This is a genomic window from Propionispora vibrioides, from assembly GCF_900110485.1.
Taxonomy (GTDB): domain Bacteria; phylum Bacillota; class Negativicutes; order Propionisporales; family Propionisporaceae; genus Propionispora; species Propionispora vibrioides.
Window position 1 is genome coordinate 1 of the sequence record NZ_FODY01000009.1, and the last position, 45,510, is coordinate 45,510.

General features: G+C 44.0%; 53 protein-coding genes. 44 read left to right on the forward strand and 9 right to left on the reverse strand.

The annotated features are described in order from the left end of the window. Positions 1–353: 353 nt before the first annotated feature. Both BMW43_RS08980 and BMW43_RS08985 read left to right on the forward strand, forming a co-directional pair. Positions 354–1,817, forward strand: coding sequence for an aldehyde ferredoxin oxidoreductase family protein (locus BMW43_RS08980; RefSeq protein ID WP_091746020.1), 1,464 nt, complete (start codon positions 354–356; stop codon positions 1,815–1,817). A gap of 184 nt (positions 1,818–2,001) precedes the next feature. Then, positions 2,002–2,247: a hypothetical protein gene (locus BMW43_RS08985; protein WP_091746023.1), complete on the forward strand. Its 246-nt coding sequence runs from the start codon at positions 2,002–2,004 to the stop codon at positions 2,245–2,247. 362 nt (positions 2,248–2,609) lie between these two features. Here the strand turns inward: BMW43_RS08985 and BMW43_RS08990 are convergent, their stop codons facing one another. Then, positions 2,610–2,840 (reverse strand): helix-turn-helix domain-containing protein, encoded by a 231-nt coding sequence (locus BMW43_RS08990; RefSeq protein ID WP_091746025.1) that lies wholly within the window; start codon positions 2,838–2,840, stop codon positions 2,610–2,612. Positions 2,841–3,177: 337 nt separating this feature from the next. Here BMW43_RS08990 and srlA point away from each other — a divergent pair, with 337 nt between their 5' ends. The 7 genes from srlA (at position 3,178) to BMW43_RS09025 (ending at position 7,374) form a co-directional block, all read left to right on the forward strand. Beyond that, positions 3,178–3,762, forward strand: coding sequence for a PTS glucitol/sorbitol transporter subunit IIC (gene srlA, locus BMW43_RS09000; protein ID WP_091746029.1), 585 nt, complete (start codon positions 3,178–3,180; stop codon positions 3,760–3,762). A 33-nt stretch (positions 3,763–3,795) separates the two neighbouring features. Then, positions 3,796–4,179 (forward strand): hypothetical protein, encoded by a 384-nt coding sequence (locus tag BMW43_RS21800; RefSeq protein ID WP_342725320.1) that lies wholly within the window; start codon positions 3,796–3,798, stop codon positions 4,177–4,179. Next, complete coding sequence (locus tag BMW43_RS21805; RefSeq protein WP_316843073.1) at positions 4,176–4,709, forward strand: PTS glucitol/sorbitol transporter subunit IIB; 534 nt, start codon at positions 4,176–4,178, stop codon at positions 4,707–4,709. The genes BMW43_RS21800 and BMW43_RS21805 overlap by 4 nt, the downstream gene beginning before the upstream one ends. An 11-nt stretch (positions 4,710–4,720) precedes the next feature. Further along, positions 4,721–5,086, forward strand: a complete 366-nt coding sequence (locus BMW43_RS09010; RefSeq protein ID WP_091746032.1) for a PTS glucitol/sorbitol transporter subunit IIA — start codon at positions 4,721–4,723, stop codon at positions 5,084–5,086. A gap of 14 nt (positions 5,087–5,100) precedes the next feature. After that, positions 5,101–5,508, forward strand: coding sequence for a transcriptional regulator GutM (locus tag BMW43_RS09015; protein WP_091746035.1), 408 nt, complete (start codon positions 5,101–5,103; stop codon positions 5,506–5,508). Between the two features lie 31 nt (positions 5,509–5,539). Continuing rightward, positions 5,540–6,559, forward strand: a complete 1,020-nt coding sequence (locus BMW43_RS09020) for an iron-containing alcohol dehydrogenase (protein WP_091746038.1) — start codon at positions 5,540–5,542, stop codon at positions 6,557–6,559. Between the two features lie 80 nt (positions 6,560–6,639). Continuing rightward, positions 6,640–7,374 carry a glucosamine-6-phosphate deaminase gene (locus BMW43_RS09025; RefSeq protein ID WP_091746041.1) on the forward strand — a complete coding sequence of 245 codons (735 nt, stop codon included), beginning with the start codon at positions 6,640–6,642 and terminating at the stop codon, positions 7,372–7,374. 232 nt (positions 7,375–7,606) lie between these two features. Here BMW43_RS09025 and BMW43_RS21720 read toward each other — a convergent pair whose 3' ends face one another. Beyond that, positions 7,607–8,296, reverse strand: coding sequence for a methyl-accepting chemotaxis protein (locus BMW43_RS21720; protein WP_143050597.1), 690 nt, complete (start codon positions 8,294–8,296; stop codon positions 7,607–7,609). Positions 8,297–8,680: 384 nt separating this feature from the next. On the opposite strand from BMW43_RS21720, the gene BMW43_RS09035 reads away from it, so the two are divergent. After that, positions 8,681–9,103, forward strand: a complete 423-nt coding sequence (locus BMW43_RS09035; RefSeq protein ID WP_091746047.1) for a DUF2000 domain-containing protein — start codon at positions 8,681–8,683, stop codon at positions 9,101–9,103. Between the two features lie 224 nt (positions 9,104–9,327). On the opposite strand, the gene BMW43_RS09045 is transcribed toward BMW43_RS09035, so the two are convergent. After that, a complete protein-coding gene (locus tag BMW43_RS09045) occupies positions 9,328–10,221 on the reverse strand; it encodes a helix-turn-helix transcriptional regulator (RefSeq protein WP_091746050.1) in 894 nt (297 codons plus the stop codon). 116 nt (positions 10,222–10,337) lie between these two features. Between BMW43_RS09045 and BMW43_RS09050 the strand changes: the two genes are divergently transcribed. After that, positions 10,338–10,703 (forward strand): LPS biosynthesis protein, encoded by a 366-nt coding sequence (locus BMW43_RS09050; RefSeq protein ID WP_091746053.1) that lies wholly within the window; start codon positions 10,338–10,340, stop codon positions 10,701–10,703. A 76-nt stretch (positions 10,704–10,779) separates the two neighbouring features. Here the strand turns inward: BMW43_RS09050 and BMW43_RS09055 are convergent, their stop codons facing one another. Then, positions 10,780–11,490, reverse strand: coding sequence for a YetF domain-containing protein (locus BMW43_RS09055; RefSeq protein WP_091746055.1), 711 nt, complete (start codon positions 11,488–11,490; stop codon positions 10,780–10,782). A gap of 279 nt (positions 11,491–11,769) precedes the next feature. On the opposite strand from BMW43_RS09055, the gene BMW43_RS09060 reads away from it, so the two are divergent. From BMW43_RS09060 to lpdD, 15 genes are all read left to right on the forward strand, one after another. After that, the gene (locus BMW43_RS09060; protein ID WP_091746058.1) at positions 11,770–12,087 is read left to right on the forward strand and encodes an ArsR/SmtB family transcription factor; all 318 of its coding nucleotides are present in this window, start codon (positions 11,770–11,772) and stop codon (positions 12,085–12,087) included. A gap of 21 nt (positions 12,088–12,108) precedes the next feature. Beyond that, a complete protein-coding gene (locus BMW43_RS09065) occupies positions 12,109–12,507 on the forward strand; it encodes an arsenate reductase ArsC (RefSeq protein WP_091746060.1) in 399 nt (132 codons plus the stop codon). Positions 12,508–12,530: 23 nt separating this feature from the next. After that, the gene (gene arsD / locus BMW43_RS09070; protein ID WP_091746063.1) at positions 12,531–12,887 is read left to right on the forward strand and encodes an arsenite efflux transporter metallochaperone ArsD; all 357 of its coding nucleotides are present in this window, start codon (positions 12,531–12,533) and stop codon (positions 12,885–12,887) included. Positions 12,888–12,909: 22 nt separating this feature from the next. Beyond that, positions 12,910–14,661 (forward strand): arsenical pump-driving ATPase, encoded by a 1,752-nt coding sequence (gene arsA / locus BMW43_RS09075; RefSeq protein ID WP_091746364.1) that lies wholly within the window; start codon positions 12,910–12,912, stop codon positions 14,659–14,661. A gap of 318 nt (positions 14,662–14,979) precedes the next feature. After that, on the forward strand, positions 14,980–15,471 hold the full coding sequence (locus tag BMW43_RS09080) for a PTS sugar transporter subunit IIA (protein WP_091746066.1): 492 nt from the start codon (positions 14,980–14,982) through the stop codon (positions 15,469–15,471). A gap of 119 nt (positions 15,472–15,590) precedes the next feature. Then, the gene (locus tag BMW43_RS09085) at positions 15,591–15,890 is read left to right on the forward strand and encodes a PTS sugar transporter subunit IIB (protein ID WP_091746067.1); all 300 of its coding nucleotides are present in this window, start codon (positions 15,591–15,593) and stop codon (positions 15,888–15,890) included. Positions 15,891–15,933: 43 nt separating this feature from the next. Further along, a complete protein-coding gene (locus BMW43_RS09090) occupies positions 15,934–17,352 on the forward strand; it encodes a PTS galactitol transporter subunit IIC (protein ID WP_091746070.1) in 1,419 nt (472 codons plus the stop codon). A gap of 56 nt (positions 17,353–17,408) precedes the next feature. After that, complete coding sequence (locus BMW43_RS09095) at positions 17,409–18,449, forward strand: 2-hydroxyacid dehydrogenase (protein WP_091746073.1); 1,041 nt, start codon at positions 17,409–17,411, stop codon at positions 18,447–18,449. A 30-nt stretch (positions 18,450–18,479) separates the two neighbouring features. Next, positions 18,480–19,121 carry an L-fuculose-phosphate aldolase gene (locus BMW43_RS09100; protein ID WP_091746076.1) on the forward strand — a complete coding sequence of 214 codons (642 nt, stop codon included), beginning with the start codon at positions 18,480–18,482 and terminating at the stop codon, positions 19,119–19,121. A gap of 210 nt (positions 19,122–19,331) precedes the next feature. Next, on the forward strand, positions 19,332–21,398 hold the full coding sequence (locus tag BMW43_RS09105) for a BglG family transcription antiterminator (protein ID WP_091746079.1): 2,067 nt from the start codon (positions 19,332–19,334) through the stop codon (positions 21,396–21,398). Positions 21,399–21,652: 254 nt separating this feature from the next. Beyond that, positions 21,653–22,477 (forward strand): MerR family transcriptional regulator, encoded by an 825-nt coding sequence (locus BMW43_RS09110; RefSeq protein ID WP_091746082.1) that lies wholly within the window; start codon positions 21,653–21,655, stop codon positions 22,475–22,477. A 127-nt stretch (positions 22,478–22,604) separates the two neighbouring features. Then, positions 22,605–24,083 (forward strand): UbiD family decarboxylase, encoded by a 1,479-nt coding sequence (locus tag BMW43_RS09115; protein WP_091746086.1) that lies wholly within the window; start codon positions 22,605–22,607, stop codon positions 24,081–24,083. Between the two features lie 86 nt (positions 24,084–24,169). Beyond that, entirely contained in the window at positions 24,170–25,555 is a 1,386-nt protein-coding gene (locus BMW43_RS09120) for an SLC13 family permease (RefSeq protein WP_091746089.1), read from the forward strand. 39 nt (positions 25,556–25,594) lie between these two features. Beyond that, entirely contained in the window at positions 25,595–26,158 is a 564-nt protein-coding gene (locus tag BMW43_RS09125; RefSeq protein ID WP_091746092.1) for a UbiX family flavin prenyltransferase, read from the forward strand. Position 26,159: 1 nt separating this feature from the next. Next, entirely contained in the window at positions 26,160–26,546 is a 387-nt protein-coding gene (gene lpdD, locus BMW43_RS09130) for a prenylated flavin chaperone LpdD (RefSeq protein WP_091746094.1), read from the forward strand. 267 nt (positions 26,547–26,813) lie between these two features. On the opposite strand, the gene BMW43_RS09135 is transcribed toward lpdD, so the two are convergent. Next, positions 26,814–27,233: an ImmA/IrrE family metallo-endopeptidase gene (locus BMW43_RS09135; protein ID WP_091746098.1), complete on the reverse strand. Its 420-nt coding sequence runs from the start codon at positions 27,231–27,233 to the stop codon at positions 26,814–26,816. Between the two features lie 21 nt (positions 27,234–27,254). After that, positions 27,255–27,707: a helix-turn-helix domain-containing protein gene (locus tag BMW43_RS20880; protein WP_143050598.1), complete on the reverse strand. Its 453-nt coding sequence runs from the start codon at positions 27,705–27,707 to the stop codon at positions 27,255–27,257. Positions 27,708–28,085: 378 nt separating this feature from the next. Between BMW43_RS20880 and BMW43_RS09145 the strand changes: the two genes are divergently transcribed. From BMW43_RS09145 to BMW43_RS09165, 7 genes are all read left to right on the forward strand, one after another. Next, the gene (locus BMW43_RS09145; protein WP_091746101.1) at positions 28,086–28,280 is read left to right on the forward strand and encodes a hypothetical protein; all 195 of its coding nucleotides are present in this window, start codon (positions 28,086–28,088) and stop codon (positions 28,278–28,280) included. 75 nt (positions 28,281–28,355) lie between these two features. Continuing rightward, complete coding sequence (locus tag BMW43_RS09150; protein ID WP_091746104.1) at positions 28,356–28,841, forward strand: hypothetical protein; 486 nt, start codon at positions 28,356–28,358, stop codon at positions 28,839–28,841. Positions 28,842–29,692: 851 nt separating this feature from the next. Beyond that, positions 29,693–29,950 (forward strand): hypothetical protein, encoded by a 258-nt coding sequence (locus tag BMW43_RS09155; protein WP_245732297.1) that lies wholly within the window; start codon positions 29,693–29,695, stop codon positions 29,948–29,950. After that, positions 29,943–30,338 (forward strand): hypothetical protein, encoded by a 396-nt coding sequence (locus BMW43_RS21515; RefSeq protein ID WP_245732299.1) that lies wholly within the window; start codon positions 29,943–29,945, stop codon positions 30,336–30,338. The genes BMW43_RS09155 and BMW43_RS21515 overlap by 8 nt, the downstream gene beginning before the upstream one ends. Beyond that, on the forward strand, positions 30,283–30,825 hold the full coding sequence (locus tag BMW43_RS21520; protein WP_245732301.1) for a peptidoglycan recognition protein family protein: 543 nt from the start codon (positions 30,283–30,285) through the stop codon (positions 30,823–30,825). The genes BMW43_RS21515 and BMW43_RS21520 overlap by 56 nt, the downstream gene beginning before the upstream one ends. Positions 30,826–30,865: 40 nt before the next feature. Beyond that, positions 30,866–31,039 (forward strand): hypothetical protein, encoded by a 174-nt coding sequence (locus BMW43_RS21090; RefSeq protein ID WP_177173523.1) that lies wholly within the window; start codon positions 30,866–30,868, stop codon positions 31,037–31,039. A gap of 5 nt (positions 31,040–31,044) precedes the next feature. Further along, on the forward strand, positions 31,045–31,428 hold the full coding sequence (locus BMW43_RS09165; protein WP_143050599.1) for a hypothetical protein: 384 nt from the start codon (positions 31,045–31,047) through the stop codon (positions 31,426–31,428). Positions 31,429–31,919: 491 nt separating this feature from the next. Here BMW43_RS09165 and BMW43_RS09170 read toward each other — a convergent pair whose 3' ends face one another. Further along, complete coding sequence (locus BMW43_RS09170) at positions 31,920–33,767, reverse strand: purple acid phosphatase family protein (protein ID WP_091746109.1); 1,848 nt, start codon at positions 33,765–33,767, stop codon at positions 31,920–31,922. A 257-nt stretch (positions 33,768–34,024) separates the two neighbouring features. Between BMW43_RS09170 and BMW43_RS09175 the strand changes: the two genes are divergently transcribed. Beyond that, a complete protein-coding gene (locus BMW43_RS09175; protein ID WP_091746112.1) occupies positions 34,025–34,579 on the forward strand; it encodes a PsbP-related protein in 555 nt (184 codons plus the stop codon). Positions 34,580–34,767: 188 nt separating this feature from the next. Here BMW43_RS09175 and BMW43_RS09180 read toward each other — a convergent pair whose 3' ends face one another. After that, entirely contained in the window at positions 34,768–35,106 is a 339-nt protein-coding gene (locus BMW43_RS09180; protein ID WP_245732303.1) for a BREX-1 system adenine-specific DNA-methyltransferase PglX, read from the reverse strand. 197 nt (positions 35,107–35,303) lie between these two features. Next, on the reverse strand, positions 35,304–35,744 hold the full coding sequence (locus tag BMW43_RS09185; protein WP_091746115.1) for a hypothetical protein: 441 nt from the start codon (positions 35,742–35,744) through the stop codon (positions 35,304–35,306). A gap of 303 nt (positions 35,745–36,047) precedes the next feature. Between BMW43_RS09185 and BMW43_RS09190 the strand changes: the two genes are divergently transcribed. The 10 genes from BMW43_RS09190 to BMW43_RS09235 all read left to right on the forward strand — a co-directional run bounded on the left by BMW43_RS09190 (position 36,048) and on the right by BMW43_RS09235 (position 45,060). Next, positions 36,048–36,989 carry an MBL fold metallo-hydrolase gene (locus tag BMW43_RS09190; RefSeq protein WP_245732305.1) on the forward strand — a complete coding sequence of 314 codons (942 nt, stop codon included), beginning with the start codon at positions 36,048–36,050 and terminating at the stop codon, positions 36,987–36,989. A gap of 727 nt (positions 36,990–37,716) precedes the next feature. Continuing rightward, the gene (locus BMW43_RS09195) at positions 37,717–37,890 is read left to right on the forward strand and encodes a DUF2281 domain-containing protein (RefSeq protein WP_091746118.1); all 174 of its coding nucleotides are present in this window, start codon (positions 37,717–37,719) and stop codon (positions 37,888–37,890) included. Next, on the forward strand, positions 37,890–38,270 hold the full coding sequence (locus BMW43_RS09200; RefSeq protein WP_091746121.1) for a type II toxin-antitoxin system death-on-curing family toxin: 381 nt from the start codon (positions 37,890–37,892) through the stop codon (positions 38,268–38,270). Before BMW43_RS09195 ends, BMW43_RS09200 begins: the two co-directional genes overlap by 1 nt. Before the next feature lie 67 nt (positions 38,271–38,337). Further along, positions 38,338–39,081: a CRISPR-associated endoribonuclease Cas6 gene (cas6, locus tag BMW43_RS09205; RefSeq protein WP_091746124.1), complete on the forward strand. Its 744-nt coding sequence runs from the start codon at positions 38,338–38,340 to the stop codon at positions 39,079–39,081. A gap of 375 nt (positions 39,082–39,456) precedes the next feature. Beyond that, the gene (locus BMW43_RS09210; RefSeq protein WP_177173524.1) at positions 39,457–40,272 is read left to right on the forward strand and encodes a methyl-accepting chemotaxis protein; all 816 of its coding nucleotides are present in this window, start codon (positions 39,457–39,459) and stop codon (positions 40,270–40,272) included. 264 nt (positions 40,273–40,536) lie between these two features. Then, positions 40,537–41,304, forward strand: a complete 768-nt coding sequence (locus tag BMW43_RS09215) for a MurR/RpiR family transcriptional regulator (RefSeq protein WP_091746130.1) — start codon at positions 40,537–40,539, stop codon at positions 41,302–41,304. A 136-nt stretch (positions 41,305–41,440) separates the two neighbouring features. Then, positions 41,441–42,298, forward strand: coding sequence for a tagatose bisphosphate family class II aldolase (locus tag BMW43_RS09220; protein WP_091746134.1), 858 nt, complete (start codon positions 41,441–41,443; stop codon positions 42,296–42,298). Positions 42,299–42,318: 20 nt separating this feature from the next. Further along, the gene (locus BMW43_RS09225; RefSeq protein WP_091746137.1) at positions 42,319–43,245 is read left to right on the forward strand and encodes a 1-phosphofructokinase family hexose kinase; all 927 of its coding nucleotides are present in this window, start codon (positions 42,319–42,321) and stop codon (positions 43,243–43,245) included. Then, entirely contained in the window at positions 43,242–44,672 is a 1,431-nt protein-coding gene (locus BMW43_RS09230; protein WP_245732307.1) for a PTS fructose transporter subunit IIC, read from the forward strand. Before BMW43_RS09225 ends, BMW43_RS09230 begins: the two co-directional genes overlap by 4 nt. Further along, a complete protein-coding gene (locus BMW43_RS09235) occupies positions 44,620–45,060 on the forward strand; it encodes a PTS sugar transporter subunit IIA (protein ID WP_177173525.1) in 441 nt (146 codons plus the stop codon). Before BMW43_RS09230 ends, BMW43_RS09235 begins: the two co-directional genes overlap by 53 nt. Positions 45,061–45,510: the final 450 nt, after the last annotated feature.

Sequence of the window (45,510 nt, forward strand, 5' to 3'; positions counted from 1 at the left end):
CATAGCAAAGGGCGGCTTCCCGACAGCGTCGTTGTACTTCTCCGACGGTGGATCTTGCGCAGCCAACGCTTGCTGCTATTTCGCGCTGACGGTGACCTTTTTCAGTTAGTCGAAGGATTTCTAGTATTCTCACTGGTTCCTCACACCTCATAAATTTCTCCCCTAGCAATGGTCTTTTAGACCATTGTAGAGGGTTTCTTCACGAGGTGGCACCAGTTATTTGGCCGAATGTGCTCGGATTGGTTGGCCGAATAGCTCCGGATTCACTGGCCGAATGTGGCCGGAATCGTTGGTCGAATCACACCGGAATATGCACTAAAACAGGGGTAATTGATTAAAAAAGGAGTTTTATCATGGCCGTAAGTTTAATGGGAAATAATCGACGTTTGACTGCATCAAGTGATAATAGGAATGTTTTAGTCACTATTGACGACCGCTTAATTCGCCCAAATGGACGGGCCTCATATTCAATTGATCATTTTCAGCAAAATATTGTTCAGATGAATATTAATCTATTTAGCTTAGTCTATTTAATAGGAACAGTACAAGTTAGGCGGCTAAGCCCATCAAACAGAGATAAGTTCTACGATTTTGAATATATACTTAGTTATTTAAAAAGGGACCCAGAATTAAAGGTAGAGATTTCATTGATCCGAACCGAGCGGGGAAGTGAGGTATTAAGACAGGCATCTGAAGACTTAGGGGTTGGCCTTGCGGCCATAGTTGCAGATCAGCTTTATGGAATAAGGCTTAACACTTTACGAAGAATTCTTACTTCAGGCTTAAGGCCAGATTTTACTTGTTTTACACATAACAATGAAGAATTAGTGATTGAATCTAAGGGAACCTGTACCCATATTGATGAGGCAACTATACAACACGCCCAAGAGCAAAAAGGAACAGCAAATTGCAACATCTCCATAGTATCAATTTCGAGATTTCAAGAAAATACAATCTCTGAGGTTGAGTTCCTTGATCCACCAACAAACGATGCGTGTGATAATTTAGAGACGAGGATACGTATAGCCATGGCAGAGCACTATGCGTCTGTATTTTCTCTTATTGGACAAGCAGAGTTAAGTCGTTACTTTTTGCATATGAAAAATAGACTATTATATGATACTCAGTTTCCTGAATTTGAGGAAAAGACGTACCTTTTTACAAAGATAAAAAATCGTTATACTAAGCTCAATATACAAAACAAAATATACTACGGACGAATTGAGCAAATCGATAAGGAACTGCATAGATTCTCCGGTATTGATGAACGATTATTAACTATAAACGAGTTCTGGTCCTTTGAAGAATATAGAGAGGATACTGAGTTTGTCGAAGATAATAACACATACTATATTTTCAGGGATGGCTTGTGCATTATAGACATAAAGAATTTACGCCCTTTTAAGAAGAAAGTAAAAGGGAGAATAAAAAATATACAGGAAAGTACAAAAATCACCGATGTTGACCATATGAATATAATTAACTTTGAAAACTATATAAAATATGTATTTAGTATAAATGGGTGGGACGTTGAGCATGGCAATGAGAACTTTGATTTGGGTTGGGATCTAATAGTAAAAAAGGCAGATAAAAAATACGGGGTAGAACTTAAGCTAGCTTCAAAGCCCCAAAGGGAATTCTCATTTGATGCTGTGATAAAACCAAGAAAGGGAACATTTAACAAATTAATTCTAATTACAAACCGAGAATTAAAAAATTATGTGAAATTCCGTAATATTGATAATATAGTAATAATCGATCGGCCAATACTAAGACAAATTATTGAGGACTCTACTTATTTAAGTAGAATCATCTAGTAAAAGTAATATCTAGTTAGTCAACGTTTGAGCTTTGGCATTGAGTATATACTTTTATAAATAATTATTTTTATTGGTAAAGCCTTCTATCTAAAGTAAAGGTTACAAAATATGAACAGAAAGCTACATATTCATTTTAATTTTTCAGAAAAATATTGAGAATGGTTAAGGGGGAGGTGCAACTATGAGCAATAATAATTATTTGCGTGAAGAAGAACAATTTAAAGAAATTCTTAATAATGAAGAAATAAGCAAAATAAAAGATCCAGAGCTTAGAAATATTCGATCAAAATATTGGGGTTTAAGGCATCAAGCCTTTTTAAATGAACACAAAATACCAGACAGAATGCTCGGGACGGAACTTGATAAAATCAAAGCAGAAGAGATGAAAGAGCTTAATGAATATAGACAACGTAATAATAAAAATTAAAAATATCTTTTAACACTTAATATAGGATTTAGGGGTTTCTCCTAGGTGCTTTGACCTTCAAACCACAATGCATATAGGTGAATCTAAACATTAGGTGTTTTCTTTTCAACCATTATGTTAACTCGATGCACGTGGAGTGTGTAGCAAGGAATTAAATATTTCAGAAGCTTCACAAAGGTGGATTTGCAAGGTACTGATCACCATGTCGAACTTTTGTCCAATACGAACGAGTAATCGATTTGACGTGAGAGGGAATGCATTATTCGAATTTTTGGTTTGAATTTTAATAAATTTGGTTAAAAAGAGATAAGATCAACCCTTCATAAAGGTTGATCTTATCTCTTTTTTAGTATTTCTGAAAGTTATTTATTCCTTTTCGGATTATTACTTAACCCAGCTAAATAATCCAACGAAACACCATAATACTCTGCTAATGCAGTAGCGACATCAAAAGAAGGGACTCGTTCACCCTTTTCCCAATAGCTTACTGTTTGTTTGGTAACTTTAAATTTTGTTCCTGCTTGTTCAAGCGTCAAGTTGTTTGATAGCCGAAGACTTTTTAGCCTTTGCCCTAAAATTTCTCGTGAAAGCATAAAAATACTCCTTGACAGTCAACTGGATGTTGACTAAAATAGAAACTGTAAGTCAACTGTGAGTTGACAGAGCTAATTATTAAAAGGAGGTGATGCCAATCAAACCCGCAATCCCAAAACATGAAAGCGAGGTGAGCAAACACACAAAGCAGTATCATCAGCCGGCAAGCAGGATACTGCCTGGTTCGTTGTGCCCAAAAGGAGGCACAAAAGTACAAAAACACATTCTCATTATAACCTACCTACCAAATTTCGTAAACTATTCTGTCATATTCTCTCAGCATGCTTTGCACTTGTTCGTTCGTAAATCCATTCCTGATATAAAGGAGGAATTTCCATGGATTTTTTAGTAGCCACCGGCGAGAGCTTTATCAAGCTCATCAACACCGGTGGAGAAACACTAGTCGGCATGATCACCGGTATTTTACCGGCGGCGTTAATTGCCCTAACCATTATGAACACCATCATTGCCTTAGTTGGCCAGGACCGGATTGAGGGACTGGCCCAGCGGCTGGCCGGGAAACGGATTCTGGTCCGTTATTTATTCCTGCCGTACCTGTCGGCGTTTTTCTTTTCCAATCCCACCGCCTTTCTGATGGGGCGGTTTCTGCCGGAGCGATATAAGCCCGGTTACTATGAGGCGGTGAACTGCAGTACCATGGCGCCGCTGATGTGCTTCTTTCCCCATGTCAATCCGGCGGAACTCTACGCCTGGCTGGGTGTGGCCGACGGGGTAATGAAGCTGGGCTTACCCATCGGGCCATTGGCTGTCAGCGTCTTTTTCCTGGCCATGTTTACAACGACTTTGAAAGCCTTTGTCGTGGAAAAGATCGCCCATGCTTTAGCTAGGAAGAAGGGCCTCGACTGGGACAAGCTGGAGGCCCGGAAGTTAGGTGGGGCAATTGAGGAACCTTTGCTGTAAAGGGAACATAAAACAATAGAGGGGGTTCAAACTGTGAATCAACCAATTGTAGCTATTTCTCCCGGCCCGCGGGGCTGGGGTGTACCCCTGGAAGTTCAGCTGCAGGACAAGCGCCGCAAGATTGTCTGCATTACCGGCGGCGGGATTCATCCGGTCGCCCAGCGGATTGCCGAACTGTCCGGTGGGGAGGCGGTGGATGGGTTTAGCACCATTGTACCGGACGCTGAGACCGCCTGCGTGGTGGTCAACTGCGGCGGTACGTTGCGCTTAGGGATTTTCCCGAAGAAAGGCCTGAAAACGGTGAATATCAATCCGGTCAGCCCGTCGGGACCGTTTGCTGCCTATATTAAGCCCGGTATCTATGTATCGGCGGTCGGACTGGACCAGATACAAATCAAGAAGGAGGAAACCCCATGAGCCAGAACTTCATTTTATCTCTCTCGTCCGTGATTGGCCGGGTGGTCAGCACCTTCGTCCAGGCCGGACGGGAATCGGTGAAACTCATGCTTAGTACGGTACTACCATTCATGGTCTTCGTTAGCGCTATTGTCGGCATCATCATGGGCAGCGGTCTCGGCCAACGCATTGCCGACGGACTGGCCGCCTTGGCCGGAAATCCCTGGGGACTGTTAGCCTTGGGCATGGTATCGGCCATTCCGGTTCTGTCGCCGATCTTAGGACCGGGAGCGGTCATTCCGCAGACTATCGGTGTCTTAGTGGGCACCTTGATCGCCAGCGGCAAGATTCCGCCGCATCTGGCGCTACCGGCACTGTTTGCCATTCACCAGCCGGTGGGAGCCGACTTTATTCCCGTAGGCTTAAGCTTAACCGAGGCGGAACCGGAGACCGCCGAAGTCGGTGTCCCGGCAGTGCTCTATGCCAAGTTTTTGGTGGCGCCAATTGAAGTAGGGGCCGCTTTAGCGGTTAGCTTCTTTATCTATCAGTAGGAGGGAAGAGGATGGATATCTATCGTACTGTGATTGGGTCTATTGGTCCTTACGCTTTGGACTTTCTCGAAACCGACGTACTGATTACCTTTTACCCCCAGGCTCCGGATGGGTTAAAGGACTACTGCCTGATTCTGACTCCAGCGGACTTAGCAGCCGACATTCAAATAGGGGATTATCTGGTATTGGGTGAGAAGCGGTATTTCATTACCGCCGTAGGTCCTGTCGCCAGTGAAAACCTGCGCAATCTGGGGCATATCTCGCTGCGCTTTGACGGGGCCATTACCACTCCCTGGGCTGGGAGCATCCATCTGGCGGGTGGCAAACCTAGGGCAGCGAATGTAGGCGAGACATTGGCTATTGAGCGGGAAGCGTAGGGGAGGGCAGCGGCATGAACAGCCTAAGCCTGGAAGCCCTGCTGGTCTATCTCTTTATCCTCATCCTGTTGCAAGGACTGCTTGGTATCTACCAACTGAAAAAGATCACCCGGACGCTGGGGCGTCTGCAGAGAATGGGTATTTGTGGCTGTGGCAGTGCCCGGCACTGGACGGGGTGGCGGGTATACTATCTCATCCTGGCCGACTCCACCGGACGTATCCGCAGTGCCTACCGCCTAAAGGGTATCAGTCTCGGTACCGCTTTTATACCGGATAAGAAGTTTACCTTTAGTGAAATTTCCGAACTGCTGGCCGACTATGGACAGCGGAAAAAATTAACCCTCCAAGAGACCGCCCAGCTTCGCGCCGCCGAAGAGGTTCATCGGAAGCTGGCAGCGCTGCCAGTCGCTAGGGCGATCTAACATCAGAATAAAGGAGACAACGATAAATATCATGAACCAGGAGAAATATCCGGTCACCTATGGCCGGAATCTGTTAACCACCTTAACTGATAGTAAAGAAAACTGGCTGATTGTCACTGATCCGGTTATCTGGGAAAAGCTGAAAGGGCAGGTTAAGCAAGATGCGATTCAGCTCTATTTCGTCACTACTATGGAGAAAAAGGTCATGGACGAAGAAGTCAAAACCTTATCGGGTTTTACGCAGGTGCTGGGCCTGGGCGGCGGCATGGCTGCCGACGCGGCCAAACTGTGGGCCACGGCTCATCAGGTGCCCTTATATCAGATGCCGACCGCCTTATCGGTTAACGCCTTTCTTTGCTACAAGACGGCGGTCCGCTATGACCATGTAGTTAAATATGAAGGCGATATTCTGCCGAAAGAGATATTGATTGATTTCGATATCCTGGAGCAGGCGCCCCGCCATTTAAACCTGTCCGGTGTTGGCGATCTGTTGAGCTGCCTGACGGCCAGCTACGACTGGAAGATCAATGCCCTGATTACCAAATCCCATGCCTTTGATCAGCGGATCTATGACGAGACACAAGACATGCTGGCCTTGTTAGCCGAGTATATGGGCGATATTGTGAAGAACAAAGAACCGGGCCTGCGCTATATCGTCCGGGCCTATAAAGGCATCGCCGAACACAGCTACCGGATGCGGCATACCATGTGGGAAGACGGTTCGGAGCACAATGTCTTTATGAACCTGGAACGGATCACCGGCAAACAGTTCCTGCATGGACAGTGCGTTTGTCTGGGCGTCTACTTTATGTCGGCTTTTCAGGATAACCAGCATGAGCGGGCGGTGTCGCTGATTCAGCGGTCGGAAATTGATATTAGGCCCCAGGCGCTGCAGGTGACGATCGACGATATCCGGCAGGCTCTACTCACGTTGAACGAGTTTGTCCGGGCGCAGAATATTCGCTATTCGATCTGCAATGCCAAAGAGGTTACCGCGGAGTGGGTAGAGGAGATCTTAGCGAAATATCAGCGGGATTTTCGGATAAGTTAGGCTATTAAATTACAAGATCATTAACCAATACATCACCGGGCAGGCGTCTGCCTGCCCGGTATAAGGAGGGACTACCGTTAGTGAAGATCATCGTAACCGATTCGTATGAAGCATCCTGCCGGGAAGCGGCTAATCAACTGCTGAGCGTTGTTAAAGACAATCCGCAAGCTTGTTTGGGTTTAGCGACCGGCGGGACGGCGCAAGGAGTGTATCCGTATTTGGTGGAGGCGTATAAGCAGCAGGTGGTGAGCTTTAAAGAAATCCGGACGGTTAACCTGGATGAATATATCGGTTTAAAGCCGGATCATCCGCAGAGCTACCGCCATTACATGGATACATATTTATTTGATCATATTGATATCAATCCACTAAACACTTATATCCCTTCCGGCAGCCAATTGCTGCAGCCGGAGATCACCAACTTTAGCCGTATCCTGGAGATCTGGCCCAGAGATGTGCAGCTATTAGGTGTCGGGGTGAATGGACATATTGGGTTTAACGAGCCGGGGGAAGTGCTGCAGGCCGGGGTGCATGTGGCTACGCTGGATGCGGCTACCATACAGGCCAATGCCCGATTCTTTGCCAGCGAAGACGAGGTGCCGAGGACGGCCATTACCATGGGGGTTGGCGATATCCTGCAGGTCGGCAAGATTGTATTGCTGGCCACCGGCAGCCAGAAGGCCGCTGTGTTGCAGAAGCTGCTAACCGGGGATGATGTCACTACGCAAGTTCCCTGCACGCTCTTAAAGCTGCACCGGGATGTGACGGTGATCCTGGATAAGGAGCTGGCCTGGCAGGTAGGGGTAAGTAGCTGATTAGTTGATTAACCAAGGAAAACGGAGCTTTGGCAAGTCTCTTGTCTTATGAAAAGTATGACTAAGCAGCAAGAAAGAGACGGCGTGTGGTCTGAGATAGAAAAGACCGCACGCCGTCTCTTTCCTGCAGGAGGTAACCCATTTGCGAAAGAATCTTGACAGTATTTTGTCTCCGCGTGTTTCAAATCCGGTAAAGAAAAAGTCTCGAGTTTAGGGCTCGAGACTTTAGCATCTATTTTACTTTTAATCCGACAATCAGTTCATTGCTGGAGTGTTTTTCGGCAACGGCTGCTGTCTGTTCAATACCGGCTATAATGGTTTGCATGGAAGATTCAATATTTCCCAGAATCGAATTGATTTTCTTAGTTGCTTCCACACTGTCCTCAGCTAATTTTCGCACTTCCTGCGCCACCACTGCGAAGCCCCGGCCTTGTTCGCCGGCACGGGCTGCCTCAATAGCCGCATTCAAGCCTAGCAGGTTGGTCTGTTGGGATACCTTATTGATGAAACCAATAACTTCATGGGTATTGTTAATATGCTTTTTAGCCTCGTTAACGGAATTGGACAATACCTCTACCTTGGAATTAAGTTCTTCATGCATTAGTGCCTGAGATTTCACTAAATGATACAGCATCTTGGTGACAAAATCATCAACAACCTTTACATCTTCCTGTTTATTCTCTTCGATCAACCGGTTTACTTCTTCGTTGCCGGTAATGTTGAGAACAGCATCAATGGCCGATGATTTCAATGCATCTCTCACGTCGTTAAACGTTCGAATCCCCATTTGTTTGGCTAACTGGATTGCCACCGCATCGGTTTTGACATCTACAACTCCTACAATATCCACCTCAGGAACCTTCCGGCAAAGCTCCAGAATCCCGGCGCCACCTCTGCCTCCGCCAACTAACAGAACGTTCATCAAGTATTGCTCCCTTCACTACTAAACTTGCTATTTCCATATTACAATGCCAGAATATACAGACTTCTTTTTTCATAATTATACTACATAAAAATCCCTTCTGCCTATAGGAACAAGTGATATTTAACGAATCCATAAGAATAGATGTGAAAAAAATAAGTTATTGAAAAGAAGTACCAGCCGTTATGGACGGCCGGTACTTCTTTTTTGAGTCATTCTTGATGTAATAAGTAACCATTCTCTGGAGTTAAGGGCAATATCATACAAGAATGCGTTTGCGGCTTGTGATACACTAAGCATCAGAAAATGAATATTGTAGTGACGTTAGCCGGTTTATTTATTGGAGAGAGCACAGGCTTTACAAAAGGAGAGGAGCTGGAAAGTATGAGTGATGCTAATGTGAAGTGTGTCATGATTATAGATTCGGAATTACCCATAGGCATGGTGGCAAATACCGCAGCCATCTTAGGGATTACGTTGGGAAAGCACATCCCTGAACAGGTAGGGGCAGATGTGGTGGATGCTTCCGGCCAAGCTCACTTGGGTATTATTACGGTCCCGGTTACCATGCTGCGCGGTGATAAGACGATCCTGAGAGAGTGCAGGGAGCGTTTGTATGGTCCGGAATTTAGCGACTTGGTTGTTGTCGATTTCTCGGATGTTGCCCAAGGGTGCAATGTCTACAGTGAATATGTTGCGAAAGCAGCAACTGTATCTGAGTCGAACCATACTTATCTGGGGATTGCCTTGTATGGAGACAAGAAGAAGGTCAATAAGCTTACCGGATTTATGCCGCTGCTAAGGTGATGAATAGTATCCAAGCTGTTCAGGGGGCGGTTTTTAACTGTTTTAACAGGCTCGCCATATTTTTACCCAAAGTTTGAAATGTTTGTATACCTTCTTCATCCTTTTGGACATCGCCCGGCTTAAGAGACGACGTCATGCCTCTGTGTATTTGCCTGGGCTAGTAAATCATGGGTCACAAGGTTGACAGAATAGTAGAAAAGCCGTTATCCATTGTCATTTGTTTGTCAGCGATAGCCCACCGGGCAAGATAGTCGATATTTGTATGGTGTTGTATGGTAATACATTTTGAAATATTTTATATAAGAACTTATGGAATGAAATCCTACATTTAAAGCAATATCCGTTACCGACATATCTGTCGTAGTAAGTAATGAGGTACTCACATGAAGGCGGTATTTTAGCAGATATTGATAGGGAGATTCATGGACGAATTTTTGAAAGCAGCGGATACATTCTGTTTTACTGATATGGGCGGCAGCGGCAATATCCTGTATGGATAGTGGCCGACAATAATTAGTATGTATTATTGAGATTAAAGTTCGTATCCGTTCGTAATTTTTTGAAGGTGTCACTTTCTCCATGGCGGGAAGAAGAGAGATGAATTCAAGCCAGATTATGGATAATTGGATAGAAAGACGATATTCGTAATGTGTATATTTGTTAACTTGAAAGTATAGGTTGTCTAATAAATTTAGATGATGAAGGACAGCATGGTGTGTTGGGTCATTTGAACGCAGCAAATAATGTGTAAAGGTAGGATTATTGATGATGGTTTCCACATCATCCTGTTCCATAATGCTGCCGGAAAAGAAAGATAACATTCGCGCTGGAATGATGTAACTGTGATAATGGCAATTTTCTTTTTCTGTGATGTGATGCAGTACGGTACGATTAATAAATATACAGTCATTTTCCTGTAGATCAAATTCTTCATCATATATTTTAACATGGACAATTCCTTTTAAAATATAGACGAATTGTATCTCATCATGCCAATGTAATACTTGAAATCCTTCGTTGAAGGGAGTGCAGGTGCGGTGGTTTACGTTTAAAACCAAGAGTGGGAATTTTGTTGTGTGATAAGGATTATGAGAATAGATGGGTGATTCTGCGGACATTCGATGCCTTCCCTTTAATGGTTCTTTTTTTATATATTTTAGGCTAAATACAATTATTTTTCAATAATATTTGGCTATATAATTATAATTGAAAAAACCAAGGGATGGATAAAACAATGATAATTGATGAAAATGAAATTGAGAAACTAGCGATGGAAAAGTTTCATAAAGGAGACAGCAAAGAAGGACGGCGGATTCAAGAGGAATTTGTATCCGCATTTCGTGAGGAATTCAAATGGAAGGATCATTGCCCGTGCCAAAAGGCGTGCAGATATCATGGAAACTGCAAAGAGTGTGTCGCTATTCATAGAGCCCATCAGGAGCATGTACCAAACTGCATGAGGATTATGATAAACAAAAAAATCAGAGCTTTATCTGAATTAACGGAACATACAATAGCGGATGAAATAGTTCCACCCAAAGAGGTTTTAAGGAAAGAGTATAAAGCAGGATGCGGCATGAATTTTTCTAAGCAGGATTAAAGTATTGTGTCCTACCGCTTGTAAATGTAATAGTCCCTGGATATTCAGGAGCATTGTTTTGAATTTCTCATGGTACCTAAGAATCTTTAGAATCTTTCTGCCGGTCCACATATAGTTCTCCTTCCGGGGTCAGCATGGCCACAGTCACATCGGCCATATTCGTAATTCCTTTATTATTTAACTGAGCGGTTAGCTCTTCCCGCGTTAAGCCGCTTTGGGCCAAACCTTGCTCGATGATTTTTCCGTCGATGATAATTTCTTTGGCAGCTAAATGGCTTGCCGGAGTTGTAGTTTGCTTGAATGCATTGAAGTCTTTGGCCGCCGGAGGTTCATATTCTGTTTTCTTTAATACACTAAGCTCTCCGTCTGGTTCAATCAAAGCTACTTCTACCTGGTCCGGATCAAAGATTCCCTGTTCACGCAGCATTTCCAGAAGGTCATTGACGTTGTAATAGCGTTTTTTCAGATTCGCATCCAGAATTTTTCCTTTGTGCATGATCATAAGCGGTTCGGCCTCGATTAATTTCCGGGCGGCAACAAATTTCAGGGATATCATCTCGATGAGCAGTAGCCATATGGTTGCCGTAACCAAAGAAACCAGACCTTGCAGCATGCCGAATTCTGTCTCGGTAATAACGGCACTGCCGATATTGCCGATAATCAGGCCAATGACAAAATCATAAAAAGTCAGCTCCGATAGCGTCCGGCGGCCCAGTATTCTGGCGATAAGGAGCAGGGCGCCTAATATTAGCAAAGTACGAATGATTAAATCCAGTCCATCTAGCATCTGGTAGCCCTCCTGGAAAGTCACTGAATTATGAGTTGTTCCTGTTTTGTTTTCTTAGTATACTCTTTAATTTGGAAACTATAGATGGTAAGCGATAAGCAGCCCAAGAGGGAGCATATGAATAAGTATATATGGCTGCAGGTATATGCCGGAGCTAAGCTGGATGCTGCAAACTATTTATCGTTAAGCGGTTGCACTGCCGCCATAAGTGGCATATAATACTATATATATTCCAATATGGGAATATAGTAATATACGTAAGACAAGATGGTGATGTATATGAAGCATGTAGATGTTCTTAAAGCCCTGGCCGATGAGAACCGGCTGGCCATACTATGTTTTCTCCAAAGCGGTCAAAAGTGTGTTTGTGAAGTTGAGCAGGTACTAGCCATCTCCCAGTCGGCTACGTCCAAGCACCTGGCGCGGCTGCGGCTGGCGGGCCTGATTGAGGCGGAGAAAAAAGCGCAGTGGGTGCACTACCGGATCTCGCCGTCCCTTTTTGTGGAATACCCCTTTGTCAAAGAACTTCTCGCTGAGGTAAGCCCGAACTATGCTTTTGATATGAGCAACCTCAAAAAAATGAATTGTGATCAATAACGGAGGAAAGGGGCCAATGATGTGAAACGAGTGGCTTTTATCTGTGTTCATAACTCCTGCCGGTCACAGATGGCGGAAGCCTTTGGCCGGATATTGGGTTTAGGGGTTATGGAAGCCTATTCGGCAGGTACTGAGACACGCCCGGCAATTAATCAGGATGCCGTTCGGATCATGAAGGAAATCGGTGTGGATATGGAGCTTTTGCAGAAGCCCAAACTGCTGGAGGACATTCCGGCTGTCGATATTGTCGTTACCATGGGCTGCAATGTGAGCTGTCCGCTGCTGCCGTGCCAACACCGCGAAGACTGGGGTTTAGACGACCCTTCCGGCAAGAGCGACGAGGAATTCAGAGTAGTTCGCAACTTGATTCAAGCTAAGATGAAAGATCTGCTCCGGCGGCTTGAGTCTGGCGCAGTATAAAAAATCATAGGGAGTGTATGGGGATGAAATCAATCATAATTTATGATCCGGCCATGTGCTGTTCGACCGGCGTCTGCGGACCCAGTGTCGATACCGAGCTGTTGCGGGTAGCCACAGTCATTGAAAATCTGAAGGCAAGCGGCGCCGATATCAAACGGTTCAATCTCTCGGCGCAGCCAGAAGAGTTTGTAAAACATCCGGTGATCAGCCAATATCTGAAAGATAACGGCCCGGAGATTTTACCGGTAACGTTGGTCGACGGTCAGGTCGTTAAAACCAAGGTGTATCCAACGAATGAGGAATTTAGCCAGTGGACGGGTCTGGACATTCAAACTAAGACAAAAGAAGGTGGCTGCTGCTGTGACGGTGGATGCTGTTAGTACGGGAAAAACCGGCTTGGCGATGCAGGGGTACCACCCATCCCGCTTAGAGTTGACAAAATATTTCTTTTTCACCGGCAAAGGCGGTGTAGGGAAAACGTCTGCTGCCTGCGCCACGGCGGTGAATCTGGCCGATAGCGGCAAACAGGTCATGCTGATCAGCACCGATCCGGCCTCCAATCTGCAGGATGTTTTCGGCGTGGAGCTTGATAATAAAGGAACGAACATTCCGGAAGTGCCCAATCTGACGGTAGTGAATTTAGATCCCGTGCAGGCGGCTCAGGAATACAAGGAAAAGGTCATTGGGCCGTATAAGGGGATACTGCCGGATGCGGTCATCGCCAATATGGAGGAACAACTATCCGGTTCCTGTACGGTGGAAATTGCCGCATTTAATGAGTTTTCGCATTTTTTAACAGATACAACTATCAAAGACCGGTATGAGCACATTATTTTTGATACGGCACCGACCGGTCATACGCTTAGAATGCTGCAGTTGCCGTCGGCCTGGAGCAACTTTATCAGCGAGAATACGCACGGTGCTTCCTGTTTGGGCCAATTGTCCGGTTTGGAAAGTAACAAGGACATGTATAAACATGCCGTAACAACCCTGGCCAATCCGGAACTTACTACCGTTATGTTAGTTTCCAAGCCGGAAAAGACTCCTTTGCTGGAGGCTAAACGGGCAGCGGAGGAACTTAAGGAGCTGGGTGTAGCAAATCAAAGCCTGATTTTGAACGGCGTGCTGGAATTGGATACTACGACCGATGAAACGGCGTTGCAGCTCTGTCATAAACAACAGCAGGCTTTGCAGCAGATTCCGGAATACCTGCTGACGCTGCCGGCCTACTATATCCCCCTGCGGGCCTATAACGTCTATGGGATTTCGCATATTCGCGCCATGCTTACCGAGAAATACTTGGGCGAACAGCCGGTGACCAATCCGTTGGCTCCGGTACATTCATTGAAGCAGCTGGTGGATGAACTGTATACCGGTCAGAAAAAGGTGATTTTCACCATGGGCAAGGGCGGTGTGGGGAAAAGCACGCTGGCGGCGGCTATCGCCTTAGGCTTAGTGGAAAAAGGGGCAAAGGTACACCTGACCACCACCGATCCGGCGCATCATTTGCAGTTTTTGCTTACCGATAGTCCATTGTTACAGGTAAGCCATATTGATGAACAGGCAGAGCTGGCAAAATACAAGGAAGAAGTGTTGGCTAAAGCGAGAGAAGCTTTGGGCAATGCCGATCTGGCCTATATTGAAGAAGATTTGCGGTCGCCCTGTACCCAGGAGATTGCCGTATTTAGGGCTTTTGCCGAAATCGTTGAGCAGGCGGATAACCAGGTGGTGGTGATTGATACGGCGCCGACCGGTCATACTTTGCTGCTGCTGGATGCCACGCAAAGCTATCATAAGGAGATTGAAAAAAGCCAGGGAGATATTCCGGCGAGTGTGAAAAAGCTATTGCCCCGGCTGCGCAATGCAGCGGAAACGGAGGTAGTGATTGTCACTTTGCCTGAAGCAACCCCGGTCCATGAAGCGGCCCGCTTGTCCGAGGACCTGAAACGGGCGGGAATTCCCTCTGCCTGGTGGATCGTGAACTCCAGTTTTTATCTGACTGCTACGCAAAGCCCGTTGTTAAAAGCGAAGGCCCAAAGTGAAGTCGAGTGGATTAACCAAGTGACCGCTCTTTCACAAGGGCATACGGTTGTCATACCATGGTATGACAATGAGCTGCAGCAGCAGGAATTAGTAGAGCTTGTCCGGCAATAGTGAACAATGCTTGCCATGGTGACTGGCGAACAAAGAACAGACGAACAAACAGCAAGCCGCTGCGGAATTCATATGAATTCTGCAGCGGCTTGCTGTTTTCTTGACCTTTCCATGCGGCCTTTTTTGTCTGTAGAGAGGCATGCTTGTTTAGCGAATATAGCCGTTAGTAAAACTTTCTGCTACATTGCCGGAAGGATTTTTGGCTTGAAGGCTGTTCGACAATATTGTTAGAATAAGACCAGATAATCAATGGCGCCTTTGATATCTATGGGAAAATGCAACGTATTACTTTTGTTCTGAGTAGGAGGGGGAATCCATTTGTCATTGACAGAATTATTTGACGAATCTTTGATCGAACTTAATGGAAATTTTTCTTCGCAAGCGGCTTTTTTTAAAGCAGTTTCTTTGAAACTTCAAAACTTGCAATATGTTAAAAATGGTTTTTTTGAAAAAATTCAAGAGAGGGAGAAAAAATTTCCGACGGGTTTAAAGACTAAATCTTTTAATGTAGCCATTCCACATACCGACCCGGAATATGTAAATCGTTCCTTCATCTATGTGATTAGGATGAGAAACAGCCTTCCTTTTTGCCAAATGGGCACCGATCCGCTGGATGGCGATTTTGTATATCCCAAACTGATTTTTTTGTTGGGAGTTACTAAGGGAGAGTTGCAATTATCAATATTGCAATCTTTGATGAAGCTTTTCTCCCATGAAGAGCAAATGACTAATTTGTTGGAATTTGAAGAAGCAAAAGATTTTGTACAGCGTATAAGAGAATTTCTGAGTTGTTCTAATTTCGTGATTTGAAACAGGTATCACTATGATGTTACTTTGTGCTCTTGATGTACCGTAAGTCTGGCTGTGTCGTGAAAAACCAAGAAAGCAGTTATGGGATAATATTTAACTATGAAAAAAGGGGTGATTTTATGAAAAGATTAAAAATCATATCCGTGTGCGGTTCAGGAACAGTAACTAGCTCTATGGTTGCTAATAATGTTAAAGACTTATTGGAGGACAATGGTATATCAGCTACTACGGTTGAGGTTAATCCTGGTGGAGTGGACCAGTTAGTCAACTCAGGAACTTATGATTTGATTGTACATACCAGTCCGCTTCTTCACACTTATGAAATTCCTACGATCAATGCGGTGGGTTTTCTGACCGGTATGGCAGAGGAAGAATTTATCGAAGAATTGCTTAAAACAGCCAAAGAACTCGTTAAATAGGATATATCTCTGGCTAACCTAGCAAAAATAAGGGGGTATTTACATGTTGGAAATACTGTCGAAAATTATGGGTGCCTTTGGTGCGTCCATTATTGTGCCGGTGGTTATTTTAATCATTGCGCTTTTTTTACACGTAAAGCCAAAAAGAGCATTCCAGTCTGCGTTAAATGCAGGGATAGGGTTGATTGGATTTAACATGTTGATTGGGGCGTACACACCGATTGTCACACCTGTGGTCAATCGTATGGTAGAGCATACTGGCGTAAACTTACGTATTTTAGACACCGGCTGGCAGGCCACCAGCGTTGTGGCCTATTCTACAGAAGTAGGGATGATCTTTTTAGGACTCGGCTTATTACTTCAATTTGTCCTATTTGCCGTGAAATTTACCAATATTTTTATGCCGTCAGATCTTTGGAACAATTATTCCTTTATGTTGTGGGGGTCCATGCTGTTTCTTGTTACGGACAATATGATTCTTGCTATTGGGTTGATGGTACTTGGAAATTTATACACGCTGTTGTTCTCTGAAGTGATAGCAAAGCGGTGGGCAACCTATTATGGATATCCGGGGACGACAATATCTGCACCCCATGATGTGGTGCAAGTTCCTTACGGACTTTTGATGGACTGGATTTTAACTAAGTTAGGCGCGGATAAAGTCCAGTGGAATCCTACATCGGTGCAGCAACGAATTGGATTTCTAGGTGAACCGACCACCCTGGGATTTATACTTGGAATTATTCTTGGGGTCGCGGGTAACTATATGCGGTTAGATGAACTGAAGGCCTGGGGAGAAATTATGATGGTGGGTGTATCTACAGCAGCCATTATGGCGATTTTCCCAAAAATCGCGGGTGTTTTTGCTTCTGCTTTTACAAGTATTACGGATGCATCGAAGAAATCGGCCAAATCATCCGGTAAAGACCGGCAATGGTATCTTGCCATCAATGATGCCGCCGGATACGGTGAGCCTGCAACGTTAATTTCAGGGTTACTAATGATTCCGATTATATTGGTACTGGCCATTTTCTTACCGGGGAATGAAACGTTACCCATGGTAGACCTGATCGCAATACCGTATATCATTCAACCCATTGTTGCAATTTCCCGAGGGAATATTTTTAAGACTCTCATCTCCGGGCTTATCTTACTGGTTATGAATCTATATCTTATTACAGCAGTGGCGCCCATCTTTACAAATGTTGCACAGAGTGTGGGGGTGTCAATCCCGCCAGGTGCACTCATGATTGCAAGCTTTGTGGTACTGGGGAATTATTTCCTGGGAACGTTGTTCTTGATTTTTCTCACGCAAAATCCACTTTGGATCGGTCTTTCTATACTAGTTTATGTCATACTTTTCTTCATAATCAAAAAACATAAAGAGACTATTATAAATTATATGGAGCATGAACCGGCAATTCTGAAAAATGAAGGAGACAGCGGATATTCGCATTCATAATCTGAAAGCTCCGTGGCTAGGAAGGTTTCTGATGGATTTTAGAGGAGGCATAACAAATGAAAGCGGTTGTAATTGGGGATGCGTTGGTTAAAAGTGAAACACTAACAGATGCTGTTGGACAAATGAATTTAGGAAAGTTAACTGAGATAAAAAAAATCGAATGGTATTCTGATTTGACTAAGGATCAATTTCAAGAACATATTTTGCAGATAGAACGATATGGGCCTGAAAAAGTTGAAATACCTCAGGGTATTTTAGAGGCTTTGCAGGACGCTGACTATTTGTTTGCACATTATGCACCTATATCGGCGAGTATGATCAAAAGCGCACCAAAATTAAAAATGATTGGGACTTGCCGTGGTGGAGTGGAAAATGTCAATCTATCTGCGGTCAGAGAGCGCAGACTGCCATTTTTACATGTTATTAGAAATGCAGAACCTGTCGCGGATTTTACGCTTGGCCTGATGTTTGCTGAGACCAGGAATATTGCCAGAGCGCATCTTGCGATAAAAAGCGGGCAGTGGAGAAAAAACTTTTCCAATGATCCCTATAAAACGACGTTGGCCAATATGACGGTTGGTATTATTGGCGCCGGCTATATCGGCAGATTGGTAATCAAACGCTTGAATGCACTGGGTGTTAAGGTAATGGTATATGATCCATATGTAGATCCGGCGATCTTTGAGCGTGACCAGCTGAAAGTGGAATTGCGATCTATAGAGGAAGTTTTTAAGAATGCAGATATTGTTTCTTTACATATGCGGGTAACCGAAGAAACGAAAAATCTGATTAGTAAGGATTTGATCCAACTCATGAGACCGGGAGCTTATATTATCAATACAGCTCGGGCGGACATTTTAGTCAAGGATGATCTTGTCGCTGCGTTGCAGAATCGGAAGATTGCCGGCGCTGCCCTGGATGTCAGTTGGATTGAGCCGATACCTGAGGGAGATCCGCTGCTTTCCCTAGACAATCTTACAATGACAACTCACATTGCAGGTGATACGGTAGATGCTATTCCCAGGGCGCCTTATCTCCTTAAAGATGTTGTTAATGCGTATCTGGAAAAGGGCTATAGCGATATGCTAATCAGATAAATTTATTCAATAGATGAGGAGTAAAAAAACATGTTAATGGAAAAAGAGCGGAAGCTTATTGTGGAGTACGGGAAAAAACTGATTAATTCCAACCTCACCAAAGGAACGGGTGGCAATATCAGCATGTTTAACCGGGAGTTAGGTTACATGGCAATTAGCCCGAGCGGTATAGATTATTTTGAAACGCAGCCCGAGGATGTTGTAATCACCGATTTAGATGGAAATACGGTGGAGGGATTTCGCAAGCCATCCAGTGAAAAAGATATGCATCGCATTTACTATCAGAAAAGTAGAGAGATTAACGCGGTTATTCATACTCACTCCATGTATAGTACGATATTGGCGACTTTAGGCTGGGAGCTTCCGGCAGCGAATTATTATATAGCGATTACCGGCGGTAAAAATGTTCGTTGTGCGAAATATGCTTCTTTCGGAACATGGGAATTAGCAGAGAACTCTTTCCAAGCCATGCAGGGAAGAAAGGCATGTTTTTTAGCAAATCATGGCTTGCTGACTTGTGCAGCCGATCTACCCGGTGCTTTTGTCATTGCTGAAGAAACGGAACGGATGGCAGAGATTTATTGCCGGGCAAAAACGTTGGGAGAGCCAAACTTACTAAACGATGCTGAGGTTGAGGTAATGCTGGAAAAGTTTAAGTCTTATGGACAATAGCAGATAAATTAGGTTTAGGGCGTGTCTTCAAACTGTTCCAGAGAAGATATACATGAGAAGTTGATCCATTAGACGGATAATTCTCTTGTATATCTTCTGCCTTATAAAATTAAAAGTTACTAAATTTGGTGTAATGTTGGGTACTAATAATTTCAAAGATACATCTTATCAAACTGGCGAAGAAATATAACAATACCAAGGAGTAGTAGGATGAAAAAACGTAGTGTGGACATTTTACAAAAAATATTATCTTATGATAGTAGTATCTTAAACATCACAAAACTGGCGGAACTACATCAAGTTTCACAAAAAACACTTCGCAATGATATTGCAGATATTAATTTGTTTTTAAAACAGTTTCAAATCCGGCCGATTGAAATCGTAGATAATGGTATTTTAAAAATAGGTACGAACATCAATCCGGAGTTTGTAAAAGATCAGATTTTTAAATTAGACAGCTATTCCTATAAATTATCTCCCGAGGAAAGGCAGCTTTTAATCTTGACTGTTTTGCTTAAACAAAAAAGTTATCTTACAATGGATTATTTAGCAGAGATGTTAAGTGTTAGCAGAATTACTATATTAAGTGATGTTGAGTCGGCTAAGGAAATATTAGCGGAGTTTACAATCGAATTATGTTCGAAAAGCAGTAAAGGCATTTATTTAAAAGAAACCAATATTATGAAGATACGCATGATGCTAATCGAGCTTTGCCGGCGTGTTATTGTGGATATAAAAAGTGACGGCTATTTTCAAAGACTGATTTTATCTCAAATGAATACCAGCTATTCTCTCCACTCTGCCATTGCGATTTTACAGGATTTTGAACGGGAAAAGAATATGTACTTTTCCGATTATGTTTTTTATGAACTGACTTTGTATCTATTTATATGTATTAATCAATTATCCGAATCTACGGCAGTTCCCTGTGAACAGACTTTGGTCAAACAATCAGGCGAACTTTCATTGGCAAAAAATCTTCTTTGCTATGCTGAGCAAAGAGTAAAGGTTAAATTTACAGCAGAAGAATTTAATTTATTTGATCAATATATAGTAGATAATCATCTGTTACCTATGTCAAAAACTATTGATGACATTGAGCTTTATAATATGATTACTTATTTTTTGGTGGAAATAGGAAATCAGTTCGATATTGATTTTTGCAACGATCATATTCTTTTGGAATCATTATTTTTACATATCAGATGCATGTCGGATCTGATTGATTTCCAATTTCCCATTGATGAGAATATTCAACCCGAATATAAGCGGATTATGAGCGGAATTGATCAACATTCTTATATCCTCGAACAGTACCTGGGATATTCTTTCAATGACAAAATGAAATTATCTATCTACATACATATTTGTGCAGCCTTGGTACGGAATAAGAATTTCTTACTGCCTTTGCATGTAATTATTGTATGTCCGGGCAGCATGGCCACAGGACGTTTTGTCGAAGCACAGGTGAAGAATTATTTTGACTTTACTATTCAGGGGGTAATTTCGGTAGATAGAATATTATATACACTCGAGAAGAGTAAAGAGAAAATCGACTTTATTATTTCAACAGTCGAACTTCCTAAGACGACACATCCTGTAGTGAGGGTCAATCCGTTGTTAAAAATGCAGGATCTTAATAATATACAAAAGATGGCTCTTTCGCTTGGTGAAAATACCGAGCAAAGAAGTATAGAAAAAAGAAAAAGCAATATCATACAGTCGGTTTCTGAAAGTCTGAATGCGTTTACTAATCTTGAAGATGTGGAGAGGTTTAGTCATAGTCTGAAAGAATTACTGAAAAAACACTCTAAAACAGTTAATAACAATAAACACGGTTTATGTTCTATGCTCAAAAAAGAAATGATCTTACTTGTCGATACTCCTTTAGAATGGCAAACAGCAATAGACAAGGCAGGCAGACTTTTATATCAAAAGAAGTTTATAAAAGAAGAGTACATTCATACAATGATTCGTAACATTGAACAATATGGGCCATATATTATTGTAGGTAAAGGTGTTGCCCTGGCGCATGCCAAACCCAGTGAAACAGTTTTATCAGAAGGATTAAGCCTTGTTGTTGCACCCAAAGGCATTAAAATGGATGTGGATGACAAGAAAAGAGTATACTTGCTGTTTGCCTTTTGTACGCAGGGCGGATTAGATTACATAGAGCTTTTTAATCAAATAGCAGCGATCGGAAGAAATCCTTCGCTATTTGCCAAGTGCTTGGAGGCGGAAGAAACAGCAGAGATATATCATTTACTTTGTAGTTAAAAGCATTTAATGATAAGCGGGAGTTATCGGATCGAAGATGTTGCAAATTAGACAATCCTTGTTGACATGATGTAATTCGTGCTGCGAATAAATCAGTTGTTAGCCAGGTTGTCTTTTTTATTGGCAGGTGCTTTTCGGGTGACGAGAGATACAATATTTTGCAAGTGTATAGTGGCTATACAGCTTGTTGTATACCACAATTATGATGTATAGTTACTTATATGGCATATGTTTAGCAATAAGGGGATGGAAAAGTGGAGTCTTTGATTTCTATCAGCGAAATGGCTAAATTGCACGGATTGACCAGACAAACTTTAATTTATTACGATGATATTGATTTGTTCAAGCCAGTCAAAGTAGACGGGAAGGGCTATCGGTATTACAGTAAGCATCAAATTCCTTATTTGCGGGAGATTTGCTTTTTAAAGTCTTTGGGGGTTGGGCTTAAAGAGATTGTGGCCCATTTCCAGGAACGCTGCCCCAAACGGGAGATGGCTCTCCTGGAGAAACACAAGGAAAATGTTCTTCGCGAGATTGCCCGGCTGAACAAGATCAGGGAATCCATCAACCAAAGGCTCAATATCTATGAAGAGGCGGTCGATGCGGACACCATGCAGATGCAGGAGCCGTTTATCCGTCCGATTGTGGTGCGACAGGCGATTTTTAAAGAGTATGTCAAACCGATTAATAAGGAAAACCTGCATATCACGCTAATGAACTTGTGGCGGGAGATCTTTCAAAAGGAAATGGTGCCTTCCAGCGGCTTCGGTTCTATTATAAAAAGGGAGTCCATTCTGGCCGGAGAGCCCTTGAAGGGGGCTGGCAGTTGTATTTTTTTATCACCCTGGAGTAAGGAGCATTCGCACACCGTGGAAATTCCGGCTGCCAACTATGCCTGCATGTACAAATACGGCATGCCTTATGACATGGCCTATGTGGACAAGCTCATGGACTGGATCAAGAAGAACGGCTATGAACTGGTGGGCGATATTGTTGATGTCTGCCTGCTGGACACCACTTTTTATAAAGATCAGAAACCACTTGATTTTTGCATGTTGCAGGCCCCAATAAAATTGTAAGAAAATTTCTATAAAAATAGAAAAGCCTCTTGACTGTATGCTTGCTTTACAGATTATCATTGAGTCCATAAATTGCGGTTGCGTAATTTAGGGTAAAGCATTCTAAAACTGTCAGGAGGTTTTTGTTATGTCACAGGAAGTTAATGATTTGAGATCTGCCCTGGAGCTATTAAAAAACATACCGGGCCAATTGGTTTCTACCGACGTGGAAGTAGACCCGGCCGCCGAATTGGCAGGGGTTTACCGCTATGTTGGTTCGGGCGGAACAGTGGCCCGGCCGACCAAGCTGGGGCCGGCGATGATATTTAACAAGGTGAAAGGCCATTCCGGGGCCCGTGTGGTCATCGGTGTGCTGGCCGATCGCAAACGGGTAGCGACGCTGCTCGGCACTAAGCCGGACCGGTTGGGCTTCTTGCTGCGTGATGCTGTGAAAAACGCTATTCAGCCGGTGGTGGTAGGCCCGGAAAAGGCCCAGTGCCAGGAAGTAGTCTATAAAGCAACCGATCCTGATTTTGATATTAGAAAGATTCTCCCGGCACCGACCAATACGCCGGAAGATGCCGGTCCCTACGTTACGTTCGGCATGTGCTACGCTTCGGATGTGGAAACCGGTGAGTCCGATGTGACCATTCACCGCTTGTGCCTCCAGTCCAAAGACGAGATATCCATGTTCTTTACCCCTGGGGCCCGCCACCTGGGCGCTTTCCGGGAAAAGGCGGAAGCCTTGGGCAAGCCGTTGCCCATTTCCATTAGCATTGGGGTCGATCCCGCCATTGAAATTGCTTCCTGCTTCGAGCCTCCTACCACACCGCTGGGCTTCAATGAATTGTCCATTGCCGGCGCTATTCGCGGCAAGGCGGTAGAGCTTGCTCCCTGTCTGACGATTAAGGAAAACTGCATCGCCAATGCAGAATATGTAATCGAAGGAGAGCTGCTGGTAGGCAAACGGATTCGTGAAGATATCAACACCAATACCGGCAAGGCGATGCCTGAATTCCCGGGCTACACCGGTCCGGCCAACCCGGAAGTGCCGGTCATTAAGGTCAAAGCCATTACTACCCGCAAGAATCCGATCATGCAGACTTGCATCGGGCCTTCCGAAGAGCATGTCAACATGGCCGGCATTCCCACCGAAGCCTCCATTATCGACATGGTGGAACGGGCTATGCCGGGACGTTTGCAAAACGTATACGCTGCGCCTCCCGGTGGTGGCAAGTTCCTGGCGGTGCTCCAGTTTAAAAAGGGAGTTCCTTCCGACGAAGGCCGTCAGCGTCAGGCTGCGCTGCTTGCATTCTCTGCTTTCCCTGAATTGAAACATGTTATTCTGGTGGACGAGGATGTTGATTTGTTCGATATGAGCGACGTCATGTGGGCGATGACCACCCGCCTGCAGGGTGATGTGGACATCATCAACATTCCCGGCGTACGCTGCCATCCGCTGGACCCGTCCAATGATGCGACCTGCAGTTGGACCATCCGGGATCATGGCATTGCCTGCAAGACCATCTATGATGCCACGGTGCCGATGAAGGAAAAACACCGCTTTGCCCGTGCCAAGTTTATGGAAGTGGACCCGAAAGAATGGCTGCCCGATTTTGAAGCGTAAGCACGAAAAAGGAGTGGTATCCCTTAGTGAGGCGATGGAGTCCTTGCTAAGGGACATCACACCGTACTTTGCAAGGAGGAAAAGTAATGGGAAAGAATAAAGGAATTATCGGCTTCATTCTGGGCCTTGTCGTCGGAGCGCTACTTTATTTTATCAACATTCCCGGCCTGAGCCATGAGGGACATTTGTGTTTGGCCTTTTCATTGATGACAGTTATCTTCTGGGCTTTCGGCATTGCCCAGCCAGGTTATACTTCCGGTCTTTATTTACTCTTGCTGGCTGTGTTTAAAGTGGCTCAACCGACTTTGATTTTTTCTACCTGGACAACTTCTATGATGTACCTGATCATCGGGGCCTATTTAATTGCGACGGCAGTGAAGGAATCGGGCCTGGGTGAAAGAATTGCCTATTGGTACATTTCCAAATATGTTACCAATTTTAAGAGCATTATTATCTCTATCTTTGCCCTGACGTTTATTTTGTCGCTGCTCATTCCCCATCCCTGGCCGCGGGCTTTTCTGATCATGTCGGTTATGGCCGTGGTGGTTAAAAGCGCTAATATTCCCAAAGAGGATGCGGTTAAGATCGGCTTTACCGTGTTTACGGCGTCCATTCCGGTGTCGATGATTTTTCTGACTGGTGACGCATCGATTAACCCTTTGGCGGCAGCAAGCTGCGCGCCGGAAACGGTGGGCTGGATGGAATGGTTTAAAGTCATGGGCTTGCCGATGATTGTGACCAGCTTCATTACTATGTTCATGCTTATGTTCATGTTCAAACCCAGCCGGGAAGTGGAAGTGAATAAAGCGGAGATTGCCCGGAAACGGGCCGAACTGGGTCCGATGACCGGCAAAGAGAAGCGTACGGCTTTTTGGGTTATTCTGGCCATTATCCTTTGGATGACCGATACGATTCATGGTATCGATATTGGCTGGGTTACGCTGTTCATCGCGGTGATGATGGCCATGCCGAAAGTGGGCGGTATTCTGACTCCCGGCAGTTGGAGCGGTGTGCCGGTACAAACCCTGCTCTTTCTGACGGCAGCGGTGGCTATCGGCCGTGTCGGGGCTGCTACCGGTATGAACGCCTGGATTGCCCAGACATTGCTGCCCAGTACGGTGCCGGAAAATATGTTTGTCTTAGCCGCCTTCATCACCTTTGTTTCCATTTTGATTCATCTGTGCTTCGGCAGCGTTATTGCCGTAATGGGGATCGTGATCCCGGCCATGCTGGCTTTTACCAAGCCCATGGGGCTAACGAGCATTATTCCTGTTATGATTGCCTATACGGCCATCAACGCTCACTTTATCCTGCCGTTTCATAACCTGGCGATTTTGGTTGGGACCGGCGAGGAAAACGGCATGTATACGGAGAAAGAAACTATTAAGTTCGGTGTTCCTTTCACGCTGGTGCTCTTCATTATTACTTGCGTGATCGAAATACCATGGTGGAAAGTGATCGGTTTGTGGTAAACTAATTTACGTTGGATAAATGGGGAAGGGTGTTATGTCATGCGTTTAATCGTAGGTATTTCCGGAGCCAGTGGTGTTATTATGGGCTATTATCTGTTGAAAGCTTTACGGCAGATTCCGGACATGGAGGTGCATGTGGTGGTTACCGAAGGGGCGGCGAAGACTTTTGAGTACGAAACCGAGCTGTCGGTGGCGGAAGTAACAGCCTTGGCCGATGTGGTACATGATCACACCAATATGGCAGCCAGCATTTCCAGTGGCTCTTTTAAAACGGACGGCATGATCATCATTCCCTGCAGTATGAAAACGGCAGCGGGTATCGCTGCCGGTTTTGCGACCAATTTGCTGCTGCGGGCCGCTGACGTATGCATCAAGGAAGGGCGCAAGGTGGTGATTGTGCCGCGCGAAATGCCGCTGAGCCGGATTCATCTGCGCAATATCAAGGAGCTGTCCGATTGCGGCTGTGTGGTCATTCCGCCGGTTTTGACCTTTTACAATGGCGCTCAGTCCGTGGAAAAGCAGATTCAGCATATTATCGGCAAGATATTAATGCAGTTTGGGATAGATTACAAAGAGTTTGTGCCATGGGAAGGGGCGGAATGAGATGCTTTCCACCAGTCTGACGGTTGGGGACAAGCCTTATGCAATCACGGCAATGGTTACGCTGTGCGGTCACGATGCTGTAATCGCGGTCGGCGGCGGGGAGGCGCCTCATGTAGGGGCCGCCGCACTGGCCTCGCCCCGGCCCAGCCTGGAGCAGAACGGCGAGATTTCGGCGACTGCATCGGTGCTGTGTGTCATGGGCCATAAGGATGATCTGCTGGCCAGGGACGCGGCGCTGCGGCTGGCCAGCCGGCTGAATACCACGGTGCTGGTATCGGTGGGCCTGCACCTGGATCAGGCGACTAAAGAAGATATCCGGCAATTGCAGGTTAATTTTGATCAGATGATATCTGCTATCGAGATCTGGCTGAAGCACCAGAAGAGGTGAGCCTTGTAGTTTAATCAACTGGGTGTAGTAAAATCAGCCGAGTATGGTAGTAGTAGCAATACACAGCGACAATTGATATTAAAACGGTAGTAGAGCAAGATAAAATCCCTTCACTTAGGCTAATCGCCAAGGTGAAGGGATTTTTTATTTGTTCCCTATATAAAACGTCAGCATTCTGTACGGATAAAGAATAGAGGCAGTTCTTGGGTAGTTGAATTTCTCGCGATTATGAAATGTATCTAAATAGGAGTCGGCACACAGGAAGAATTATTGCTTCTTTAAAACTACCAGTTTTGGGGGGATGCCAACACGTCCGGCTATATCATAAAAACTGCATTCTGGATGCTCATGAAGTAGTTTGTCTGGCATAAGTAATTCAACTGCGAATGCATTGGCTTGCCTTTCGATACGATCTATAGAATATAACGTGTAGCGTTTTAAAAAGGGGGTATTAACGTTTGGATGTAGTATTGCATGTCCAAGTTCATGAGCGCAGGTAAAGCGACACTCATCTTCGGAAAGTGTGTTATTGATATGGATGAACTTAATTCTATAATCGTTAGTGAAATAGCCCATGGTTTCCCCTAAATTTTCATATATGATGTTAACTTTTAATTTATGGGCCAGTATAAAGGGGGAATTTGTTTTATACTTATTTATTAGTTTTTCTACAGTATCCTTTATCATGAAAGAAATCCTCCCGTGAGGCTATTTCCTGTATTTTTTTGGGGTAAATTTCTGCTTTGCCATTTGTTTTGCAAGTCTTAAGGTATTTTCCAAAGAAATGCGGAGTAATTCCTTGTCGTCTTCAGACATAGGTTCCTCTCCATCGTAGTAGGCTATCGCACTATTTCCGGGCATGAGGTCAGTCAGAAGAGATTCGAGCCTTTTTTGGATACTGTGTTCATCTTTAGCTGTAAGGGGAGGGAGAGAGGCGGTTTCTTTCTTTTCTTCAATTAGGTCTGACTTTTGAATACCAAAATAATTTGCTAACATCTCAATTTTGTCTATACGGGGGTATTTATTTCCGTTTACCCAGTCTGTAAAAGTAGAATACTTAAATCCCAAATCATTGCAAACCTGGTTTCGGTCTTTCTTGTATTTTTCCATGTAGAATTTAAGGTTTTTTGACATAATTTCTTTATTTCCTAAGTCGCTCATTACGGTTCCTCCTGAGACTTGGTAATCTCATTGTATGCTTAAGTCGTAAATTTTTCAATAATTATTTTAAGATATTACGCTTTAAAGGTTGACTTTACGCTTTAAGCGTTTTATAATTGGCCTAAGAATTAGAGTTGACTTAGATAAATAGCATTCTAAGTGGTACAACATATATAGCCTAGAAAGGAATCGGCTATTTAAAATACAGCAGAGCGAATGAATAGTGCATTCGACGATATTCTGATTAGAGAAACAGATGGTAATTTTTTATATAAAAACGCTTTAAGCATTTACACTTATTGGGAGAGTTTCTATTTGTCATAGACAGTTTTTTTACGTGTACAAATCTAGGATTAAAAAAATAAAGGAGTTGGTTCTATGGAAGCCATTGCTTTCGTTGCCGGAATTGTGGTGCTAATAATTGTTGCTCAGATTACAGAAGATGTAAGTCATCGACAATTGCAACAGCAGTTTTGGCGTAACAACTATAACCATACTAAGCGCAACAGTAGTGAATCCCAACGGATGTTTGCGGTTGAAATGATCAATTGCTCGAAGAACCGAAAGAATTAACAGCTATATTTACCCAGGCACCAGGCAACAACATTGCCATCTGATCGGCCGGGATTAGAATAGGGAGGGGTTTACATGGCAAAAATTATTGACATTAAAGAGCAGATTAAGAGAGAAAACAAAGTAGCATCGCACTGGCTTATTCATTATAGAGAGCGAAAAAGGGAGCATGATGAGTTTCGCCAGGAGATTTCAGCAGGAAATCGGCAGCACGATGAAAATGTTGGAGGAAGCCGTTCGTCTCTTCCCGGTAAACCAGTTGAAAATATGGTTTGTAAACTGGATGAACACGATACGAATAATACTGCCAAATGGCTACAGACAATAGAAGATGTAAAATCCATTATTGGACCTAAAAAATGCCAGCTACTCGAACTACGACAGAAATGTCAATTTTATATGTCGCCAGATGGCGGCCGTCCTGGATGGATCGCGCCGGTACAGCAACAGTTTGGTGAAGTTGCAGGGTGGTGCCCGGCAGAGCAAACACTTAAAAATATGTGGTCGGATCTTATCACTATAACAGTTAGAGTGGCGAGAGTTCGTGGTTGTGAATTTTAAGTTTCGTACTAGTACAAAACTTGCTGCTTTACATGGTAAGATAATAGTGTGAAATCGTTGTAAATGAATTTTAAAGCAATATGATACATATGCCGTCCAGGAGGGCGGTTTTTTATTTCCCTTCTAGGTGGAATGTAAATTAATGCTGATAAATGCAGCACGGTTTATTTTTCAATACAGTGGTATTGTGTAACAAAGAAGCAAAGAAGACCAGAGTATTGAGGAACTGCAGTCAGTGAGGGAAGAATTACAATTGTGAATTATTGTTTCGTACTGCTACAAAACCAATTATTTTTCATGGTAAGATGATAGTATGAAATTGTTGTAAATGAGTTTCTGATGTGATACACGTGATGCCGTTCGAGTAGAGTGGTTTTTTATCTTCATTCTTAGATTCATTCATATCGATTCAATGCAGAAATTACTGTGTGACAAAGAATCAAAGAGGATTAGAGATTGAGATAACAAGAGTTAGAGGGTAAAGAATCACAGTTGCGAATTTTTTGTTTCGTACTAGTACAAAACCCTCTTTTTTTCATGGTAACATAGTAGTATGAAATCTTTGCAAATGAATTAAAAAACCAAATATATTACATGGCTACGACCGTCCAATAGGGCGGTTTTCTTTATTCTCATTTTTAGGCGGTGGTTAATGTATGTTGATTAAATGTGACGCAAAATGCGCTTGTCAATATGACGGCTATTGCATTCGCAAATGGCAAGGCTTGCAATGTCGTGATATAACTCATGGAAAATATCAGGATATTTTTATTGAGGTGATCCATATTCCGTGCGAACCTTGCCGCTATTAAGCGGCTATTTTTTATACCATAACAGGGAGAGGTGATGGGGTGGAAAACTTTCTAGGGACGATCGTTCAAATCATTACAGTGCTTGGATTTATGGCCGTACTGGTTAAATTGTTAATTGTTAATCCGCTACAGACGGCCATAACCGCACTGAATGATGCCGTAAAAGAATTGAAAACAGTACTCACCCGGATTGAGGAGGAGCAAAAAAACATAGGAAATAGGCTGGCTCGTACAGAGGAATCCTTAAAGTCCGTGCACAAGCGCGTAGATAAATTGGAGGGAAAGGTTCATGAGTGAGTGGCAAATGGTTCTGTTGGCCGCCGGCATATTATTGGCGGCTAATCTGTTAGTTATGGGGCTATTTGTGTTGTTTGCCAAACTGCCGGACGGTCGGCTTAGCCAGGTAATCAGGGGGATTATCTATTGGCTTGATGAGTTTGCGGATGATATGACAAACAAGGAAAAAAAGCAAGATGCAATCCGGCAGTTTACTGAAGTTTTAGGCTGGCGCCGCATTTTGGTACCGGCCGCGCTGATCGGGTGGGTGATTGATGCGGAGGTAGCCGCTATACGAAAAATGCAGGCGGCGACGAATACGCCGGACCTGCATGTAGAGGGGGAAGATATAAGTGTACAAGGTAACATTGGAGGAACTAAAACAACTGGCTTTAAAGGCCAAGAATGATTTATGGGCGCTGGCCCGGGCGAATGATCGAGATGTGAAGGTTTACCTCCATTGGTCTGCCGGCCATTATGGGCAGTTTTTCAGCGACTACCATATCAATATTGACAAGGATGGCAGCGTATATATGAGCACTAATGACCTGGCAACTGTACTGGCCCATACATGGCGCCGTAATTCTGGGGCGATTGGCGTATCCCTTGCGGCTTGCTACGATGCAACGACTCAAAACTGGGGGCCGGAACCGCCGACAGTCGCACAAATTGAGGCCATGGCCCAGGTGGTTTGTGTCTTGGCGAATGCATTGGATCTCACAATTGATTATGACCGGGTTATGACTCACGCGGAAGCAGCCAATGAGGATGGTTACGGCCCACAGCAAACATGGGAACGCTGGGACCTGTGGATTCTACCAGGTGTCAGCCTCGGCGAGGGTGGCAATATTATCCGCGGCAAAGCGAATTGGTATCGACAAAACGGTGTGACCTGACCGGCTGCACTTTATTAATTATTCAAAGGAGTGTATTAATATGGTCAATTTTTTGAAAAAGGTTGCTAATTGGTTCTTAGGGAAGGCAGAGGAGGTTGAAAAATTGGATGATGCTATTAAAGTAGCAGTTAATCAGCAGACCAAGCGAGCTTTCTATATCGGTGCTACTGTTGGGGTTACGGTCACGACGGTCATTGTTAGGATAATTGGATAAAGGAGATGATTAAAATTGATAAGAAAATTATTATCATTGCTGCTCTGTTTCTGGTTATTGCTACCGGCTGCTGGTATTTGTTCGGCAGCGGAGGCAACATATCAAATAACGGAGTCGGAGCTGACCAGGTTAGATCAGATCTTTCAGCAGTTGGACAGCAACAATCAGCAGCTATTGACGGACTTGGCCGCATCGAAACAGGACTTAGCGACGGCGCGGCAAAAGTTGGAACAATATCAGCAGGACTTAACGACACTACAAAGTCAATTGCTGCAACTGAGAGCCGAATCGATGCAAGTCAAAATGCAGCTAGAAGCAGCTCAGAACTCATTGCAGAAGGCCAACGAATCCTTGGACAAGTACGAGAAAGAAGTAAAAACGGAATATAGAAGTTTGAAATTGCAAAGAGATTTAGGTTTCTTAGCCGCAGTTTATTTTATGGTAAAAAAATAACCGCATATGCGGTAACAATGCTGTTTCTCTCTAGTACCCCAGTCAAATTTTACTGAGTTCGGTTTATTGGACAAAAGTAAAAGGCCCCGGAACTATATGAATTAATGAGAATTGGAGCCTCTTTCAAACGGTATTATTTTTGTTTTAATCTGAACCTATTGATGATCATCAAGGGAAATATAACTATTTATATAAGCTTACCTATGGATAGGATACTTTCCGTGATTTTATTGAATTGTTATCTATTTGGCTTCAAATCTCCTATTCTTTAATTAGTTTGAAGAATAGGCGGGTGCAAGTTCCATGTAAGACCCTAGATAAAAGGAGTTTTTGCTCAATACTTATTTTGACAGGTTCAGTCCATTGTTTGCAAGAGGGAGAAAACGGGAATGGAAAGTGGTCAAGTAGCAAGCGGGGTAAACTCTTGCTACTTAGTCAGGAAAACTGCATTGAGCGAGGAGTCATAGCGATAGGAGAAGCCTAAGAGATTATAAAAGTCGTCAGCCGTTATGGCAACCAGACCGTTTTGCAGCCTGGCCGGTTTGGTGAGCTGTTTGGTACTGCCGCCGACGGTCGTGCTGCCTACGGTGAAGAGATAACGAGTATTGGCATAAGTAAAGCTGGCTTGGGATGAATCGGCGCTAAAATCACCGGGCTTTAGCAGTGAATAGGCCGCTTTGCCGCCTGCATAGGAGCCATTTTCATATAAGGCACCAGTAGAAGAATTTCTATAGGAAACCTTTAGGCAATCTAAAGGGATGTACCAGTCTGCTCCGGCTTGACCAGCCTCGACGCCACTGTTATTCCCGTAAATGATGACCTGCGGCGAGAGGTATCTGTCCGGCAGTACAGTGGCCGGGAAGTCGGTGCCGGTCGTTTTGTCGATAGTATAAGTGTCAATGTAGCTGCCGTCTTGTTTGATGGCGCTTAAGGTCAGACGGGTGCCGTTGACCTGGGCAACGACATAACAAGGCATATCGTTAGCATCAAAGAAGAATTGATCCCAGACTTTTTTGGATAAGTCGGTATAATATTTATTGCCACCGCGGCCTGTTACATAGTATACGGTGCCCTGGCCCGGAGTCTTTTGGAAGACATCCCCTTTTATCGGATAAGTCCGGGATATGCCGTGATCGTGACCGTTGAGCACGACGTCGGCATGGTATTTTTCAATAATGGGGCAGAAGACGGCTTTGAGTGTTTCATTGGCCCGGGTCGCTTTGTTATAGTAAGGGGTTTTATGGAAGATGACAATTTTCCACTCTTTATTGGTGCTTTTTAAATCTTTTTCCAGCCACTCGGCCTGAGCGCGAAGAAAAGGATTGGCTAGAGGATTGGCGGGAGTGGAGTCATTCCCCGGGAACCGGACATGACCGTTCTCGGCGGTTACCTCTTCATCATACTGACTGTCGATGACCGTGAAATGGGCGTTGCCATAATCCCAGGAATAAGCCTGGGTCCGCAACTCTTGCGGGCCGTTTTGCGGCAGCTTGAATTGTTCAATATACTCATAGGGTTCGGAGACGGCGCCGGAAGGCGGCAACCAGCCGTGGTTGTAGGTCTCGTGGTTCCCCTGGCTGGGCATAGCGGGAATGGTGCGGATGATATCCTGGCAGCCTTCATACCAATGATTCCAGTGTGTGTAATACTGGCCGCATTCGGTCAGATCGCCGACATTGATGAAAAAGCGGGCGTCGGGGTTGGCGGCAAAGGCGGCGTGTACGTTGGATTTCCAGGGGCCGTATTCAGGATTGTCGGTGATGCCGCTTTGGGAATCGCCAAAAATCAGAAAGGTAAATTTTTTGATTCCGGCCGGCTGCGTGGTAAAGGTGCCTGCACTGCTCCAATTCAGACCGTCACCTACCCGGTAGGCATATTTCTTGCCTGGTGTAAGACCGGTTATCATTCCGGCGTGAAGATTTGCTTCCCCCAGATCGGAATACAAGTTTTCCACGGCTGTCTGGACAGAATGAGCCCAATGGGTAACAGTGTCGGCGGAGGCCGGTCCATTAAGCGGGGCATATTGGATGAGCCCTGTACTGACTGAAGTATCGGTACGCCAGGCAATGGTCTGAGTAGTGGCAGGATTATCGGACCAGGTCAAAGTAATATGGTCGGGTATGACCGACGCGCCGGGGCTTGCGGCGAAGACGCTACGGAGATCGAAGGGCAAGGATAAAAACAGGGCCAGTGAGCCTGTTCCTTTAAGGAAATTCCGGCGGGTTATGTTGCGCGGCTTTTGGATAAGCTCGAGCAATTCATCTTTTTTGTTCATAAGCATTCGCTTCCTTCTGTTTGGTATATGCCATGCTATCGGCTGTAACTGAACAGAGTTTTCTTACTAAGCTCATGCTATCATGAATTGGCGGCTCATATTTTAAAGAAAGGTTAATTTTTGGTTAACAATGGCACAGCCAGTCGCTTTGTTTGCAAAGGTTTGTCCATAGGGTATGTTAAGGCGTATAATATACGTATATATTGGGTGAACTTGGTTAAGTGGCTTTGGGGAAAGCCAGAGGAGGCATCAACAGTATGAATTGTAAAAAATCCCTTGCTATGTTACTGCTTTTTATTTTTCTTATGCCCGCTCAGTGTTTTGCCGGGGTGTATTCTAATCGGGTTGTTAATTTTACTGTCAACCTGCCGGAAACGTGGATACCGGTTGACTATAATGCTTTGGCGCAGGACGTGGTGTTCCTTCGTCACTTTCCCGGCGGCTATGACAGTTCGCTGACGATAAAGTCGCAGGAAGTTGATTCGTCGACGTCCTATACCTTGGACGATCTATCGGACAAACAAATGAAGGACCTTGTCGATTCGGCCTTTGACTCTACTGATAATGCCACTAACACGCTGATCGAGAACAAGGTGATCCAGGTGACCGGTCATAAGGCGTTATATTTTGTGACCCAAACAGAGGCGGATGGCACGAAAGTCGATACGATCTGGGTTCTGTTTCTGCTTAAAAATGTTTTTTATACGATTTCGGTCACAACCAATAGCAATACATACGATAAAGTGGTGTCCGACCTGCAGCAAATGCTAAAAACCTTCCGGCCCTATGAATTACCTGCCGAGGTTGTGTGAGCGACATGAAGCCATATTTATTTGTCCGGCACTGCAGGTAGGGGATAGGTTTTATATCAAACAGGTAAGACTACAGTAGCCTACTTGATGTGGCGGCTGCAGTCTTACCTGTTTTTTGTGGTTTATTTCTTTTCCATGACAAATAAAATCGTGAGATTGCAGTTGAGACAATTACTCCATGATCTTGGTTATATTCGTAACTCATCAATTTGCTTTTGCAGCAATTCAATTTGATCCTGTAATTTTTTTATTTCTGCCATCCATTCCTGCGATGACTTTTCTTCCTTTGTTTGATTATCGCTTTCTTCCTGCTTAGCGCTCATGGCATCGTTAAGTAATGTTCGCTGCGCGGCAATGACAAGCATAACTTGCGCCATTTCAAACAGGCCATTTCCCAGAAGGTTAAGCTCATCGATGGTTAATGATTGAGATACGGCAACACCAAAGACATAGAAAAGTAATGATGCTTCATCTGGACTTAAGTCAAGAAAAATGGATTCGTCGGGTGCTGTTTTATATTCGTCCAAAACACTTCACCCCGGCAAATGAGTTTTGTATCAACAACATATGTAGTATGAACGATATTTGTGTATTTTTTTGAAATGGCGGTGCCGGGTATTACATTTCTCAGTATGTGGAGGGGTGAAATAAAGTAAAAGCAAACCCCCGGAACCGGTTAAGGCTTCGAGGGTTTGCTTTTCAAATTAGCCGCTACATCCTATTTCTATGCATCGATATCTACTTGTGTCCCTAATGGCGAAGAAAGCGTCTTGTAAGATTGGAGGATTGAATTAGATCCGCTCAAGGAAGTTGTGCCGGTTGTTGTGGTGTTGTCATCGGTATATTGCAGCTCACCGGTGGTTAATTGATTGATAAAATCAAGACTGGATGATAAAGCGGTTGAGGAAGCAGCGTCTACGGAAAAATCATTCTGGCCGGAGAGGGTTTCCCGCGTTTTTAGCTCCGATAACGTTTCGGTGTTGATAGTATCCAGATTTACTAAATTCCCATCCAGGGAATACGCAGCAGAGGTGGCAAGGCCTAAGCTTGACATTAAGTCGGTGGAAAGGCCGCTGTCCTGCATCAGGGAGACTCCCAACTGAAAATCGGTCATAGCGGGATTATAGGTGAAATTCGCCGTAGATATACTCGGAATAGCAGACATTTCACACCTCCTCAAGAGTTATTTTATAATTAAATTATAATGATTCATCGAGCTTTTAGTAAACAATGAAAAATAGAAAAAATAGGCAGATCGGCGGAAGTAGCTGGTAAGGCAGCAGATAGCTTGGCAGAGCGTAGCCTTTCTTTATTTTTCGCTGGCAGAACTTTTCACTGCTTTATATGAAGAGCGGGGAGATAATAAAGAAGACGGTTTATAAGATGTTTTTGCCGGACAAACAAGGTGTGATAGAATAGATGACAGACGGTTTCTATCTTAAATTTTGGCAAGGAAGAGAAGAACGCTATGAGATATGCTCGTATTCTAACCATGTTATATCAGCGCTTGAAAATGAACGCCAGCGAACAGCCAGACAGACGGCCGCAGAGGCCGATTCCGGTGCTAAAGCCGGAAATAGACGAATTTATGGGTGGCGCATCGAAAGCGATATGGTTTGGACATTCCACGGTGCTTCTGCAAGTGGACGGCAAGCTTATCTTATGTGATCCGGTGCTATTCGAGCTTTTCTATGCATTTACTCTGTTTACCGGCAAGCGATTTACTAGGGAACTACCGCTGACAGCTGCAGCTATGCCGATGATTGATGTTCTTCTTTTGTCCCATGATCATTACGACCATATGGATTATCAGACGATTAAGGCCCTGAAAAATAAGGTGAAGCATTACTGTGTGCCGGAGGGGGTTGGCAAACGCCTTGAAAAGTGGGGGATTGCAAGGAATAAAATAAGCCAATGCAATTATGGGCAAACAGTTGACGTAGCCGGTCTGGCAATTTCGTGTACACCAGGCAAGCATTTCTCCGGCAGGGGGCTAAGGGACCGGAATAAAACTCTCTGGTGCTCGTGGGTGATTACCGGTAAAAAGACCAATATATTCTTTAGCGGGGACAGTGCTTATGGCCCGCATTTTAAAATGATTGGTGATACCTATGGACCCTTTGACATCACTTTTGTGGAATGCGGGCAGGCTAACGCTTTATTCGGTCATGTTCATATGATCCCGGAAAAGGCGGTACAAGCGCAAATCGATCTTAGAGGCCGGGTGATGGTGCCCATCCATTGGGGCATGCTCAGTCAGTCCAATCCTGACTGGACTGAACAGGTGGAACGGCTGCTGACCGAGGCCCAGGCAAAAGCTGTGCCGGTCATCACGCCGATGATTGGGGAAATGATTGCAATTGGCGAAAAGCACTATCCGGAACACCGCTGGTGGCAGGATTACCGATGAAAAAGTGTAATATAAAGAATCATCATCTTTAACTTTGCCGGTAGACGTATCCTAAAATTGTCGTCGACCGGTAATAGCGTAAAAATCCCGGGAGATCGACGACAAACTGATGTTGTTCCTAAAGGGATTGCATGATTAGAGCGGAAATGTACTGGTTGACGGTCTTTTCATGCATCTAGGATTTCTGCAGGATAGAATGGGTTAATAGACTACCTATAAGGAATTGAAACATTCTACTTTCATGGGCATTTTCACCATCCCGCTTTTCGTTAATAGACTACCTATAAGGAATTGAAACACGGCTGCCGGTATGTGTCTACAAATAACTGGTTTTTGTTAATAGACTACCTATAAGGAATTGAAACTATATCAGATACCATATCCAGAAGCATTAGACGACGTTAATAGACTACCTATAAGGAATTGAAACCTTCAAGTTTTGCTTGCGCTTCCTCAAGTTCTTTCTGGTTAATAGACTACCTATAAGGAATTGAAACAAGATGAAAGCCATAAAGCAGCGCAGCCCATGTCCCTCGTTGATAGATTACCTATAAGGATTTGAAACACAACATGACTGTATATATCCAGTACGACCCTGGTGTTGATAGACTACCTATGAGGAATGGGTTCTTTACATTTATTTACAATGAAGTTCTTTAAAGTTACTGCTACTGGAGGGCAGGTAGGTTATAATATACTTAGAAAACATATCCTGGAGGTGTGTATAATGACCTTAGCTGAAAAGTTATTGAAAGAATTTCAGGAGCTGCCTGAGGAAAAAAAACAGCAAGTTATTGATTTCGTTGAATTCCTCAAAAGTAAGCAGCAAAAGGAAATAGAAGTCATGATAGATGAGATTATTGATACCAATAAAGAAGCTTTATTGGAGTTGGCTAAGTAATGCGCAATTTATCACTTGCAGATATTATCTTGTTGCATGAAAAGGTTATTGCTAAAACTGGTGGAAGCCAAGGTATACGAGATATTAATCTGATTAAGAGTGGCATCGGTCGGGCATTTGCTACTTTTGACGGTAAAGACTTATATAAAACTATTGAGGCAAAGATTGCCGTTATTACTCATAGTTTGATAAGTAATCATGGCTTTATTGACGGCAATAAACGAGTTGGAATTGTTGCCATGTTATTGTTACTGAAATTAAATGGATATAGGTTATGTTATAGCCAGCAAGAGCTAATTGACTTAGGTCTTGGAATAGCTGCCGGCAAGTTTAATGAACATGATATCCAAGTGTGGATTACGGGACACAGAACAATATAACTAATTGACGAATGAAAAACAGAAAATTCATGTATTGTGATTTGCTTAAGTGCAGGGAGGACAAACTATGCATTTGGACATTCATTTTCGTATGATTGCCGGGAGAAGTCTGGTTTTGCCGGTCAACTATAACTACATTGTGCAAAGCGCATTGTACCATTCCCTTGATACAGACTTGGCTGAATTTTTACATGAAAAGGGTTATCAGAACGGATCGCGTACCTTTAAGCTGTTTAGTTTTTCCTTGCTGCAAGGTCCTTATCGGATTGACAAGATAAAAAAGAATATTGAATTTGGACAAGAACTTAAACTGACGATTTCTTCACCGCTGGAGGATTTTTGCCAGTCCCTAGTTACCATACTGATGACCAGAGGGAGCATGCGATTGGGAGCACAGAACGTAATGATTGAAAAGGTGCAGGCCCGGCAGCTAGCGGTTGGTGGGGAAAAGGCGGTCATCCGTACTTTATCACCGGCGGTGCTTTACAGTACCATGCTGCGGCCTGATGAACGTAAATATACAGTCTATTTTCAGCCCGGCGAGTCGGACTATGGGCGATTATTTAACGAGAATCTTCACAAAAAATATGGTGCCCTTTGGGGTGAGGATTCACCAGCGGGCACTGTGGCAGTTAAGCCATTAGGTTTGCAAAAAATGAGGTTAGTTGTCTATAAGGAAACGATTATCAAAGCTTATTCCGGTACCTTGCTGTTGAATGGTCCGCAACCACTACTACAATTGGCTGTGGATGCTGGAATCGGTAGTAAAAACAGCCAGGGCTTTGGCTGTGTTGAACTAGTAGGAAAATGAGATTTAAAGACTTATTATGATTATTTTATGGAGAGAAAACTTATTAGAAGGAAGCAAACGGGGAGGCATATTTATATGCTTCCCTCCTTTTATCTAAGTAGAATACCACATGCTAGGGCATGTTTTCAAACTATCCGAAACGACCCCTGACGGCGCTTTTTGTGCCATACTTCGTTAATATTTTTTGAAATAGGGGCCGCTATTCCGGCAAAATGTCGCCTCGTCTGGCGCAAAAATTACTCGTCATAGATCATTCCGTTAGTTTGAAGACACACTCTAGGGCGAATGATTTTGTTGAGCAGGATTATTTTTTTACAGGCAGGTTATTGTCTGAAAATGTCGAAATATGGCTATAACAATTATAGGAGGAACCTTATGACATTACTTGATAGTACGATACATTCAGCAGAAGTTACCAAAAAGTTAATGCCTCTGGATTGCTGCATTATGATTACTGATCCTAGCGGTCTTATTGTAAAATTTGTCCCTGCTCAAACTTTTGACATGGGCGTTCGTGAAGGTGACTACGCTGTCAGGGGCGGGACTGTCGATGAGTGCATAAGAACCAAGAGCAGTATTCATAAATCATTGCCGCAGGAACTATATGGTGTTCCCATTAAAGCAACTTGTGAACCTTTATTTGAAGATGGAAAGTTTATTGGCGCCTATGCTATTGGATTGAGTTTGGAAACACAAGCCACGCTCCAGCAAACAGCCCAAGCTATAGCAGCCACCAGTGAAGAAATTACGGCTACTACCGAAGAGCTGGCAGCTACGGCCACAGAGTTAGCCAGAGACTTGGAAAAGTTGAAGCAAAGCAGTAAGTTGGTTGCTGAGCACGTTGACAAAACAGAAGAAATATTAAGTTTTGTAAGTGAAGTCGCCGTTAGCTCCAATCTGTTGGGGTTAAATGCTGCGATTGAAGCAGCACGGGCCGGTGATGCGGGACGGGGGTTTGCCGTTGTTGCGTCTGAAATACGGAAGATGGCAGATAATAGTGCACGGTCGGTGACGGAAATAAAGAAGATAATTAATGCGATTAAAAGCGAAACAGAAGTCATTACCCTGGGGATTATTGAATCTACGGCCATAGGTGAACGACAGGCCACCGCCAGTAATGAAATTGCCTCGGCAATGCAGCAGTTGGCTTCCTCTGCAACTAATGTTGAAAATATAGCGCAGATTATTTAATGAGCCCTTTCAAAGTTGATGGATCATTAGTACTAAACCAAGGCTCCCCGTACAGCCAGTAGTGGCTGTACGGGGAGTTCTTTTTGTGCAAAGCTCAAACCTTTCAAGTGTGAGTTGCCGACAAATAAAGTATTGTGTAATTTTGATAAGAATTTACCAGTGCAGCGAAAGGGTAGTTTAGTTTTCTGTGTTATAATAGAAAATTAAGGAAGGTATGACTACCTTTTTTAGAAGTGAAACAAGATTAATGAAAGGGCTGGGCAAATGATTATCAAAATAGAAGGGGATGTCTTGGACAATCTATCGAAGACAGAACGGCAGATTGTGCAGTTTATTAATGAGCATGAGCACGATTTGGCAAAGATGTCTATTGTCGATATTGCCTTTGAAACTTTTTCTTCACCTTCTACCGTATCCAGAGCTATCCGAAAATGCGGAATTAACGGTTTTAATGAGCTGCGGTATAAGCTGACTTTGCCCAATAAAAACAGGGAGTTAACCAGTATCAATGAAATTATGAACAAATCCTTGGTGGAAGCGACGGAGGTACTGCAAAGAATTTCATTAACCAATGTACTGGCGGTAGTCAACGAGATCCGTGCGGCCAAGGGACAAAAGATATATATTTTTTCACGGGGACTTACCGAACAAGTGGTAAAAGAGTTTAGTCTGAAATTAGAGCTTTTAAATTATGACATTACACAAACCGGAGATCCCAATATCATTATAAATTTGAGTAAACGATTAAAAAAGAATCAATTGGTGATCATTGTTTCGTTGAACGGGCAAACGCCAGAACTGATCGAAGCGGCCCAAAACGCCTATTTGGCTGGTGCCAAGACGATAGTCATCTGCTGTTCGGATAAAAGTCCGCTGTTGCAATATGCCTATCGCTATTTGGTAGGGTATCGCTATGAAAAAATTTCGATTAAAGAATTTGAAGTAACATCGAGAGTGCCTTTGTTTATCATATCAAGAATTCTTGTGGATTATTTGGTGGAACAGGAGAATATAGAAGCAGCTGATAAGTAGTTCTTGGGACTTATAACAATTGAATATTCTTGTGGATGTAAAAAAACGTGAAAATTCGTTTGCGAAAAACGAAAAGATTTTCACGTTTTTTTATTCTATGATGAAGGGGAATTTCAAACCGAGATGGGGGAATTAGATGAATACGATTCTATCAACCAGACAAATGCTCAGGGATGCACAAAAATATAAATATGCTGTTCCGGCGTTTAACATTCACAATATGGAGACGATGCAGGTAGTTGCCGATGTGGCAAAAACGATGCGCTCACCGCTGATTATTGCGGTTACACCATCCACACTTGACTATGCCCGCACAGAATATATTGTGGCGATGGCAGCGGCTGCCGCCGCCGATATGGATACACCGGTAGCCATTCATTTGGATCATTTTGAGGACAGCGATAAAATAAAGCAAGCGATTCAGGCAGGATTCCGCTCTTGTATGATTGATGCTTCAAAAGAACTTTTTGAAAAAAACATCGAGATGGTGAAAGAAGTAGTTGCCTACGCCCATCGCTATGATGTAACGGTGGAAGCCGAGCTGGGGAAATTGGTAGGCGTAGAAGATGATCTGGTTGTAGCTGAAAAAGAGGCGGCTTATACCAATCCGGCGGATGCCATGCGTTTTGTAGAGGCTACCGACATCGACTCTTTGGCAGTAGCGATCGGAACCGCCCATGGGCTATATAAGGGGAAGCCGAAGCTTGATTTTGACAGACTCCGGGAAATCCGTGAAAAAGTGGAGATTCCTCTGGTGTTGCATGGGGCCTCCGATGTGCCTGATGAATTGGTTGAAAAGGCCATTTCGCTAGGAATTTGTAAAGTGAATATTGCCACCGACCTGAAGATTCCATTTTCCAATGCCTTGAAGCAATTTTTTGCCGAAAATCCAACGGCAAGTGATCCCCGTAAATACATGACACCGGGGAAAGAGGCTATGCGAAAAATAGTTGAACATAAAATCCTTGTTTGCAAGAGTCAGAACAGGTATTGAAAGAGCAGGGGGAAACAGGGATGATCTATACATTGACTACCAATCCGGCCATTGATATGAATCTTACCGGGCGGGAGATCAAAAAAAATCAGGTAAACCGCACGTTTAATACGGTATATTCGCCTAATGGTAAGGGGATCAATGTGGCGTTGGTCTTACGACATTTTGGTGTGGAAACAACTGCCTTGGGCTTTTTCGGTGGATTTACTGGCCGATATATTATCGACCGGTTAACGGAGCTTAAGTTGCCGGTTAAACCAATCTGGGTAGAAGATATAACCAGGATCAATGTTTTCGTCAATGACGGTCCTGATGAATATAAATTCGTTAATAGCGGGTCCTTTGTCCCGGAAAGCAAACAAAGAGAGTTGTTGGCCCAGTTGCAGCAGCTTGACGATTGTACGCACCTTGTGATTAGCGGCAGCCTGCCGCAGGGAATTTCGGAAGACTATTATAGAGATATTTTACAGATATGCCATCAAAAAGACATTCAAGTGATTTTGGACATTAGTTCTCTTAATTTAAAGGATTTATTGCAGGAGCGCCCCCTATTGATTAAACCCAATGATGAAGAAGTACAAAAGATCTTTGGCCTTCCTGTCCGTTCGGATGAAGATGCATTCACGGTGATGAGACTTTTAAAAAAACAAGGAGCACAAAATGTGTTGCTGACTTTGGGGGCCGTAGGAGCTTATTTCAGTGATGGCAGAATGTTGTATCGGTGTAGCGCGCAAAAAGTGAAATTACTGAGTTCTGCCTGTGCCGGAGATGCGGCGCTGGGGGCATTTTTAAGTAAGTGGCTGGCGGCCGGTGGGGACATAGAAGCTGCATTAAAAAGATCAGCGGCTACAGGGGCCAATGTAGCCGAGAGTGAAGGACTGGGGGATTTTTCTTCCGTTGATACCTATATAAAAAATATCATAGTGCGAAAGGTGGGCCAAGTATGATGAAAAAACTTTTGGCAGTGACCGGGTGTCCGACCGGTATTGCCCATACCTTTATGGCGGCGGAAGCGCTGAAGAATGCAGCCCAGGAAATGGGCGTACAGATCAAGGTGGAAACCAATGGGGCCATTGGGGCGGAAGGTGTGTTAACACCGGGAGAAATCAAAGAAGCCGATTGCATTATCGTTGCCTGTGATAAGAAAGTGGATATGGAGCGCTTTAACGGCAAACCAGTGCTGGAAGTGCCGGTAGCCCAGGGAATCCGTAAATCCAAGGAACTGATAGAAAAAGCGTTGTCGGGGCAGGTGCCGGTCCGGGGTGGCCAACTGAACAGCAGCGTGACAGTGTTTGAGGAAAAGAGCGGCGTTGGGCATGAAATCTATAAGCATCTGATGAACGGTGTATCCCATATGATTCCCTTTGTGGTTGCCGGAGGAGTACTCATTGCCGTTTCCTTTTTGTGGGGAATTTATTCGTTTGATCCCAACTCGGAACAGTATAATCCAACGGCCGCACTATTGAAACAGGTAGGCGGGTTTTCGATGGGACTGATGGTGCCTATTCTGACCGCCTATATTGCTCAATCTATCGCGGATCGTCCCGGATTGGTTGCCGGTTTTGTGGCCGGGACGATTGCTGCTGCCACAGGGTCCGGTTTCCTTGGCGGGATTATCGGTGGTTTTCTGGCAGGCTATGTGGCACTTTTTTTGATTCGGTCGATGACAAGCTTGCCTAAACAATTAGAAGGATTCAAATCGATTTTTCTTGTGCCTTTGATTAGTGTTGCTCTGGTTGGCACGGTTATGTATTTGCTGGCAGGCCCGGTGGCAGCGATCAATACCTATATGATGAATTTCCTGGCGAATCTGCAGAACTCCAATCCCATCCTGTTAGGCATTGTCATTGGCTGTATGAGTGCTTTTGACATGGGCGGTCCGGTGAATAAAGCGGCTTATGTTACCGGCACACTGCTGCTGGGGCAGGGCAATTATTATTTTATGGCCGGCGTATCGGCAGCCTGTATTACCCCGCCGATTCTAATTGCACTGGCTACCACGCTGTTTAAAAGTAAATTTACGGAAGACGAACGGGCTGCGGGAGCGGTTAACTATATACTTGGGGCTACTCACATTACGGAAGGGGCGATTCCGTTTGCCGCAAAATCCCCGCTGACTGTTTTGCCGATCTTAATGCTGGGATCTTCTTTGTCCGCGGTATTAACCTACATGATGAAGATTCAGGTTCCGGCACCTCATGGCGGATTTTTGATTCTGGCACTTGTCGATAAACCGTTAGCCTGGGTATTGTGCATTCTGGCAGGATCTTTAATCGGTGCTTTGCTTTATGGATTTACAAGAAAGAGGGTTGAAGGAAACCATGGAGATATTCAGGGAAGATACAATATGTCTGAACTTGGAAGTGCAAAATAAAACAGACGTGATAGCAAAAATGGTGAATATGCTGGATCAGTCAGGCGTTTTAAACGATAAGGCAGCCTATGAACAGGCTGTATGGGCCAGGGAAGCGATCGCATCGACAGGAATCGGGTTTGGAATTGCGATACCCCATGCCAAGTCGAAGGCGGTTAAAAAGCCAAGAGTAGCTGTTGCTATTGTCAAAGAAGGTGTAGATTACCAAAGTGAGGACGGCAGTCCGGCCTATTTGATTTTCATGATTGCAGCTTGCGCTGGCGAGGATGATTTGCACTTAAGAGTGCTGGCCCGGTTATCACGTAAATTGATTGATCCGGTATTTCGCAATACATTGCTGCATGCCGTGGATAAGAAAGAAATCATGACCTGTTTAAAACAAGTGTGAAGAAAATTTTAAAAGTCATCCTTTTTATTCAGTTGGGAGCAGGCTGTGAACCTGCTCCTTTACCATTTGTTTGCAGTTAAATGTTTTTCCTCTCCAGGGAGGTTGGAACGAGAGTGGTAGGTGCTGATATACTCCATTTATAGGCCGGATGGTCAAATTCCATTGGTTGCACTTTCCCTAATATATTGATATATTTAAGAAGAAATAGAAAAATTGGGCGAGATTCCACCTTTGCCTTATTTGTCGTCGATCCCCAATAGCGTAAAAATACCGGGAGATCGACGACAAACAGACTGCCAGGTTCGAAACGGATAAAATAAGCCTTTGCCGTATATTTGATGAATCAGAATGGTTAGTTCGTCATAGGGCTTCTTTCTGGTGAAAATCGAATAATGTCTTGAATTTATTGGTCTTTGATGGGTTGATAGACTACCTATAAGGAATTGAAAC

What these genes read in the sequence shown, in the direction of transcription:
- BMW43_RS09045 (WP_091746050.1), bottom strand. Translation starts at nt 10,221, where the DNA reads ATGTCCGCAGAATCACCCATCTATTCTCATAATCCTTATCACACAACA.
- BMW43_RS09165 (WP_143050599.1), top strand. Translation starts at nt 31,045, where the DNA reads ATGATTAAAATTGATAAGAAAATTATTATCATTGCTGCTCTGTTTCTG.
- BMW43_RS09115 (WP_091746086.1), top strand. Translation starts at nt 22,605, where the DNA reads ATGTCACAGGAAGTTAATGATTTGAGATCTGCCCTGGAGCTATTAAAA.
- BMW43_RS09145 (WP_091746101.1), top strand. Translation starts at nt 28,086, where the DNA reads ATGGAAGCCATTGCTTTCGTTGCCGGAATTGTGGTGCTAATAATTGTT.
- BMW43_RS09035 (WP_091746047.1), top strand. Translation starts at nt 8,681, where the DNA reads ATGAGTGATGCTAATGTGAAGTGTGTCATGATTATAGATTCGGAATTA.
- BMW43_RS09230 (WP_245732307.1), top strand. Translation starts at nt 43,242, where the DNA reads ATGATGAAAAAACTTTTGGCAGTGACCGGGTGTCCGACCGGTATTGCC.
- BMW43_RS09220 (WP_091746134.1), top strand. Translation starts at nt 41,441, where the DNA reads ATGAATACGATTCTATCAACCAGACAAATGCTCAGGGATGCACAAAAA.
- BMW43_RS09095 (WP_091746073.1), top strand. Translation starts at nt 17,409, where the DNA reads ATGAAAGCGGTTGTAATTGGGGATGCGTTGGTTAAAAGTGAAACACTA.
- BMW43_RS21515 (WP_245732299.1), top strand. Translation starts at nt 29,943, where the DNA reads ATGAGTGAGTGGCAAATGGTTCTGTTGGCCGCCGGCATATTATTGGCG.
- BMW43_RS09210 (WP_177173524.1), top strand. Translation starts at nt 39,457, where the DNA reads ATGACATTACTTGATAGTACGATACATTCAGCAGAAGTTACCAAAAAG.
- BMW43_RS09120 (WP_091746089.1), top strand. Translation starts at nt 24,170, where the DNA reads ATGGGAAAGAATAAAGGAATTATCGGCTTCATTCTGGGCCTTGTCGTC.
- BMW43_RS09170 (WP_091746109.1), bottom strand. Translation starts at nt 33,767, where the DNA reads ATGAACAAAAAAGATGAATTGCTCGAGCTTATCCAAAAGCCGCGCAAC.
- BMW43_RS09150 (WP_091746104.1), top strand. Translation starts at nt 28,356, where the DNA reads ATGGCAAAAATTATTGACATTAAAGAGCAGATTAAGAGAGAAAACAAA.
- BMW43_RS09105 (WP_091746079.1), top strand. Translation starts at nt 19,332, where the DNA reads ATGAAAAAACGTAGTGTGGACATTTTACAAAAAATATTATCTTATGAT.
- BMW43_RS09190 (WP_245732305.1), top strand. Translation starts at nt 36,048, where the DNA reads ATGAGATATGCTCGTATTCTAACCATGTTATATCAGCGCTTGAAAATG.
- BMW43_RS09225 (WP_091746137.1), top strand. Translation starts at nt 42,319, where the DNA reads ATGATCTATACATTGACTACCAATCCGGCCATTGATATGAATCTTACC.
- BMW43_RS09020 (WP_091746038.1), top strand. Translation starts at nt 5,540, where the DNA reads ATGAACCAGGAGAAATATCCGGTCACCTATGGCCGGAATCTGTTAACC.
- BMW43_RS21720 (WP_143050597.1), bottom strand. Translation starts at nt 8,296, where the DNA reads ATGAACGTTCTGTTAGTTGGCGGAGGCAGAGGTGGCGCCGGGATTCTG.
- arsA (WP_091746364.1), top strand. Translation starts at nt 12,910, where the DNA reads ATGCAGGGGTACCACCCATCCCGCTTAGAGTTGACAAAATATTTCTTT.
- BMW43_RS09100 (WP_091746076.1), top strand. Translation starts at nt 18,480, where the DNA reads ATGTTAATGGAAAAAGAGCGGAAGCTTATTGTGGAGTACGGGAAAAAA.
- BMW43_RS09050 (WP_091746053.1), top strand. Translation starts at nt 10,338, where the DNA reads ATGATAATTGATGAAAATGAAATTGAGAAACTAGCGATGGAAAAGTTT.
- BMW43_RS09015 (WP_091746035.1), top strand. Translation starts at nt 5,101, where the DNA reads ATGAACAGCCTAAGCCTGGAAGCCCTGCTGGTCTATCTCTTTATCCTC.
- BMW43_RS21090 (WP_177173523.1), top strand. Translation starts at nt 30,866, where the DNA reads ATGGTCAATTTTTTGAAAAAGGTTGCTAATTGGTTCTTAGGGAAGGCA.
- BMW43_RS09085 (WP_091746067.1), top strand. Translation starts at nt 15,591, where the DNA reads ATGAAAAGATTAAAAATCATATCCGTGTGCGGTTCAGGAACAGTAACT.
- BMW43_RS09185 (WP_091746115.1), bottom strand. Translation starts at nt 35,744, where the DNA reads ATGTCTGCTATTCCGAGTATATCTACGGCGAATTTCACCTATAATCCC.
- BMW43_RS09215 (WP_091746130.1), top strand. Translation starts at nt 40,537, where the DNA reads ATGATTATCAAAATAGAAGGGGATGTCTTGGACAATCTATCGAAGACA.
- cas6 (WP_091746124.1), top strand. Translation starts at nt 38,338, where the DNA reads ATGCATTTGGACATTCATTTTCGTATGATTGCCGGGAGAAGTCTGGTT.
- BMW43_RS09175 (WP_091746112.1), top strand. Translation starts at nt 34,025, where the DNA reads ATGAATTGTAAAAAATCCCTTGCTATGTTACTGCTTTTTATTTTTCTT.
- BMW43_RS09200 (WP_091746121.1), top strand. Translation starts at nt 37,890, where the DNA reads ATGCGCAATTTATCACTTGCAGATATTATCTTGTTGCATGAAAAGGTT.
- BMW43_RS09195 (WP_091746118.1), top strand. Translation starts at nt 37,717, where the DNA reads ATGACCTTAGCTGAAAAGTTATTGAAAGAATTTCAGGAGCTGCCTGAG.
- BMW43_RS09235 (WP_177173525.1), top strand. Translation starts at nt 44,620, where the DNA reads ATGGAGATATTCAGGGAAGATACAATATGTCTGAACTTGGAAGTGCAA.
- BMW43_RS20880 (WP_143050598.1), bottom strand. Translation starts at nt 27,707, where the DNA reads ATGAGCGACTTAGGAAATAAAGAAATTATGTCAAAAAACCTTAAATTC.
- BMW43_RS08980 (WP_091746020.1), top strand. Translation starts at nt 354, where the DNA reads ATGGCCGTAAGTTTAATGGGAAATAATCGACGTTTGACTGCATCAAGT.
- BMW43_RS09055 (WP_091746055.1), bottom strand. Translation starts at nt 11,490, where the DNA reads ATGCTAGATGGACTGGATTTAATCATTCGTACTTTGCTAATATTAGGC.
- BMW43_RS09090 (WP_091746070.1), top strand. Translation starts at nt 15,934, where the DNA reads ATGTTGGAAATACTGTCGAAAATTATGGGTGCCTTTGGTGCGTCCATT.
- BMW43_RS09060 (WP_091746058.1), top strand. Translation starts at nt 11,770, where the DNA reads ATGAAGCATGTAGATGTTCTTAAAGCCCTGGCCGATGAGAACCGGCTG.
- arsD (WP_091746063.1), top strand. Translation starts at nt 12,531, where the DNA reads ATGAAATCAATCATAATTTATGATCCGGCCATGTGCTGTTCGACCGGC.
- BMW43_RS08990 (WP_091746025.1), bottom strand. Translation starts at nt 2,840, where the DNA reads ATGCTTTCACGAGAAATTTTAGGGCAAAGGCTAAAAAGTCTTCGGCTA.
- BMW43_RS09125 (WP_091746092.1), top strand. Translation starts at nt 25,595, where the DNA reads ATGCGTTTAATCGTAGGTATTTCCGGAGCCAGTGGTGTTATTATGGGC.
- lpdD (WP_091746094.1), top strand. Translation starts at nt 26,160, where the DNA reads ATGCTTTCCACCAGTCTGACGGTTGGGGACAAGCCTTATGCAATCACG.
- BMW43_RS08985 (WP_091746023.1), top strand. Translation starts at nt 2,002, where the DNA reads ATGAGCAATAATAATTATTTGCGTGAAGAAGAACAATTTAAAGAAATT.
- BMW43_RS09135 (WP_091746098.1), bottom strand. Translation starts at nt 27,233, where the DNA reads ATGATAAAGGATACTGTAGAAAAACTAATAAATAAGTATAAAACAAAT.
- BMW43_RS09010 (WP_091746032.1), top strand. Translation starts at nt 4,721, where the DNA reads ATGGATATCTATCGTACTGTGATTGGGTCTATTGGTCCTTACGCTTTG.
- BMW43_RS21805 (WP_316843073.1), top strand. Translation starts at nt 4,176, where the DNA reads ATGAGCCAGAACTTCATTTTATCTCTCTCGTCCGTGATTGGCCGGGTG.
- srlA (WP_091746029.1), top strand. Translation starts at nt 3,178, where the DNA reads ATGGATTTTTTAGTAGCCACCGGCGAGAGCTTTATCAAGCTCATCAAC.